The organism is Enterococcus sp. OL5 (assembly GCF_006491895.1).
Taxonomy (GTDB): Bacteria; Bacillota; Bacilli; order Lactobacillales; family Enterococcaceae; genus Enterococcus_D; species Enterococcus_D innesii.
The window spans coordinates 57,672-114,332 of record NZ_VHIL01000012.1; the positions used below are offsets into that span (position 1 = coordinate 57,672).

At 44.7% G+C, this 56,661-nt stretch carries 57 protein-coding genes and 1 riboswitch (2 of these 58 running past the window's edge); of the genes, 45 read left to right on the forward strand and 12 right to left on the reverse strand.

Annotation, left to right across the window (positions count from 1 at the left end; all coding sequences use genetic code 11):
* From FJU10_RS13615 to FJU10_RS13635, 5 genes are all read left to right on the forward strand, one after another.
* A protein-coding gene (locus tag FJU10_RS13615; protein ID WP_086332748.1) for a rhodanese-like domain-containing protein crosses the window boundary here: on the forward strand, window positions 1–130 show its 3' portion. Its footprint begins 170 nt before the window's first position; the window shows 130 of its 300 coding nt (coding positions 171–300); the start codon falls outside the window, past its left edge; its stop codon occupies window positions 128–130.
* Entirely contained in the window at window positions 127–387 is a 261-nt protein-coding gene (locus FJU10_RS13620) for a metal-sensitive transcriptional regulator (protein WP_005230585.1), read from the forward strand. The genes FJU10_RS13615 and FJU10_RS13620 overlap by 4 nt, the downstream gene beginning before the upstream one ends.
* 306 nt (window positions 388–693) lie before the next feature.
* The gene (locus FJU10_RS13625) at window positions 694–1,536 is read left to right on the forward strand and encodes a PRD domain-containing protein (protein ID WP_042890884.1); all 843 of its coding nucleotides are present in this window, start codon (window positions 694–696) and stop codon (window positions 1,534–1,536) included.
* Between the two features lie 5 nt (window positions 1,537–1,541).
* Window positions 1,542–3,410: a beta-glucoside-specific PTS transporter subunit IIABC gene (locus FJU10_RS13630; RefSeq protein ID WP_140966169.1), complete on the forward strand. Its 1,869-nt coding sequence runs from the start codon at window positions 1,542–1,544 to the stop codon at window positions 3,408–3,410.
* An 18-nt stretch (window positions 3,411–3,428) separates the two neighbouring features.
* Window positions 3,429–4,895 carry a glycoside hydrolase family 1 protein gene (locus FJU10_RS13635; RefSeq protein ID WP_140966170.1) on the forward strand — a complete coding sequence of 489 codons (1,467 nt, stop codon included), beginning with the start codon at window positions 3,429–3,431 and terminating at the stop codon, window positions 4,893–4,895.
* A 92-nt stretch (window positions 4,896–4,987) separates the two neighbouring features.
* Here FJU10_RS13635 and FJU10_RS13640 read toward each other — a convergent pair whose 3' ends face one another.
* Together FJU10_RS13640 and FJU10_RS13645 are read right to left on the reverse strand one after the other, a co-directional pair.
* Window positions 4,988–5,194, reverse strand: a complete 207-nt coding sequence (locus FJU10_RS13640; protein ID WP_016620287.1) for a hypothetical protein — start codon at window positions 5,192–5,194, stop codon at window positions 4,988–4,990.
* Window positions 5,195–5,557: 363 nt separating this feature from the next.
* On the reverse strand, window positions 5,558–6,298 hold the full coding sequence (locus FJU10_RS13645) for an SDR family oxidoreductase (RefSeq protein WP_008380252.1): 741 nt from the start codon (window positions 6,296–6,298) through the stop codon (window positions 5,558–5,560).
* A 165-nt stretch (window positions 6,299–6,463) separates the two neighbouring features.
* On the opposite strand from FJU10_RS13645, the gene FJU10_RS13650 reads away from it, so the two are divergent.
* Complete coding sequence (locus FJU10_RS13650; protein WP_140966171.1) at window positions 6,464–6,901, forward strand: MerR family transcriptional regulator; 438 nt, start codon at window positions 6,464–6,466, stop codon at window positions 6,899–6,901.
* A 164-nt stretch (window positions 6,902–7,065) separates the two neighbouring features.
* Here FJU10_RS13650 and FJU10_RS13655 read toward each other — a convergent pair whose 3' ends face one another.
* The 3 genes from FJU10_RS13655 to FJU10_RS13665 all read right to left on the reverse strand — a co-directional run bounded on the left by FJU10_RS13655 (window position 7,066) and on the right by FJU10_RS13665 (window position 10,117).
* Window positions 7,066–7,791, reverse strand: coding sequence for a SagB/ThcOx family dehydrogenase (locus tag FJU10_RS13655; protein WP_223273075.1), 726 nt, complete (start codon window positions 7,789–7,791; stop codon window positions 7,066–7,068).
* Window positions 7,792–8,079: 288 nt separating this feature from the next.
* A complete protein-coding gene (locus tag FJU10_RS13660; RefSeq protein WP_086332745.1) occupies window positions 8,080–9,180 on the reverse strand; it encodes an iron-containing alcohol dehydrogenase family protein in 1,101 nt (366 codons plus the stop codon).
* On the reverse strand, window positions 9,116–10,117 hold the full coding sequence (locus tag FJU10_RS13665; protein ID WP_086332744.1) for a bile acid:sodium symporter family protein: 1,002 nt from the start codon (window positions 10,115–10,117) through the stop codon (window positions 9,116–9,118). The genes FJU10_RS13660 and FJU10_RS13665 overlap by 65 nt, the downstream gene beginning before the upstream one ends.
* Before the next feature lie 597 nt (window positions 10,118–10,714).
* Here FJU10_RS13665 and FJU10_RS13670 point away from each other — a divergent pair.
* The 9 genes from FJU10_RS13670 (at window position 10,715) to FJU10_RS13710 (ending at window position 21,455) form a co-directional block, all read left to right on the forward strand.
* Window positions 10,715–11,350: an NAD(P)H-binding protein gene (locus FJU10_RS13670; RefSeq protein ID WP_008380239.1), complete on the forward strand. Its 636-nt coding sequence runs from the start codon at window positions 10,715–10,717 to the stop codon at window positions 11,348–11,350.
* A gap of 340 nt (window positions 11,351–11,690) precedes the next feature.
* A complete protein-coding gene (locus tag FJU10_RS13675; RefSeq protein WP_086332743.1) occupies window positions 11,691–14,339 on the forward strand; it encodes an HAD-IC family P-type ATPase in 2,649 nt (882 codons plus the stop codon).
* A gap of 194 nt (window positions 14,340–14,533) precedes the next feature.
* Window positions 14,534–14,672: riboswitch (FMN riboswitch) on the forward strand.
* 112 nt (window positions 14,673–14,784) lie between these two features.
* Complete coding sequence (gene ribD / locus FJU10_RS13680; RefSeq protein WP_086332742.1) at window positions 14,785–15,861, forward strand: bifunctional diaminohydroxyphosphoribosylaminopyrimidine deaminase/5-amino-6-(5-phosphoribosylamino)uracil reductase RibD; 1,077 nt, start codon at window positions 14,785–14,787, stop codon at window positions 15,859–15,861.
* The gene (locus FJU10_RS13685; RefSeq protein ID WP_086332741.1) at window positions 15,846–16,433 is read left to right on the forward strand and encodes a riboflavin synthase; all 588 of its coding nucleotides are present in this window, start codon (window positions 15,846–15,848) and stop codon (window positions 16,431–16,433) included. Before ribD ends, FJU10_RS13685 begins: the two co-directional genes overlap by 16 nt.
* A complete protein-coding gene (gene ribB / locus FJU10_RS13690; protein WP_086332740.1) occupies window positions 16,411–17,622 on the forward strand; it encodes a 3,4-dihydroxy-2-butanone-4-phosphate synthase in 1,212 nt (403 codons plus the stop codon). The genes FJU10_RS13685 and ribB overlap by 23 nt, the downstream gene beginning before the upstream one ends.
* 21 nt (window positions 17,623–17,643) lie before the next feature.
* The gene (gene ribE, locus FJU10_RS13695; protein ID WP_086332739.1) at window positions 17,644–18,117 is read left to right on the forward strand and encodes a 6,7-dimethyl-8-ribityllumazine synthase; all 474 of its coding nucleotides are present in this window, start codon (window positions 17,644–17,646) and stop codon (window positions 18,115–18,117) included.
* A gap of 471 nt (window positions 18,118–18,588) precedes the next feature.
* Window positions 18,589–19,662 carry a FecCD family ABC transporter permease gene (locus FJU10_RS13700; RefSeq protein ID WP_005233272.1) on the forward strand — a complete coding sequence of 358 codons (1,074 nt, stop codon included), beginning with the start codon at window positions 18,589–18,591 and terminating at the stop codon, window positions 19,660–19,662.
* A gap of 4 nt (window positions 19,663–19,666) precedes the next feature.
* Window positions 19,667–20,449 carry an ABC transporter ATP-binding protein gene (locus FJU10_RS13705; RefSeq protein ID WP_010748955.1) on the forward strand — a complete coding sequence of 261 codons (783 nt, stop codon included), beginning with the start codon at window positions 19,667–19,669 and terminating at the stop codon, window positions 20,447–20,449.
* Complete coding sequence (locus tag FJU10_RS13710) at window positions 20,442–21,455, forward strand: ABC transporter substrate-binding protein (RefSeq protein ID WP_086332738.1); 1,014 nt, start codon at window positions 20,442–20,444, stop codon at window positions 21,453–21,455. Before FJU10_RS13705 ends, FJU10_RS13710 begins: the two co-directional genes overlap by 8 nt.
* Window positions 21,456–21,605: 150 nt before the next feature.
* On the opposite strand, the gene FJU10_RS13715 is transcribed toward FJU10_RS13710, so the two are convergent.
* Window positions 21,606–21,947 carry a MazG nucleotide pyrophosphohydrolase domain-containing protein gene (locus FJU10_RS13715; protein ID WP_015510530.1) on the reverse strand — a complete coding sequence of 114 codons (342 nt, stop codon included), beginning with the start codon at window positions 21,945–21,947 and terminating at the stop codon, window positions 21,606–21,608.
* Between the two features lie 86 nt (window positions 21,948–22,033).
* On the opposite strand from FJU10_RS13715, the gene FJU10_RS13720 reads away from it, so the two are divergent.
* The 7 genes from FJU10_RS13720 (at window position 22,034) to FJU10_RS13750 (ending at window position 29,903) form a co-directional block, all read left to right on the forward strand.
* The gene (locus FJU10_RS13720; RefSeq protein WP_176257011.1) at window positions 22,034–22,594 is read left to right on the forward strand and encodes a TIGR00730 family Rossman fold protein; all 561 of its coding nucleotides are present in this window, start codon (window positions 22,034–22,036) and stop codon (window positions 22,592–22,594) included.
* 106 nt (window positions 22,595–22,700) lie between these two features.
* On the forward strand, window positions 22,701–23,687 hold the full coding sequence (locus tag FJU10_RS13725; RefSeq protein ID WP_015510528.1) for a tRNA dihydrouridine synthase: 987 nt from the start codon (window positions 22,701–22,703) through the stop codon (window positions 23,685–23,687).
* 150 nt (window positions 23,688–23,837) lie between these two features.
* Complete coding sequence (locus tag FJU10_RS13730) at window positions 23,838–24,278, forward strand: MarR family winged helix-turn-helix transcriptional regulator (RefSeq protein ID WP_005230651.1); 441 nt, start codon at window positions 23,838–23,840, stop codon at window positions 24,276–24,278.
* Window positions 24,275–25,711, forward strand: coding sequence for an MDR family MFS transporter (locus FJU10_RS13735; RefSeq protein WP_005233282.1), 1,437 nt, complete (start codon window positions 24,275–24,277; stop codon window positions 25,709–25,711). Before FJU10_RS13730 ends, FJU10_RS13735 begins: the two co-directional genes overlap by 4 nt.
* A gap of 156 nt (window positions 25,712–25,867) precedes the next feature.
* Complete coding sequence (gene rarD / locus FJU10_RS13740; protein WP_086333096.1) at window positions 25,868–26,773, forward strand: EamA family transporter RarD; 906 nt, start codon at window positions 25,868–25,870, stop codon at window positions 26,771–26,773.
* Between the two features lie 278 nt (window positions 26,774–27,051).
* Window positions 27,052–27,894: a BglG family transcription antiterminator LicT gene (gene licT, locus FJU10_RS13745; protein ID WP_005233287.1), complete on the forward strand. Its 843-nt coding sequence runs from the start codon at window positions 27,052–27,054 to the stop codon at window positions 27,892–27,894.
* Window positions 27,895–28,031: 137 nt separating this feature from the next.
* Window positions 28,032–29,903, forward strand: coding sequence for a beta-glucoside-specific PTS transporter subunit IIABC (locus tag FJU10_RS13750; RefSeq protein WP_086372413.1), 1,872 nt, complete (start codon window positions 28,032–28,034; stop codon window positions 29,901–29,903).
* Between the two features lie 187 nt (window positions 29,904–30,090).
* Here FJU10_RS13750 and FJU10_RS13755 read toward each other — a convergent pair whose 3' ends face one another.
* A complete protein-coding gene (locus FJU10_RS13755; protein WP_005233292.1) occupies window positions 30,091–30,762 on the reverse strand; it encodes a cyclic nucleotide-binding domain-containing protein in 672 nt (223 codons plus the stop codon).
* Window positions 30,763–30,958: 196 nt separating this feature from the next.
* On the opposite strand from FJU10_RS13755, the gene FJU10_RS13760 reads away from it, so the two are divergent.
* From FJU10_RS13760 to FJU10_RS13780, 5 genes are all read left to right on the forward strand, one after another.
* Complete coding sequence (locus FJU10_RS13760) at window positions 30,959–31,891, forward strand: phosphate/phosphite/phosphonate ABC transporter substrate-binding protein (RefSeq protein ID WP_008380209.1); 933 nt, start codon at window positions 30,959–30,961, stop codon at window positions 31,889–31,891.
* Between the two features lie 160 nt (window positions 31,892–32,051).
* Window positions 32,052–32,843: a phosphonate ABC transporter ATP-binding protein gene (gene phnC / locus FJU10_RS13765; protein ID WP_005230661.1), complete on the forward strand. Its 792-nt coding sequence runs from the start codon at window positions 32,052–32,054 to the stop codon at window positions 32,841–32,843.
* Window positions 32,815–33,594, forward strand: a complete 780-nt coding sequence (phnE, locus tag FJU10_RS13770; protein WP_008380208.1) for a phosphonate ABC transporter, permease protein PhnE — start codon at window positions 32,815–32,817, stop codon at window positions 33,592–33,594. Before phnC ends, phnE (FJU10_RS13770) begins: the two co-directional genes overlap by 29 nt.
* On the forward strand, window positions 33,591–34,373 hold the full coding sequence (gene phnE, locus FJU10_RS13775) for a phosphonate ABC transporter, permease protein PhnE (RefSeq protein WP_005230666.1): 783 nt from the start codon (window positions 33,591–33,593) through the stop codon (window positions 34,371–34,373). Before phnE (FJU10_RS13770) ends, phnE (FJU10_RS13775) begins: the two co-directional genes overlap by 4 nt.
* Window positions 34,374–34,377: 4 nt before the next feature.
* The gene (locus FJU10_RS13780) at window positions 34,378–35,190 is read left to right on the forward strand and encodes a metallophosphoesterase family protein (protein WP_005233299.1); all 813 of its coding nucleotides are present in this window, start codon (window positions 34,378–34,380) and stop codon (window positions 35,188–35,190) included.
* Between the two features lie 69 nt (window positions 35,191–35,259).
* On the opposite strand, the gene FJU10_RS13785 is transcribed toward FJU10_RS13780, so the two are convergent.
* On the reverse strand, window positions 35,260–35,736 hold the full coding sequence (locus FJU10_RS13785) for an ImmA/IrrE family metallo-endopeptidase (RefSeq protein ID WP_034858679.1): 477 nt from the start codon (window positions 35,734–35,736) through the stop codon (window positions 35,260–35,262).
* Between the two features lie 5 nt (window positions 35,737–35,741).
* Window positions 35,742–36,074 carry a helix-turn-helix domain-containing protein gene (locus FJU10_RS13790; RefSeq protein WP_005230670.1) on the reverse strand — a complete coding sequence of 111 codons (333 nt, stop codon included), beginning with the start codon at window positions 36,072–36,074 and terminating at the stop codon, window positions 35,742–35,744.
* A gap of 163 nt (window positions 36,075–36,237) precedes the next feature.
* Between FJU10_RS13790 and FJU10_RS13795 the strand changes: the two genes are divergently transcribed.
* Window positions 36,238–36,603, forward strand: a complete 366-nt coding sequence (locus tag FJU10_RS13795) for a hypothetical protein (protein ID WP_008380201.1) — start codon at window positions 36,238–36,240, stop codon at window positions 36,601–36,603.
* Window positions 36,604–36,656: 53 nt separating this feature from the next.
* On the opposite strand, the gene FJU10_RS13800 is transcribed toward FJU10_RS13795, so the two are convergent.
* Both FJU10_RS13800 and FJU10_RS13805 read right to left on the reverse strand, forming a co-directional pair.
* Window positions 36,657–38,408 carry an ABC transporter ATP-binding protein gene (locus FJU10_RS13800; protein WP_008380198.1) on the reverse strand — a complete coding sequence of 584 codons (1,752 nt, stop codon included), beginning with the start codon at window positions 38,406–38,408 and terminating at the stop codon, window positions 36,657–36,659.
* Window positions 38,409–38,467: 59 nt separating this feature from the next.
* Entirely contained in the window at window positions 38,468–39,304 is an 837-nt protein-coding gene (locus FJU10_RS13805; protein ID WP_086332735.1) for a MarR family transcriptional regulator, read from the reverse strand.
* Between the two features lie 201 nt (window positions 39,305–39,505).
* On the opposite strand from FJU10_RS13805, the gene FJU10_RS13810 reads away from it, so the two are divergent.
* From FJU10_RS13810 to FJU10_RS13850, 9 genes are all read left to right on the forward strand, one after another.
* Window positions 39,506–40,111, forward strand: coding sequence for an NADPH-dependent FMN reductase (locus tag FJU10_RS13810; RefSeq protein ID WP_005233311.1), 606 nt, complete (start codon window positions 39,506–39,508; stop codon window positions 40,109–40,111).
* Window positions 40,112–40,146: 35 nt separating this feature from the next.
* On the forward strand, window positions 40,147–40,668 hold the full coding sequence (locus FJU10_RS13815; protein ID WP_005233313.1) for an NADPH-dependent FMN reductase: 522 nt from the start codon (window positions 40,147–40,149) through the stop codon (window positions 40,666–40,668).
* A 222-nt stretch (window positions 40,669–40,890) separates the two neighbouring features.
* Complete coding sequence (locus FJU10_RS13820) at window positions 40,891–41,730, forward strand: glycosyltransferase family 8 protein (protein ID WP_008380189.1); 840 nt, start codon at window positions 40,891–40,893, stop codon at window positions 41,728–41,730.
* Window positions 41,731–42,027: 297 nt separating this feature from the next.
* Complete coding sequence (locus FJU10_RS13825; protein ID WP_008380187.1) at window positions 42,028–42,345, forward strand: PTS cellobiose transporter subunit IIB; 318 nt, start codon at window positions 42,028–42,030, stop codon at window positions 42,343–42,345.
* Between the two features lie 54 nt (window positions 42,346–42,399).
* Window positions 42,400–44,424 carry a BglG family transcription antiterminator gene (locus FJU10_RS13830; RefSeq protein WP_086332734.1) on the forward strand — a complete coding sequence of 675 codons (2,025 nt, stop codon included), beginning with the start codon at window positions 42,400–42,402 and terminating at the stop codon, window positions 44,422–44,424.
* A gap of 22 nt (window positions 44,425–44,446) precedes the next feature.
* Window positions 44,447–44,761 carry a PTS cellobiose transporter subunit IIA gene (locus FJU10_RS13835; RefSeq protein WP_140966172.1) on the forward strand — a complete coding sequence of 105 codons (315 nt, stop codon included), beginning with the start codon at window positions 44,447–44,449 and terminating at the stop codon, window positions 44,759–44,761.
* Window positions 44,762–44,776: 15 nt separating this feature from the next.
* Window positions 44,777–45,280, forward strand: coding sequence for a hypothetical protein (locus FJU10_RS13840; protein ID WP_086332733.1), 504 nt, complete (start codon window positions 44,777–44,779; stop codon window positions 45,278–45,280).
* A 7-nt stretch (window positions 45,281–45,287) separates the two neighbouring features.
* A complete protein-coding gene (celB, locus tag FJU10_RS13845; RefSeq protein ID WP_008380179.1) occupies window positions 45,288–46,643 on the forward strand; it encodes a PTS cellobiose transporter subunit IIC in 1,356 nt (451 codons plus the stop codon).
* 127 nt (window positions 46,644–46,770) lie between these two features.
* Window positions 46,771–47,238, forward strand: coding sequence for a TspO/MBR family protein (locus FJU10_RS13850; protein ID WP_005233316.1), 468 nt, complete (start codon window positions 46,771–46,773; stop codon window positions 47,236–47,238).
* Between the two features lie 47 nt (window positions 47,239–47,285).
* Here FJU10_RS13850 and FJU10_RS13855 read toward each other — a convergent pair whose 3' ends face one another.
* Window positions 47,286–49,091 carry a M3 family oligoendopeptidase gene (locus tag FJU10_RS13855; RefSeq protein WP_034872886.1) on the reverse strand — a complete coding sequence of 602 codons (1,806 nt, stop codon included), beginning with the start codon at window positions 49,089–49,091 and terminating at the stop codon, window positions 47,286–47,288.
* 391 nt (window positions 49,092–49,482) lie between these two features.
* Between FJU10_RS13855 and arcA the strand changes: the two genes are divergently transcribed.
* The 8 genes from arcA to FJU10_RS13895 all read left to right on the forward strand — a co-directional run.
* Entirely contained in the window at window positions 49,483–50,706 is a 1,224-nt protein-coding gene (arcA, locus tag FJU10_RS13860; RefSeq protein WP_008380174.1) for an arginine deiminase, read from the forward strand.
* Window positions 50,707–50,725: 19 nt separating this feature from the next.
* Complete coding sequence (gene argF / locus FJU10_RS13865) at window positions 50,726–51,745, forward strand: ornithine carbamoyltransferase (protein WP_140966173.1); 1,020 nt, start codon at window positions 50,726–50,728, stop codon at window positions 51,743–51,745.
* Between the two features lie 17 nt (window positions 51,746–51,762).
* Window positions 51,763–52,698 (forward strand): carbamate kinase, encoded by a 936-nt coding sequence (gene arcC / locus FJU10_RS13870; protein ID WP_140966174.1) that lies wholly within the window; start codon window positions 51,763–51,765, stop codon window positions 52,696–52,698.
* A 42-nt stretch (window positions 52,699–52,740) separates the two neighbouring features.
* A complete protein-coding gene (locus tag FJU10_RS13875) occupies window positions 52,741–53,430 on the forward strand; it encodes a Crp/Fnr family transcriptional regulator (protein ID WP_005233329.1) in 690 nt (229 codons plus the stop codon).
* 44 nt (window positions 53,431–53,474) lie between these two features.
* Window positions 53,475–54,926, forward strand: a complete 1,452-nt coding sequence (locus FJU10_RS13880; protein WP_008380167.1) for a YfcC family protein — start codon at window positions 53,475–53,477, stop codon at window positions 54,924–54,926.
* A gap of 77 nt (window positions 54,927–55,003) precedes the next feature.
* Complete coding sequence (locus FJU10_RS13885) at window positions 55,004–55,510, forward strand: arginine repressor (RefSeq protein ID WP_005233333.1); 507 nt, start codon at window positions 55,004–55,006, stop codon at window positions 55,508–55,510.
* A 214-nt stretch (window positions 55,511–55,724) separates the two neighbouring features.
* Window positions 55,725–56,240, forward strand: a complete 516-nt coding sequence (locus tag FJU10_RS13890; RefSeq protein ID WP_008380164.1) for a VanZ family protein — start codon at window positions 55,725–55,727, stop codon at window positions 56,238–56,240.
* Window positions 56,241–56,303: 63 nt separating this feature from the next.
* Window positions 56,304–56,661: the 5' portion of a YoaK family protein gene (locus FJU10_RS13895; RefSeq protein ID WP_086332732.1), read on the forward strand. The gene runs 338 nt beyond the window's last position; 358 of the gene's 696 nt are visible here — the first part of the coding sequence; its start codon is at window positions 56,304–56,306; the stop codon falls past the right edge of the window.

A 56,661-nucleotide genomic window follows, 5' to 3' on the forward strand; every position in this document is an offset into this window, starting at 1 on the left:
AAATTACTATGTCATCTGTCATTCAGGGGCTCGTTCGCAAATGGCGTCTGAGTTTTTGAACCAGCAAGGGTTTCAAGTGACCAATGTCCTCGGCGGCATGTCAGCATGGAGAGGAGAAATCAAACGATGACCGCATGCAACAAAGATATTTTGAATCGGTTAAAACGAACCGAAGGCCAGTTGCGGGGGATTCAAAAAATGATCGAAGACGAGAAAGAATGCGTCGATGTCATCACGCAATTGTCCGCCGTCAGTTCCAGCGTCAACCGTATTATGGGGATCATTGTCGCTGAGAATTTGAAAAATTGTTTGGAAAATCCAGACAGCGACACGGAAACCCAAAAGCAGAAAATCGATCAAGCCGTTCAGCTGATCGTGAAGAAATAGCGGGATTTTTGACAGTGTTACGACTTAGTTTTGTTTGAAAGAGTCTGTTTGTCATCTAGATGTAAGATTCGAAGCTGACCGCAAAAGAAGGGAAATACCTATTTTGCGGTTTTTTGTACATAAAAAAATGATTGCGTTTTCTTTTTTTGGATGCTATGATTAATTTAAGAAATAAATAGTGATTTTTTTTATGTGTATGTGACTGTACGGCAGGCAAGGCATAATAAAATCAATTTTGCGAAGGTTCGCAGATTTGATTTTATTATGCCTTTTTTTACGCTCAGAAAGGAGGAAGGAGAAGAATACATGTATTTGATTAAGAAGGTTTTGAATGTAAACGTTATTATTGTTGAGAAAGACAACAAAGATGTTATTGCTTTTGGCAAGGGTATCGGTTATCAGCAAAAGAAAGGTCAATTGATTTCGGAAGAGAAAATCTCTAAATTTTATCTTCCGATTGAAGATAATCGAATGGAGTCCTTGATCACTTTTATGAACAATGTACCTGTAAAGTATATCGAGCTAGCGTATGAAGTCATCCAAGAAGCGGAGAAATATCTAGATACGGAGTTATCTGCTAATACACTCTTTTCACTGACCGATCATATTTATTTTACTGTCGAGAGGATCAGAGACAATGTCATTATGACTTCTTCAATGTATTGGGAGTTCAAACGATTTTATCCTGAAGAATTTCAGGCTGCTCAAAAAGGTGTTGCCATTATTGAAAAAGCACTTGGTGTTTCTTTGAATGAACAAGAAGCAGCGAACATTACTTTCCATATCATTAACGGAAATAGTCGCTCAGCAATTCATGCCAATGCTATCCAAATCACAAAAATCGTGACAAATATTTTAAAGTCTGTACAAATGTTGGTGAAGAAAAAATTGGATAGCCACAGTCTGCACTATGAGCGTCTGGTTACACATGCCAAATTTTTTGCAGAACGCTATTTAACGAACACGATGTTAAACAATGATGCAGTTTTAATAAAGACAGTCTCTACGCTGTATCAAGAACCGATGGCCTATAGTCAGCGAATAAAACGGACTTTAGAAGAAATCTATGAGAAACCAATCACTGAAGAAGAAATTGCATATTTAGCTATTCATATTAATAGACTATTACTATCACAAAATGAGGAGTGAACCAAATGGTTGATAAAAAGAAAGAATCAGTAGACAAAATCATTCAATCGATCGGTGGAGAGAAAAATATTAACGCGGTCTATCATTGTGCAACTCGCCTTCGCTTCCAGTTAAAAGATACCACGCAATTCAATCAAGCACAGGCGAAGGAAATTCCAGGAGTACTAGGGACCAAATTGACTGGAGATGAAGTACAATTTGTGATTGGCGGAGAAGTAGGAAATTACTATTCGACTGTAATCAATCAGTATAAAATCACGGAAAAAAACAGTGATGAAGCTGCAGATACACCTAAAAACGGACTTGTGAAACGAATCGTCGAAAACATTGTTGGTGTAATGGCGCCAATCATTACAGCATTGATCGGATTTGGTTTAATTCGGGCGGTTTTAGCTTTACTGGTCCTTTTGGGATTGAGTAGAGAAAGTTTAAATTATCAAATCATCAATATGATTGGAGACGCCGCCTTTTACTTTTTGCCTTTTTTAATTGCGGCCAGTGCGGCACGGCAATTTAAAACCAATCTTTATTTAGCATTGGGGATCACAGGTGTCTTATTACATCCAACATTTCAGAGTCTGGTTGCCTCGGATGTTTCTATGCAGCTGTTTGGGCTTCCGATACGTGAAGCCGCTTATTCAGGAACGGTTATCCCAATCATCTTGATCGTCTGGGTTATGAGTTATGTTGATCGTTTATCTGAAAAGATCATTCCAAGTGTTTTAAAAACCATGTTGAAGCCGCTTTTTATCGTGATCATCATGGCTCCGCTCGCACTGATGATCTTAGGACCCATCGGCGCGATTTTTGGAGATGGATTGTTCTTTGTTGTGGATTATCTGCGAGTGACTGTTCCATGGCTCGTGCCGACACTGATGGGCATCTTCACGCCTTTATTAGTAATGGTTGGTATGCACACGACTTTGACTCCGATTGCGCAAGTCTCCTTTTCAACCGTAGGCTTTGAAATCGTCCAAGGACCAGGTATGTTAGCAAGCAACATTTCGCAAGCGGGTGCCGCCTTTGGGGTATTTGTTAAAACCAAAGACAAACAGATGAAACAAATTGCTTTTTCCAGCGGCATCACGGCGCTGTCTGGTATCACGGAACCTGCGCTGTACGGGGTTAACTTGAAACTGAAAAAACCACTGATTTATGTGATGATCTCAGGTGGAATTGCTGGTTTTTATGCGGGTATCAGCGGACTAGTCCGCTATTCATTCGGATCGCCAGGGCTTTTGACCTTGCCGGTATTTTTCGGAGAGGATGCCTCTAATATTGTAAAAGCAGCCATAACATTGGCGTTAGCTTTTTCGATATCATTTGTTTTGACAGTCATTTTTGGTTTTGAAGAGAGTATTGAAGAAGATATGAAAAAGTTGGAGAAGCCTTCACCGATTGTTTTAGAAAAACGGACAGCGGCTGAAGAAGCATTGATTCAAGGCTTTGTCCGCGGCAGCGTTTTGCCGTTGAGTGAAGTAGCTGATGAGGTTTTTGCCACCGAACAAATGGGTCCAGGGCTAGCGATCGATCCTGTGTCGGGAGAATTCCATTCACCGATTGAAGGCACGATAACAACTGTCTTTCCAACAAAACATGCCATCGGGTTGCGGCATGATAATGGATTAGAAATGTTACTGCATATTGGATTAGATACAGTGAAACTGGATGGAGAGGGATTTGAACTTTTTATTGAGGAAGGTCAGCGAGTAAAGGCGGGTGATTTGCTAGCCCGTGTTGATATTGATTTTATCAAGTCTAAAGGCTACGATCCAACTTCTGTTTTGATTTTTATGAACAATCAGAATGAACCGGTATTTTTTGAGCACGATGAATTGATTGATTACTCGAATAAATTAGTAACAATTATTTAGAAGAAAGAAGGGGAAAAAATGAAAGCAAAATTTCCAGATGGATTTTATTGGGGTGGGGCGACAGCTGCTAATCAATTAGAAGGAGCGTATCAAGCGAACGGCAAAGGAATGTCAATTAGTGATCTGCTTCTGGGAGGCGATGTGAAAACGCCTCGGCGAATCACCACAGAAATTGAAGAAGGTGCTTTTTATCCAAGTCATGAGGCGATTGATCATTTTCATCGATACAAAGAGGATATTGCTTTATTTGCAGAGATGGGATTTAAGCTGTATCGCTTTTCTATCGCATGGACTCGTATTTTTCCGACCGGTTTAGAGAAAGTACCAAATGAAGAAGGGTTAAAGTTTTACGACGATTTGATCGCAGAATTAAAGAAATACGAGATAGAGCCGATGGTCTCATTGTCTCATTATGAATCACCGATAGAAATGACAAAGCAGTTTAATGGCTGGGAAAGCAGAGAAATGATTGAAGCGTATGAAAGATTCGCCAAGACGGTCATTGATCGCTATCAAGATGATGTGAGATATTGGCTGACGTTCAATGAAATCAATATTTTATCCAGAGATGTAGGGGTGGGTACGTATTTAGGAGGAGGAATGTATCCAAAGGATATTGATGATTTTTTGAATACTAAAAATATCGATAACAGCAAGCAGCGGTTTCAGGCGCTCCACCACCAATTCGTTGCAAGTGCCCGAGTGATCAAGTACGCAAAAAGTCTACACAAAAATTTGCACATGGGCTGTATGATTGCCTATCGAATGATTTATCCGTTGTCTTCTCATCCAGAGGATATTCGTTTCGCACAAGAGATGACTAATATCAGTAATTTTTACTGTGGTGATGTTCAAGTGAAAGGTCGCTATCCATATTTTGCTAAAAAGTTTTGGCAAGATAGAGGGATCGATCTTACTATCGAAGCAGGAGATTTAGAAGTACTGAAAGAGGGCACTGTTGATTTCTATACGTTTTCTTACTACCAATCTTCTACTGTGACTAAAGTAAATGATCAAGCCGAAAAGCAAACGGGGAATTTTTTCAATGGAGTTAAAAATCCGCATCTTACAGCGAGTGAATGGGGCTGGGAAATCGATCCATTAGGATTGCGCATCGCGTTAAATCAAATTTATGAACGCTATGAAATTCCCTTGATGGTGGTCGAAAATGGGTTAGGTGCAATAGATACCCTCATTGAAAAAAATGGTGAATATACAGTCGAGGATGATTATCGTATCGACTATTTACGAAGACATATTAAGGCAATGGCTGATGCTATTGCAGATGGCGTCGATCTTATCGGATATACTTCTTGGGGGCCCATCGACCTTGTTTCAGCAGGAACTGGACAAATGGCAAAACGCTATGGGTTTATTTATGTAGACAAGCACGACAATGGGACTGGCTCGTTGGCTCGCTATAAGAAAAAGTCCTTTTATTGGTACAAAAAAGTGATTCAATCAAATGGTGAAGGAATTAATTAAGATAATCGAAAATTCATTTTTTTACAGAAAAAGCGAAGGCCCAACTGGGCCTTCGCTTTTTGTCACCCGGAATTGGATCGGGGAATGGGGGATTAATTTTGGGTGACTTCTTCGTAAAAGATAGCGTTGCGTTCTGCAATCAGTTGGGTTTCCCTTCGCTCTAATTCAAGAAAGGTTTCGTCTGCCAGCAATTCGGCAGCGGAGTAGCCGGCCGCCAAGAAGTTTTCTGCATAGGTCAATTTCTGATTCGTGATGTTTCTTCGTTGCTCGGCAATGACGAGCAGCTGTTTCACATTCATACACTCACTCCATTCTTATATAAAAAGCAAGTACTAAAAGAGGACAGCTAATAATACTTGCAAGTCAACGGTGAAGGCGGGATATCAATCATGCTCGGCTATTCATAAATAAGAGAAATACGGTAGGTTCGTTTCTGATTGGTCGTTTTATACGGAAGCTTTGTACTAAGTATAAAAAAATTTCCCCCGTAGTAACAGAACCTAGTCGTTTACATAAAGCAACGATTGGTTTACATTACTCGGACAAGTGGGTGTTACAAGAAAAACAAGTAATTTTTCCTAGGGGAACGGCGGGATTTGACGACAAAAAAACCTGCGATCGCCTCAGGCGGATAGCAGGTTTCGCGGGCTAGTAGAAATAGCTTAAACGGTTTGTTTTGCTGGGCGCAGCAAGACTTCGCTGATCGCCACATGTTTGGGCTGTTGAATGGCATAAACCACTGCATTTGCTACATCTTCTGGCGTTAGGCTGTTGCCTTCTACGCGAGAGGTTTCTTTCAAGGCTGCTTCTAGTTGAGCATTACCTACGGTTTCAAACAATTCCGTGGAGACCATTCCCGGAGAGACGATGGTGGAGCGAATGCCATGTTCACGTTCTTCTTGGCGCAAGCCTTCCATGATTGCACGAACCGCAAACTTTGTCCCGTTGTACACAGCAGATCCCGGGTAAATGACATGTCCAGCAACTGAGTCAGTGGCGATGATTAAGCCGTCTTGTTGTTTTTGCATGATGGGCAGCACAGCGCCGATCCCGTTCAATACCCCCATGATATTGATATCCAGCATTTTTTGCCAGCTGTCATAGTTCAACTCTGCCAAGTTTCCTTGAGGCATGATGCCAGCATTATTGAAAAGGACATCAATTCGACCAAAGGAGGTCATGGCTAAATCAATGACTTGTTGGACTTGTTCGCGATTCGTGACATCGGCTGTTTGATACAAAACATTTTCTCCTAGTTTTTCAGCCAGTGCTTTAATGCGCTCTTCGCGGCGGGCGGCGATTACTACTTTTGCCCCTTGTTCGGCTAGCTTAACGGCGGTTGCTTCCCCAATTCCTGAAGAGGCTCCCATAATTACGATAACTTTTTCTTTGATTTCTGTCATTTGTCTTTCCTCCAGTGAATGATTTTTTCATCGAATCCTGCTACTGCCAAACCCAAACCTGCGAGATGACGGGTGATTGACAGTACAGTGCTTGCGGTGTATTTTTATTGTAGAACCTGAAGTTAGGTTTAGGTCAAGCGATAAACAAAATTTTTTTTAGGAGCGATGCAAGTGAGTTACTCGATTGGTGAAGTATCAAAAACGACTAACATCCCTATCTCGACACTACGTTACTACGATCGAGAAGGAATGTTTCCCAATATGGCCCGTAGCAATGGCGGCATTCGGGTGTTTTCAGAAAAAGAAGTGGCGACGATCAGAGTGATCGATTGTTTGAAGAATACCGGCATGCCCATCAAAGACATCAAGATTTTCTTGGATTGGGGCGAAGAAGGCGATGCGTCTTTGCAGAAACGGCAGCAGCTGTTTCATGAACGTTTGGAAGAAGTCACCAAGCAAATGGCAGCCTTGCAAGAAACGATGAATACGATCAAATACAAATGCTGGTACTACGATACAGCGATGGCAGCAGGTACCGAAGCGGTAGTAAAAGAGCTACCGCTAGAAGAAATACCAGAAGAAGTCCGAGCATACAAACTGTAAGTCCATCGAAAAACCACCTGCTGTTTTTGCAGGTGGTTTTTCGATTCTACTGGTTTTGCTGGGAAAATCAACCTTGCCAGTTGCCGTTTTCTAATGAAAGACTGACAATCCTACGAAAATGGGCTCTGTTATTCAGTAGCGCTACTCAATAACCCCCACTGGAATCAAATAGCGGGGTTCATTTTCCGTCGGCAGTTGTAATAATTCTTTGAGTTCATGATCCGTGAAGGCGCGATCGGCACAGCGCCTAAGCCTAACGCTTGGGCTTGTAAAAGGACGTTTTGGGCGGAATGACCGACTTCGATATAGGCATAGCGTTCGATTCCTCGGTCCCCATAGCGCTCAATCAGTCGTTCATAAACCACTGTATAAAGCAATGTGGCAGGTGCCTGTTGGATCGCTTGCTGATCCAACGAACCTTCCGCCAATACGGTCCGAAAATCACCAGCAAGGATTTTTTCTAAGGCATGTTGCTCAGGTTGATACAGATAAAGCCCTGGCTCAAGCCCCGTTACCTGTGTAACCACGACATAGAGGTCTAAGGGATACAAGGCACCAGCCGAAGGCGCTGTCCGGCGACCATCTTCTGTAGTGACACCGGCAGCGGCCCATAAAAGCTGTGCCAGCTGTTCTTGTGTTAGCTCGGTGTCTTGAAAATCCCGTTGCGAGCGCCGATTGAAGAGAGCTTCCGCCACACTGGTTTCCCCATCTAAGATCGGTTGCGGCAATGGAAAAGTTTCATAGGAAACCGCTGGTTCAAAAGGAGTGACCGTGTCAGTAGTCGGTTGTTCTTCAATTGGTGCCGTATCCGCACTGCAGCCAGTGAGGAGTAAGCCCAACACCAAAAAAGAGCCTAAATGAACAAAGCGAAATCGTTTGTAACGGGTCATGAGGATTCCTCCTTTTTACTATGGACTTCGTGTTATTTATAAGTATAACAAGGATTGCTTTTCCATGCGCTTTTATTCACAAGTAGATAATTAGGGAGGTAAGCAGTCTCTCAGTCGTATCATAGGCTGATTGTGCTTTTTAATATTTTCTAAAGACCTAGATAATGAGTAGTATCGTATGAACTTGCTATGAATATTTTTTATGAAATCCAAACCGACTGCAATCAAACGTAAGAGAAAAAAGGCCATACAAAACCCCTCCAGCAACGAATTGCTGGAGGGGTTCATTTAATTCGCAGCTGCCAATGCTGCTTGGTTTTGTTTGGCATGATAGGCTTCCACGTCTAGGATTGCTTGTTTGAACATTTCTCGCGTGATCTCATAAGGCACATGGACGATGTCATTGGTGGTCATTGCTTTGTCTAAGATTGCCTCAAGGTCGCTGGTGTCGTTAAGGCCCATATCAGCTAAGCAAACCGGCAGTTTGTTTTCCTTCATAAAGGCGTAGATGCGCTGGAAGAGGGCTTCTTGCTGATCGAGCTGCAACAAGGCCAAAACGCCGTAACTAACGGATGCGCCGTGTAAATAGTCTTCCATTTTTTCCAAAACGGTCGTTCCGTAGTAAAAGGAATGGGCAAGGGCGGAGTTGTAATCATTGATGACTAAGACGGAAACTAAGCCGGTAGTCACGATGATGTCCAAGACGACTTGCTCAATGGCATAAGATGGCTGATTGGCGGCACTGTCTTTCAAGGCTTGTGTGCCGTATTGCAATAAGCGTTCCGTGCACATTTTGCCGATTTGGATGCCTAACCCATCGGTATAGTCTAACTCATCGCCCCGAGCTGAAAACGTCGATTCGATCTCTTTGGAGAGGGCATCACCGATTCCTGCCCATAAGTACTTATCGGGGGCCTGGGCGATGATCTCACTGTCGATAAAGGCATGGGTCGGTGGTTGCGAAGGGAAAAACAGCCCTTGCATCTCGCCGTTTTCTTTATAGATGACACAGACCGCGGTGACTGGCGAGCAGTTGGAGCCGATCGTCGGGAAGGTGAAGACTGGTTTGCCAGCTTTTTCTCCAACCACTTTGACGGTATCGCAAACGCGGCCGCCACCAACGGCGAATAGAACATCGGCGGCTTGGACACTTGGATTGGCTAACAGCTGATCGACGTTTTCATAGGTCGAGTTGCCGCCGTACCACAAGGTATCCGTCACTTGGACTGCTGACGTTAAACCGGCTTTGATCTTGTCTTCGGCTTTTTCAAGGGCGGTTTTTCCGCCGATGATCACGGCATTGGTGCCGTATGGTTTTACGATGTCATTTACTTTTTCGTAGGCGTCCGCCCCGATTGTGTAGTTTGGCAAAAAGATACTTTGACTCATACTGTTTTCCTTCTTTCTTGGCCACGAGATTGGCTAAAATTGGTCCGGTAATTTGATGGATCACCATGCCGACTGCGGCAGGGGTAACGGCTGCAGCAATGGCGGCAAAGTGGGCATTGGCTAACGAGATCGCTAGGCCGGTATTTTTCATCCCTAATTGAAACATGATGGATTTGGCTTGGGTGGCACTGACGCCCATCACACGGCTCAGACCATAGCCTGCGCCGTAGCCGATCAAGTTATGGAGCAAGACTAAGAAAATCACGATCAAGCCAGATTGGACGATCACGGCACCGTTGCGAGCGACAGTTCCGGCAACGATCAATAAGATACTAACGGAAGAAATCAACACAAATGATTGCAGAAATCGCTCGATGTGCTTGGCAATGAGTTTGTGGACGATCACCCCTAAAATGATCGGCAAAAGCACCATCTGCAAGACAGACAAGAGCATTTCCCAGAAGGAGATCTCAGTATACTGACCAGCCAAGATGTAAACCAAAAAGGGGGTAACGACGGTCGCTAACAAGGTCGATACCGTGGTCATGGAAACGGTGAGGGCGACATCGCCTTTGCCGATAAAGGTCATGACATTGCTGGCGGTTCCACCAGAAACGCAACCTAGTAGGACAAACCCGATGATCAAACCGGAAGAAAGACCAAACAGCTGCGCTAAGCCGTAAGCCACCAAAGGACTGATGGTGAACTGGAAAAGCACTCCTAAGATGAATGCTTTAGGCTGTAAGACGACCATTTTAAACGCAGCAACGTTTAAAGTCATCCCCATACAAAACATGATGATGCTCAAAAGAATCGTTGTACGAGACGGAATCCATAAGAAGGGTTGCGGGAAAAAATAAGAGACGATCATCAATAAAATCATGATATAGATCAAATACTTGTTTACAAAAGCAGCGATCGTGTTGACGGTTTTCATAAGAAAAAATCATCCTTCCTTTTTCTGCATGACCAATCAAGTGTTCAAACAGAAGGGGTCTTTAGAATAAGTGCAGTGCATAACTGTGGGGAATCGACAGCAGTTGTTCAACGAGCGTTTCGGGTCTATCTGACATCAATGTGTCAGTTTGCAAAAGGCCGCTTCCTTGAAAATGGGTATAAAAAAACACTCCATCTCAAGAAGTTGATCTTCTTTTTGGATGCAATGTGAATAGGGACTCTTTGAATGTATAAATCAAACAGTCCCGTCTATAATAATAAAATAATTCGTTTGCTATCATTGGTGCAGGTCATATACGCCACCGCCCTTTTCTTTATTTGGAATTTTCTAAATATTTAAATTATTGCTACCTAGTCTACAAAAGAGTCAAGGCTTTGTCAATCGTTTGAGAAAATTTTTTCATTTTTTTGGGTGTTTTTTTTAAAACATGGGTTTCTATGGGGAAAAATAGCAAGAATTGGTTTGTGCTGTGCCTTTTTCTCCTTCGTTTAGAAACAGAATAGTTGTTGGATCTAGGTTTTTGTCCTACGATGATACTAGAAAGAGTTGGAAAAAGAATCGAGAGGAGTAAAGAAAATGAAAATTTTTGTCGTTGGTGCTACCGGACGGGTGGGCCAAAAATTGATCGCCTTTCTAGAAAAACAAGGACACATCGTTTATGCTGGTGCGCGCAGCAGTGAGAAAATCACAGAAACGGAGAATATCAAGCCCGTGTTCTTTGATTTACACACGGAACCGGAAGAGATGGCGGCCAAATTCGCAGATGCGGAAGCGGTATACTTCGTGGCGGGTTCCCGAGGCAAAGACTTGCTGCAATCTGATCTGTATGGTGCGGTCAAAGTGATGCAAGCCGCTGAATCAAAAGGAATCAAGCGCTACATCCACCTTAGCTCAGCTTATGCCTTAGAACCTGAACAGTGGCAAAGAGAAGGCATGGCGTCATTGATGGATTACACGATCGCCAAATTTTTCTCTGATCGCTGGCTGATCGACAATACCGCACTAGACTATACGATTTTGCAGCCGGGTGCGTTGAAAGAAACTCCAGGATCTAGTTTGATTGAGATCAGTGAAACGACCTCTGGTGCGATCCCGATCGAGGATGTCGCCGTCTTGTTGGGTGAAATGCTGGAGCGTCCAGCAACTTATCAAAAAGTCATCAAAGTCCAAGCAGGAGAAACACCGATCAGCGAGGCACTGGATCAGCTTTAAGGCGTGCCTTTGGGCTTGAAGAGAATGTACTGAAGGAAGCTGCACGGCAATAAATCGTTGTCGTGCGGCTTTTTTTGTGAAGAAGCCAGTCACTTTTCATTTTTGAAAGCGATGACTCTTGACTTTGAAAAAATAGTTTGTTACGCTTATTGCTAACTTTAGAGGGGGTGGTAAACGAATGTCAAGCGACTCGAGTGACGGTGAGCAGAAACACTATTTTGACTTACCTTACTTTTTAATTGAATAGGAGACCAACAACAGCGCGTTATTTAGGAGCAGTTTCTAAATAAGGGGCTTATTTGTGTTATCCATCAATGAAAAAGAAAAGGAAGAAGAATAAATGAATAAAAAAGAGTTTCAATTATCAGTGTCAGAAACAATCGAACAGTATCAGGTGCCCTCTATCGATCAAGGATTGACTGAGGCACAAGTAACCGAGCGGTTAGAAACCTACGGATTGAATCAATTAGCGGTCAAAAAAACCGCCAAGTGGCGGTTGCTGCTGCGGCAATTCCATAACACGATCATCTACATTTTGATTTTCTCCGCCATCTTAACGCTGCTGATGGGGCATTTCTCTGATGCCGTGATCATTGGCATCGTCGTACTGGTCAATGCGTTGATCGGTTATTACCAAGAAGCCAATGCTTCCGATGCGTTAGAACGAATCAAAGAGATGCTATCAGCAGAAGCCACGGTCTATCGGAATGGGATTCGGCAAGATATTCCAGCTGCCGAAGTCGTTCCAGGGGATGTCGTATTCCTAGAAGCTGGTGACAATGTGCCCGCAGATCTGCGGATCATCGAAGCCGACAACTTGCGTATCCAAGAATCCGCCTTGACTGGTGAAGCCGATTCGGTGGAAAAAATAACAGATGCCTTAATGGATGAAGCAACTCCATTAGCGGAACAACGGAATTTGGCGTTTGCTTCGACTTCCGTGACGTCAGGAAGCGGGAAAGGGATCGTGATCGCTACCGGCGCCACGACTGAGATCGGGAAAATCTCCACAGAAGTCAATCAAACGGAAGAACGAAAAACGCCGTTGATGAAAGAAATCGATGGGCTGGGGAAAGGCATCACCTATGTGATCATGGGCGTGGCGGTCTTGTTGTTTATCGTCAGTTTGTTCCAGCAAACCTACGCGATCTCTGTCTTGTCCTTAGCCGTCGTCACCATGATCGTCGGCTCGATCCCAGAAGGATTGCCAGCAACGACATCGGTGGTTTTGGCGATGGGTGTCAGCGACATGGCAAAAAACAAGCACACCATCATCAAAACACTGCCGGCGGTTGAAACGCTAGGCTCAGTGGATGTGATCGCGACGGATAAGACCGGTACCCTGACCAAAAATGAAATGACGGTCAAAGACATCGTATTGGCTGAGCAGGAATATGAAGTGACGGGTGACGGCTATGCGCCGGTGGGCGTGATTCGTCCAAAGCAGGAGGACGTTCGCACGCAAGACATCTTGCAGTTGTTTTTGGAAGCTGGCTACGAAGCCAACGATACGGTACTGGTCCCAGAAGGAAATCACTGGACGATCAATGGGGAACCAACAGACGGCTCCTTTTTGACGCTGTATCATAAGCAATTTGCCTATCCGCAAGCACCCGCTTACCAAGAACTGGATATGCTACCCTTTGATTCGGACAACCGCTACATGGCGAAACTAGTGGCAAACCCTGCGGGGGAACGCTTGTTATTTGTTAAAGGCTCCCCAGATAAATTGTTTGAAATGGTGCAAAAACAAGCGGCACCTTTTGATGAAGCCTATTGGACAGGCCATGTCCGCCGCTTGTCGGCAGAAGGCAAACGAGTGGTAGCGGTGGGCTATCAGAAAGTTTCGATTGATCACATTGATGAAACGATTTTTGAGCAAGGGCTGCAATTACTAGGGATCGCCGGGATCATCGATCCGCCGCGAGAAGAAGTGATTGCCTCCCTGAAGGAAATGAACCAAGCCGGTGTTCAAGTGAAAATGATCACTGGGGATCACCCTCTGACCGCCAAAGCGATTGGGGAAAAACTTGGCTTAGCGGATGAGATTCACGTCGTGACTGGGGCCGAGTTGGATCAGATGAGTGAAGCTGAATTTCAAGATGCTGCCTTGACGAATCAAGTCTTTGCACGAACCACGCCGAAAAATAAATTGGACATTATCAGAGCGCTACAAGCCAAAGGCAAAGTCACGGCGATGACAGGGGACGGGGTCAACGATGCCCCTGCGTTGAAGCGGGCGGATATTGGTGTAGCGATGGGGATCAGCGGCACGGATGTAGCCAAAGACTCTGCTGATATGATCTTGACCGATGACAATTTCGGTACCATGTCCTTAGCGATTCGCGAAGGACGCAGGATCTATGACAACATCAAAAAGAGCATTCTGTTTCTGTTGCCGACATCTTTTGCCGAAGGGCTGATCATTGCCTTTACGATCATGATGCAAAAAGAATTGCCGCTGCAGGCGACACAACTGCTGTGGATCAACATGGTTTCTGCTATTACGATCCAGTTTGCGTTTATCTTTGAACCAGCAGAGTCTGGGATCATGAACCGCAAACCGCGAAAGACAGGCAATAAATTGTTGAATCGCCACGATATTTGGCAGATGGCGTATGTATCGATTTTGATGGCAGTCATCAGTTTGATCGCCCATGACTGGCTCTTGCTGCAAGGCGTCAGCGAAGCCGTTGCCAGTACCATGATGGTCAATATCGTGGTCTTGAGTAAGATTTTCTATTTGTTCAACATCCGTACCAGTGCACCAGCGTTTTCTAAAGCTTCCTTCACCAATCCAAAAGCGTTCTTGATCATTGGTGTGATGCTGGTTCTGCAACTGTTATTGACCTATGTTCCATTTATGCAAAGCGCCTTTCATACGGAGGACATGTCCTTGATCGGCTGGGTCATCTCAGCAGCTTCTGGGATGGTCGTCTTACTCGTGACGGAGTTCGATAAATGGCTTCGTTCGAGAAAAAATATTTAACCTAGGTTTTCTCGTGTTTTTTTACAGGCAAAATCGCCTTGCTGCAGCTTAGGGAAATGGTGGAACGACAAGGGATTTCTGCTGTCGCTGCTTTGGGATTGCCAAAAGAAAAAGCCAAGAGGAATTCCTATTGGCTTGTAATCAGGCCTATTGACAAACAAAAATGGTCGGGCTAAAATGCACATGAATTGAATAGTATTCTTCGGGGCAGGGTGTAATTCCCGACCGACGGTGACAAGTACAATGCTTGAAGTCCGTGACCCGCATAGCTATGCGGTGGAGCCAGTGTGAATCTGGCACCGACAGTGAAAGTCTGGATGGGAGAAGAAAAACCACAAAATTTCAAGGGGCGCAGTGCGTCTAAAATTGATTTTTTGCCGGTCTTGTTTGTCTATGCCTCGTGAGATTCTCACGAGGCATTTTTTTATTGAAAGGAGGAAGGAAGATGCATAACGAATACATGCGTTTGGCGATCGCAGAAGCCAAAAAAGGGCGTTACCAAACCTTTACCAATCCGCTAGTGGGCGCTGTGATCGTCAAAGAGCAACGGGTCATTGCCAAAGGGGCTCACTTAGTCTATGGGCAGCCCCATGCGGAACGAAACGCCATCGAACAATGCCATTCCTCCGAAGACCTAATCAATTCGACTTTATACGTGACGTTAGAACCTTGCAACCATCAAGGAAAACAGCCGCCTTGCACCCAGCTGATCATCGACAGCGGCATCAAAAAAGTAGTCGTCGGCCAGTTAGACCCTAACCCGATCGTGGCTGGACAAGGCATGCGCTTTTTAGAAAATCAGGGCATCGACGTGTTGGTGGGTATCGAAGAAACAGAAGTGCGCCGTTTGAATCCACACTATAATTTTTACCATCAGCATCAGCGACCTTACGTGGCATTGAAGCAAGCGATCACTTTAGATGGTCGGATCGCTCATGATGCGCAGACCCGCAGTGCGATCACTGGTTCAGCGGTTTGGCAAAAGGTCCATCAAGAACGTGGGGACTATCAAGGAATCTTAGTGGGCAGTCAGACGGTGTTGACGGATGATCCCACCTTATTGACCACGATTGAAACCAGCTTTCCGCCGATTCGCATCGTGGTAGACCGTCGGGGACGAACGCTGTCGCAACCCCAATTGGCACTGTTTGCCGACGATTCGGCACCTGTGTGGATTTTTACGCAGCAGGCAGCTGTCAGTGATTTGCCAGCGCATGTCTCAGTGATCCAGCTGGAAGAGTTGACGATCGCTGCATTGTTGAAGGAGCTTGCCACACGACAGGTCCAATCGCTTTACGTGGAGGGAGGCGCTGCGATCCATGATGCCTTTTTAGCCAGCGGACTGTGGCAAGAAAGCATTACCTATGTGGCGCCAAAGTTTCTTGGGGGCAATAGTCTCGCAAGTTTTACCAGTGAACGTACCCCGAAACAGCTGCAGCAGCTAACAGAGGTGACGGTGACAGCAGTTGGGGAAGATGTTTGCATCCGAGGAAGGAGACAAGAGGAATGTTCACAGGATTGATTCAGGAAAAAGGCCGCATCAAAGAGATCCGCAAGCAAAGCCGCACGATCCAGCTAACCTGCAGTGCGTCGGAAGGCTTGCTGGCGGATTACCAGATCGGAGACAGCATGGCGATCAACGGGACGTGTTTGACGGCGATCGCCAAACAAGCGATGACGTTTACGGTGGATATCATGCCGGAAACCTTTCAACGAACGACCTTTAAACAACTCTCGGTGGGTGCCGAAGTCAATTTGGAGCGAGCGATGGCAGCGACGCAGCGTTTTGAAGGCCACTTTGTCGCAGGCCACATTGATGTAACGACCCGTTTGATCCAGAAAAAGCAGTTGGAAAATGCCTTGATCTTGACGTTTGCTTATCCTGTCAGTCTGCAAGGGGAAATCATTCCGCAAGGGTCGATTGCGATCAATGGCGTCAGTTTGACGGTTACCCAGACGACGGCACAGGCATTTTCCGTTAGCTTGATCCCCCATTCCAAAGACCAGACGACGCTGGGGCAGTTGAAACAAGGGGAGTGGGTCAATATCGAGACGGATATGATTGGGAAATATGTCAAATACCAACGAAAATGAAAGAAGGCAGACGATGCATAAAGTAGAACAAGCAGTGGAATGGTTAAAAAAAGGCGGCTTAGTGATTGTCGCCGATGATGAAAATCGGGAATCAGAAGGAGATTTGATTGGGATTGCTGAATACGCAACGCCAGAAGCCGTCAATTTTATGGCGACTTATGGCCGCGGCTTGATCTGTGCACCCATCTCACAAGCGATCGCTGAAAAGCTGGCATTGCCTGAGATGACCGCCAATAATACGGATGCCTTTGGTACCGCGTTTACCATCAGTGTCGATCACGTGATGACGAGTACGGGAATTTCTGCGAAAGACCGGGCAGTGACGATTGAAAAGTTGGCGGATCCTGCGTCACAGGCTGCGGATTTTTATCGCCCTGGACATATCTTCCCATTGACCGCTCAACCTGGCGGCGTGTTGGAACGCAGAGGACATACAGAAGCGGCTGTGGATTTAGCGAAGCTTGCTGGCAGCGTGGAAGCAGCCTACATTTGTGAGATTTTAAATGAAGATGGCACGATGGCTCGGGTCCCAGAATTGAAAAAATTAGCAGAAAAATGGCAGCTGCCGTTTTTGACCATTGATGAGTTGGCGGAATATCTACGAGGAACTGCACCTATCACGGTGGATCTGCCAACGGCTTATGGGGCGTTCCAATTGACCTTATTTGAAGATGAATTCGGCAATGAACACCTTTTACTAGCCAAAGGCGAGATTCAACATACTACCGAGCCGCTGTTACTACGGATCCATTCAGAGTGTTTAACAGGCGATGTCTTCGGCTCTCATCGCTGTGATTGTGGCGAACAGCTGCAAGAAGCGATGCGGCAGATCGAAGCAAAAGGCCGTGGTGCGATTTTGTATCTACGCCAAGAAGGCCGCGGTATTGGCTTGCGGAACAAGCTCCGTGCCTACCAGTTGCAGGAACAAGGATTGGATACGTATGAAGCAAATATTGCATTGGGTTTTGCAGCAGATGCTCGTCATTACACGTTTGCTGCCGATGTTTTACGTTCCTTAGAAGTGCAGGAGATTCAACTGATGACCAATAACCCTGACAAAGTGAAGGAATTAGAAAGCTTAGGGATCAAGGTAGCAGAACGAGTACCGCTGGAGATGCCTGCGCATAAAGAAAACAGCAGCTATTTGAAAACGAAGAAAGAAAAGTTTCACCATTACCTATCTATTTAATCAACCAAAGGAGAATGAGCGATGACAGTATTTGAAGGAACGTTTCAGGGAGAGGCAGTCAAAGTAGGGATCGTGGTCTCACGATTCAACGAGTTTATCACTTCCAAGTTAGTGGAAGGCGCCAAAGACAATTTGGTGCGTCATGGAGTCAAAGCAGAAAACATCGATGTATATTGGGTTCCAGGTGCTTATGAGATTCCGTATATTACCAAAAAAATCGTTGACCACAAACAATACGATGGGATCGTGACATTAGGTGCCTTGATTCGCGGAGCAACGACCCACTATGAATTGATCTCAAATGAAGTGGCGAAAGGCGTAGCCCAAATTGGTCTGAATGCCGACATTCCAATCATGTTTGGTGTGTTGACGACTGAAACGACCGAACAAGCCATTGAACGGGCGGGAACCAAAGCTGGCAACAAAGGCAGCGAAGCCGCTCAAGGTCTTTTGGAGATGATTTCGTTGAATCAGCAAATCCTTGGCAACGCATAGGTTTCACGTTCGAACAAAGGGAAGTTAGCAAGAAAAAGCCTGCCTAAGCATAGGCATTAGACTGGAGACAGACTTCGTACAAAATGAAGTCTGTCTTTTTTTCATCATTAAAAAAACACTGGATTATTATGCCCAAGGATTCGCTTCTTCACGGGTACCGTGTTTTCGATAGGTCAATGGAGAGGAAAACGCCCATCAATCACGAACATTAGAATAACTCTTATTTAAGGAAATTTTCAGAAAATTATTTACATTTCACAAAAGGTTCCTTATAATGACTCTATTCATTGAGAGTGATTCTCATTTGCAAATAGATGTCAAAGTAGCACATGGCTTTGGCGCTTTTCATGAGAAGCACTTTTATAAGCGAAAAAACGCACAGATGCTTCTTTTATGATAGCGGCGAGGCAACAGTCAGGTTGTTTTTGCTGTGAAATCAGGAGAGGATCGTGCTGAATAAAGGAGAATCACATGTCGGTAGGGTTGATTAAATCAAATCGTTGGATGGTTTCGACAATCATTTGCTGTGTTTTAGTTGTCGCCATTCTCTTATCTGCAGGAGTTGCTTTGGCAAACGGACAAGCCAATATCACCCTTGGCGAAGTTTATCAAATTCTTTTCTATAAAATCAGCCATGGATTGGTTGGTGATCTTTCAGGCATTTCAGACGCAAACATCAATATCGTCTGGTTTGTTCGGGCACCGCGGGTCTTGCTCTCTATTTTTGTGGGCATGGGGTTAGCGATCAGCGGGGCAGTGATGCAGGCGGTGGTCCAAAATCCGCTGGCAGATCCCTATATCTTAGGGATCTCTTCAGGCGCATCCCTAGGGGCGACCTTCGCCATCTTAGTCGGGTTTGGCGGCTCGGCGCTAGTCTTGCAGCTGGGCTTATCGTTTGGTGCCTTTGCAGGAGCGGGGATTGCCACCATTTTGGTGCTGCTGCTTGCCAGTATCGGTGGGAAAATGACTTCCACAAAACTTGTGCTGTCGGGGACGATCGTCAGTGCCTTATGTAGCTCTGTTTCAAACTTGATCATCTATCTGGCTAGCAATGCAGAAGGGATGAAGACCGTAGCGTTTTGGTCGATGGGCAGCCTAGCCTCGGCTTCTTGGAACAAATTAGGCTTTATCGTAGTTCTGGTTTCTTTGATCACGCTCTTCTTCCTGACGCAATACCGTGTTTTGAATACGCTTTTGCTGGGGGATGAAGTTGCTTCCACCTTAGGGGTCAAGCTGACCTTCTATCGGCGTTTTTACATGCTGCTAGCAGCGCTATTAACCAGTATCATCGTTGCGAATTCTGGGATGATCGGCTTTGTCGGCTTGATCATTCCTCATATCGTACGTGGAGTCAGCGGCTCGGATCATCGCCTGTTGATGCCTTTGACCGCTTTGACAGGCGCGTTGTTTTTGATTTGGGCGGATGTGATCGCCCGTTCGACACTGCAAGGAGTCGAACTGCCAATCGGGATCATTACAGCGCTGATCGGTGCACCAATCTTTATCTATATCATTGTCAAACGGCAATACAACTTTGGGGGGTGACGGAATGAAATTAGCAGTTGAAAAGCTCAATCTGACGATCGGGGATCAGCAGATACTAAAAGACATCTCCGTCCAAACCGCACAAGGGCAATTTGTCGGCTTGATTGGGTCCAACGGCAGCGGCAAATCTACATTGTTAAAAGCTATTTACAAAACATTGAAACCTGACAGCGGCGACATTTATTTGGGTGAGATGAATATTTTGAAAAGTTCCGAAAAAAAAGTCGCCCAGCAAGTCAGCGTCGTCAGTCAATTCAATGAGTTGAGCTTTGATTTAACAGTAGAACAGATGGTGCTTTTAGGCCGCACGCCCCACAAGGGGTTGTTGGAACAAGACACCAAAGCCGATCATGAGCTGGTCACCGAAGCCTTAGCCAAAACAGGGTTAAGTGCCTACAGAAAACGCAGCTACCTCTCATTATCAGGAGGGGAAAAACAGCGGGTCGTCCTTGCTCGTGCCATCACCCAAGAACCGAAATTTATGATTCTCGATGAGCCGACCAATCATTTGGATATCCGATATCAACTGGAAATCTTAGAGACCGTCAAGCATCTGAAGATTGGCTTGTTGGCGGCGCTGCACAATTTGGAACAAGCAGCCAATTATTGCGACATTATCTATGCCTTAAAAGATGGTCGGGTCGTAGGGTATGGCGAACCAGAAACGTTGCTGACAGAAGAACTGATCGAAGAGATCTATGGCGTTAAATGCAGTATTTACCATCATCCGATCACAGGCGGATTAGGGTTTCATTATTATTTTGAAAAGGAGCAAACAGATGAATAAATGGGGAAAAATGATTGGGGTAGGATTGGCAGTCTTTACATTAAGCGCTTGCGGCAATGCGAAGGATGAAGGAACTTCGGCTTCTTCCTCACAGGCAGAAAGTACGTATCCTTTAACCATCAGCAACTACACCAAAGCAGAGGGCGGCACGCAGTGGACTGCCAAGGACCAAACCTTTAATGAGGCACCGAAAAAAGTCGTAGCCAACACACGACCAGCAGCGGAATTGCTGCTGCATCTCGGCCTCAAGGATCAGATTGCGGGTGTCGGTGCAACCTTTGGTGCCGCTGATGAGGAAGTTGCTGCCGATTATGCAGAACTCAACGACCTGGGCAGCGACTATATCAGTAAAGAAACAGCCTTAAGTGTGGATCCAGATTTGATTTTTGGCCGTGGAGGACTTTTTGATAACCAAGATTGGGGCGTCGGCACCGTTGATTCCTTGAACGAGATGGGCATTCCGACTTACGTCCAAGAAACCTCTGTCACTGGGGCGACGTTTGATTCCGTTTATCAAGACATTGAAAACCTTGGTAAGCTCTTCAATGTCCCTGAGGCAGCCGCTGCTTTTGAAAAAGAATTAAAGGATCGCCAGAGTGCCTTGGAAGAAAAAGTAGCAGACAAAGAAGAGCAAACCTTTGCCCATCTCTTTATGTCCGATCCAAGTGTGGTCAGTGTCTATGCCGCTCAAGACGAGTCTTTTTTCAATAGCAACTTTGATATGATCAAACTGAACAATGTGTTTCAAGACTATTCAGGGGAAGTCAGTGTCGAAACCTTGATCGAAACGGATCCCGATGTCTTGATCGTCGGCGACTGGTCAACAATCGAAGGCAGTGTTTCTGGTCAAGAAATCATTGAAGGCTTGTACAAAAATGACAAACTCTCCAGCATGAAAGCCATCAAAAACAAACAAGTCTACAGCATGGACTACAATTATCTCTTTGGCTACGGCTACCAAGCCTTGACTGGATTGGAAGAACTGGTAGAGCAAATGGCACAATAAACACCTCCTATTCCCATAAAAAGGAGAACCAACTTTTTATATAATAGAAGAAAACCAACGTTTCACTGGCCAATCGACCACAGAAACGTTGGTTTTTTGTATTTGGGAAAAGCAACCTATGCCGCTGCCCGTTCCGCAACAAGTAGCCCGTTAGCTGTTTTTTTCTGTCACGTGGTCCATTTGATAGCGAGACAATAGCTTCTCTTTGTGTTTTTGCATGATCGTCTCTAGAGAAATATCGTATTTATCGGCGAGAATAAATAAGTTATCCAGTACATCGCCCAATTCTTCCGTCAGGTTTGCCAGTTTTTCTTCTGGCAAGCCTTCTTGTTCATCGGGACGGTCACGACCGATCTCCAATGTCCGAATGGCACGGCTCACTTCCCCGACTTCCTCTGCTAAAAAATTCGCCCGAATAAACGGATCGTACTGATACCAGTTGCGGGCTTTGTAGAAGTCACTGATAAATCGTTGATACTCCTCAATGTTCATAAATTTTTTCTCATCCTTTCCCAGAACCTTTATCAGAATCATGATATACTATTTCAAAATGATTGAGAAGGATGATGGAGAGTTTTATGAAAATTGCAGTCTATTGTGGTGCCAGTGTCGGTAATGAACCTAGTTTTGCAACAGCCGCCCAAGAATTGGGGCAGTGGATCGCTTCAAGAAAAAATACGCTAGTTTATGGCGGCGGAAAAGCCGGCTTGATGGGCGTGCTGGCAGATGCTGTCTTAGAAAATGGCGGTCAGGTGATCGGGGTGATCCCAACCTTTTTAAAGGATCGGGAACTAGCACATCCTGGATTGACCGAACTCCATGTCGTCGAGACGATGTCAGAAAGAAAACGAAAAATGTTCGAATTGTCGCAGGCGTTTGTCGCACTGCCAGGTGGTCCGGGGACGCTGGAAGAAATCACGGAGATGATCTCCTGGTCAAGAATCGGTCAAAACCCGAATCCTTGTGCTTTTTATGATGTGAACAACTTTTACCACGCAACGAGAGCCTTGTATGACAACATGGTGGAAAATGAGTTCTTGACGCAAGCCGATCGCGAAAAAATCGGCTTTGCACAAACAACTCAGGAGCTTGAAGCCTTTATTCAAGCCTACGAACCGCCAGTTATTCGGCAGTATTAAGCGTCTTGCTCTTTTGCTTCTTTGACGCATTCTTAGTATAATGGGGTTTGTTTTGCAAGTGGGGTCATAAAATAAGATCCTTGGACAAAGAAATGGAGCGTAAATCATGACAACAAATTTTTGGGCTGAATTGCCGAAGCCTTTTTTTATTCTAGCACCAATGGAAGATGTCACCGATGTCGTTTTTCGGCATGTCGTTCAAGCTGCCGGCGCACCAGATGTTTTCTTTACGGAATTTACCAACTCCGATAGTTACTGTCATCCAGAAGGACGCGACAGTGTGCGGGGACGTTTAGTCTTCACCGAAGATGAGCAACCGATGGTAGCCCACATTTGGGGAGACAAGCCAGAGTATTTCCGTGAAATGAGTATCGGATTAGCCGAGATGGGCTTTAAAGGGATTGACTTAAATATGGGCTGTCCAGTGCCAAACGTTGCCGGACGAGGCAAAGGCAGCGGCTTGATCTTGCGACCGGACGTTGCGGCTGAGCTGATCCAAGCAGCCAAAGCTGGCGGTCTGCCGGTCAGTGTCAAGACGCGTTTGGGCTATACCGAACTAGGGGAAATGGAAGCCTGGCTGACCCATGTCCTGCAACAAGATATCGCCAACCTTTCGATCCATTTGCGAACCCGCAAAGAAATGAGCAAGGTCGATGCCCATTGGGAATTGATTCCTGAAGTGGTGGCCTTGCGGGACCGAATCGCCCCACAAACGAAGCTGACGATCAACGGCGATATCCCTGATCGTACCAAAGGTTTAGAGTTAGCAGAAAAATATGGCGTAGACGGAATCATGATCGGTCGGGGCATTTTCAAGAATCCCTATGCCTTTGAAAAAGAACCAAAAGAGCATACCTCAGAAGAGCTATTAGGCTTGCTACAGCTGCAATTAGACTTGCAGGATCATTACGCCAAAATGGTGCCACGCTCGATCGCAGGATTGCATCGTTTCTTTAAAATCTATGTCAAAGGCTTCCCAGGAGCCAGTGATTTGCGAGCAAAATTGATGAATACCAAATCAACCGATGAAGTTCGGCAACTGCTGGCAGAGTTTGCGGAGAAAAAGAACCACGAGGAAAGTATTGAAGCGTAAGTTTCAATGCTTTTTTCGTTTTTGGTTGCTGCATCCGCTCTCAATGTCAATCCTTTCTTGACAATAGATAGGTACCTATGTAAAATGGAGAACGGACTTTTAACTAGGTACCTATCTAAATAGTGAAGAGGCGAAAGGAGCTGAAGATCGATGGTTTCCGAACAAGAAATCGTGGAACGATTGTTTGAAGTGTATAAATTAAATCGGCGGTATGCGGAACAAAAGTATGGACGCTTTATGCCGGGACGGGGGCAGTTCAATTGTTTACTGGTATTGGACGAAAAAGGCACGTTGACCCAAAAAGATCTCGCCGCGTATTTAGCGATTCGTTCGACATCCACTGGCGAACTACTAAAGAAACTGGCTGAAAAAGGGCTGATCCAAAAAGAAGTCGATCCGAAAGATAAACGCAGTCATTTGATTTCGCTGACAGAAGCAGGCAAGGAAGAGGCACAGCGAATGAAAGAAAAACGCAGCAAGGCGCACCAAGAAATGTTGACCTATTTGACGGCAGAAGAAAAACAAGCCTTTGGTCAAGCCTTAGCAAAAATCGAACAGTTTTATCTTGAGAAGGAGGCGGACGTTGATTGAGTGAAACAGTCCAACGAACGGAACGTCAGCGGACGCTGATTTTTATTAATTTAATGATTACATGTATTGCCGTATCCATGTTGGCGACCGCATTGACGACGGCTTTACCCGCCATCGTCAATGACTTGCAGATTTCCGTCACTACGGGCCAATGGCTGACTAGCGGGTATTCTTTGGCAATGGCGATCGTTATGCCCTTGACGGCATATCTTATGAATCGTGTGCCAACCAAAAAGCTCTATCTCGCTGCATTAGGAATCGCTCTGGTGGGTTTGCTGCTTTGTGCCACAGCGCCCAATTTTCTAGTCATGATGCTTGCTCGTATTTTGCAGGCCGTAGGCAATGGAATCTTGACCGCGATGGCACAAGTGATCCTCTTATCGATCTATCCGATCAATCGCATCGGTGTCGTGATGGGCTGGTATGGACTCTCAATCACCGCGGCACCCGTGATCGCACCGACGATCGCTGGGCTGATCGTGGACCGGTTGAACTGGCATGCAATTTTTTATATCGTTGCCGTGATTGTTTTGATCTCATTGATTTGGGCCATAAAGGTTTTTGATGATGTGTTGCCAGTAAGCAACAGCAAATTTGATCAGACCTCTTTTGTTTTGAGTGCCTTTGCTTTTGGTGGGATCACTTTAGGCTTTGGAAACATCGGCAGCTATGGCTTTTTCAGCTTGCCGGTTTTAGGAACCTTAGCGATCGGTTTGGTAGCAGGTATCTTCTTTGTCTTCCGTCAGTTAAGAGCAGAAACCCCATTTTTGGATCTGCGGGTCTTAAAAACAAAAGAGTATGCCATCAGTGTCTTTGGCAGTATCATGCTTTACTTGGTTTTGATGGGTTCGGCGATGCTGATGCCACTTTACGTGCAGTCGATTTTAGGCAAATCAGCGACGATCTCAGGGTTAGTCGTTTTGCCAGGTTCCTTGGTCTCGGCTTTTTTAAGTCCGGTGGCTGGACGAATCTATGACAAAGTCGGCATCCGTCTGTTGACGATTTTCGGCGGCGGCTCACTGGTCTTGAGCAACATCGGCATGTATTTCATCCATATGCACACGGGTATTTGGGTAGCAGTGGTTTTGAACATGCTGCGCTGTGCCGCCACAGGCTGTTTGTTGATGCCCTTCGTGACGTGGGGAAATAAAAATATTCCGCCGCAGTTGACGGCGCATGGAACAGCATTATTGACTTCTTTGCGAACGGTGGCAGGCGCTATCGGTACAGCATTATTTGTCGGGATCATGAATAGTGTGGCGCAAAACAGCACGACCTTAACGGGGACGAGTGCACTGCTTCATGGGATGAATGTTTCTTTCTTATTGATGACGATCGCTTCTGGTCTGCTGTTTGCAACGGGGCTATTTTTGATTCGTGATCAGAAACCAGAAGCCGTGTGGCTGGAAGGTGCGGAAGAACCGCTGGAATAAAGAGGGGCACCTTTCTTTGAAGGGTGCTTTTCTTGATTTATTTCATGAAACTCTATGAAAAACCAAAAAATTCGATATAATAAGATAACTTATGGTTTAGGAGGAGTATTTTTTTTCAGGAAAGACTTGCTTTCATGGAAAAAAATCAGGGAGAAAATGAAGAATAAAGGCGTTTATTTTGGGTTGTCTGCCTATGTATTATGGGGCTTGGTCACACTATATTGGAAAATAATCGTTGGGGTTTCCCCGTTAGCCACGATGTGCTACCGAATCGTGTGGTCCTTTGTTTTTATGGTGTTGTTTATCGTGCTTTCCGGGAAGAAAACGCAATTTTTACAAGAAGCGCGTCTGCTGTGGAAGAACAAAGCATTTGCTGGACTGATCGTTTTAGCGTCTGTGCTGATTTCCATCAACTGGTTCACTTTTATCTTCGCGGTGAGTGCGGGCCACGTGATGCAAGCCAGCTTAGGCTATTACATCAATCCGCTAGTCAATGTCTTGTTAGCAACCGTTTTTTTGAAGGAACGACTTAGTCGTACTGGCATGCTGGCGTGTCTGCTGGCAAGTATCGGGGTAATCTTATTGTCGATTCAAACAGGAACGATTCCTTATGCCTCACTGATCATGGCCTTTTCCTTTAGTACGTATGGCTTGATCAAAAAAAGAATCCCTATTAGTTCCGTCACTGGGTTAACGATCGAGACGATGGTGATTTTTCCCTTTGCGCTCGTGTATATTTTAGGGTTTTCAACCGTAGGTTTTATGAATTATCCCTTGCAAACCAATCTCTTATTGATGGGTGCCGGGATCGTGACGGCTATTCCGTTGTTGCTGTTTGCGGAAGCCGCGAAAAATGTTTCTTACATTACGCTTGGGTTTATTCAATACATCAACCCGACGATCATGCTTTTGTTGGCCATCTTTTTGTTTCACGAAACCTATTCACTGGCCCAATTTTCCGCCTTTGCGTTTATTTGGCTAGGGATCGCGGTCTTCACCTATGGTACGTTAGGCACGGCTATGAAAGAGCGGCGCATGGGACAGCAAAGAAAGCAACTCTGATACATTAGGAATGGCTGCAGCTGAGCCATTCCTTTTTTTATTAAAAAACAACTCAATTTAGATAGTGAAGGATGTTGCAAGGAGAATTGTTCAATGGTATAACAAAGGAAAAGCACGTTGCAGAAATTCTGATTGAAAAGGGTTGCATCTGCCACAGGGGTGTGTTATTATTCTTTCAGTTACAAGGATTGTTACTGTTCGGCAGGCAAAACCAGAATTGACCGTAGCGCGCTAATGGGGAGATTCTAGGTTTTTTTATTTTGGAGTGAGGGAAAACGATGGTTATTGGGAAAATATTAAATAATAATGTCGTCATCTCGACCAATGATGCCGGTCAGGAAGTGATCTATATGGGTCGTGGCATTGCGTTTAAGAAAAAGGTCGGCGATCCAGTGGATGAAGCCTTTGTCGAAAAAGAATTTGTGTTAAAGGATACGTTTACCGCAAATCAGTTTCAGCAATTGTTTTCAGACATTCCTGTGGAAGAAGTCGAAGCCGTCAAGCAAGTGGTGGATGATGCAGAAGCATCCTTGGGGATCGAGCTGTCGCCAAATATTTATTTGACACTGACCGATCATATCCATTATGCGCTAGTTCGGGCACGTGAAGGCATTGAGCTGCCGAATCCATTGTTGTTTGAGACCCGCAAATTTTATCCGAAAGAGTATGCGGTTGCAGCAGATGCCGTTGCTTATTTTGAAAAAGTCTTCGGGATTTCATTGCCGGAATCGGAAATTGGCTTTATCGCCTTTCATATCGTCAATAGCGAACAAGCAAATGGTACGATGGAAACCACGATGCAAGCGGTAGAGATCGTTCGTGACGTACTGGCGATCATCAGTCGTTTTTATGGACGAGTCTTTAACCCAGATTCCTTGAACTATCAACGGATCACCACGCATTTACAGTATTTTGCGCAGCGCTATTTAAGCGATGAACTTTCGGGGGAAAAAGATGAATTTTTATTTGCCCTTGTGCAATCGAAGTACCCTAAAGCGTTTCAAACGGTCCAACGGATCAACGAATATTTGATCAAAACCTACGACAAATCGATCGGTGAATCAGAAATGATCTACTTAACGATCCATATCGAACGTGTCGTCAATGATCAAACCAATTAACATTCAATCATTAACGGATTGTTACTGTCAGGCAGGCAATACCCAGATTGAAAAGACAACAGTCAGCGAGGAAAAGACTCGTTGGACGGTCGTTTTTTCAATCTGGGTTTTTTTATTAAAAAAGGAGTGTTGAAAAAATGAGTTCAAATAAAGAAATTGCAGTTCGCGTCCTCGATGCGGTGGGCGGCAAAGAAAATGTCAATAGCGTGGTGCATTGTGCGACCCGCTTGCGTTTCAAATTAAAAGATGAGAACAAAGCGGATACGGCACGCTTGAATCAAGACGACGACGTGATCCAAGTCGTTCAAAGCGGCGGACAATACCAAGTGGTGATCGGCAGTCATGTCAGCGACGTTTACCGTGAATTGAATGGAGTAGCGAACTTCGATGGTGAAGCAGATAGCAAAGGCGACAAAGGCAACCTGTTGAATCAACTGGTGGATATTATTTCGTCGATCTTCACGCCGTTTTTAGGCGCAATGGCAGGTGCCGGGGTCTTAAAAGGCTTCTTGACGCTGGCAGTCACCTTGAATTGGTTAGCAGCTGATTCTGGGGTCTACACCGTATTGTATGCGATTGCCGATGGGTTGTTTACCTATTTACCAGTGATGTTGGCTTTTACTGCAGCGAAAAAGTTTCGCACCAATGAATTTCTAGCGGTTTCCTTAGCGATGGCGTTGGTTCATCCAGACATTACCGCTTTGGCTGGACAAACCTTGAGTTTCTTAGGCCTACCGGTCATTATTGGTGCGAGTGCTTATACGTCTTCCGTCATTCCGATTATTTTAGCGGTCTTTTTACAAAGCTATGTGGAGCGTTTCTTTAAAAAAGTCATTCCTAGCTTCTTACAGATCATCTGTGTACCTTTAGCGGTCTTCTTGATCATGGCGCCATTGACCTTTATTGTCGTCGGTCCACTAGGAACGATTTTAGGAAACTTGTTAGGTAGTGCTTACGACAGCATTTACCACTTCAGCCCACTGATCGCTGGTGCTGTTATGGGTGGTTTATGGCAAGTCTTTGTGATGTTTGGCATGCACTGGGGCTTTGTGCCGATCATCATGTTGAATCTCAGTCAAACCGGTGTCGATACCATGGTACCAATGCTGTTGCCAGCTGTCCTTTCTCAAGGTGGTGCAGCGCTAGCAGTGTTCTTTATGACAAAAAATGTGAAATTGAAAGGCTTGGCCCTTTCTTCAACGATCACCTCAATTTTTGGGATCACAGAACCGACGGTGTATGGGGTAACCTTGCCATTGAAAAAACCATTTATCGCCGCGTGTATCAGTGGTGCCATCGGGGGAGCCTTCATCGGCTTCAGCCAAGTCGAAAACTATACCTTTGGGTTAGTCAGCTTACTAAGTCTTCCTTCCTTTATCCCACAAGATACGAAAGATCTAAGTGGTCTGATCGCAGCTTCAATCGGAACGGCTATCGCTTTTGGCGCCGCGTTTGTCTTGACCTTCTTCTTACGTTTTGAAGATCAGCCAGCAACCGAAGCCAGTGCAGCACCAGCAAAAGAGCCAGCAGCACCCACAGATAGTTCGTCTAAAGAACGAGTGATCCTCAGTAGTCCGTTAGAAGGCAAAGTGGTTCCCTTAGCAGAAGTCAAAGACCAAGTCTTTTCTTCTGGTGCATTAGGAAAAGGCATCGCCATCGAACCGACCGTCGGGGCTTTGTATGCGCCGGCAGATGGCACCATCACGACGCTCTTTCCTACCGGCCATGCTGTTGGTTTGACCACTACGGATGGAGCAGAAGTCTTGATGCATATTGGTATGGATACCGTGGAACTAGATGGCAAAGGCTTTGAGGTCTTTGTTAAACAAGACGATCAAGTCAAACGCGGTGATTTGTTGGTGAAGTTTGATCTAGATACGATCAAAGCTGCCGGCTTATCCACGATTACACCAATCGTTGTGACGAATACGCCGCAATATTTAGATGTGATGGATATGAATCAAACCGATGTCTTGCAAGGAGAAGACTTCTTAGCCATCGTAAAATAAGCAAAAGAAACCCGATCCTCGACTGAATATCAGCAAGGATCGGGTTTTTTGTAAGAAAATAAGGCGCAGTTGCCGGTCTCGCTTGCCTTCTTCGGTGGAGAATGCTTGTCACAGCGCTAGTTAAGGGCAAGACCAACAGCAGGAACGCGTACTCAGGGAAAATCCGAACATTCTTATGGGCTGCTCCTTATACATGGCTTAAATTTTCGGCAAGCGACTCTAAAGCGGGGAAATCGAGAATTGCATAGCCCTGTTTTTGTTTTTCGATCAGCTTGTCTTCACGAAAGCTGGTAAAGGTTCGCAGCAGGTGGCGATAGCTGACATTCAAGATTGCGGCACAGGTGGTTAACTGAAAGGAAAAGTGTTGGTTTTCTTGATGCGCAAGAATAAATTTGGCCAACCGTGTCTCTACAGGTTCCGTCAATGAATTCGCTAAGTTGATCCCCGAATTCAAGCGGGAACTGAGCAACTGACAGATGGTTTGCAAAAAGCGGACGTCTTGTTGCAAGGTGCTGCGGTAGCGATTCAAAGGGATGCAGACGCAGACGCAAGCAGAAGCGGCTTTAACACTGCTTTTCGGCAAGAGTTCCCATAAAGAGGAAGCTTCCCCTAAAGGTGCAGCCGGCTTGGCGTAATCAATACAAATCGTTTGGGTATCCGAAGAGAAGGAATAGACCATCACGGTTCCTTCCACGAGAAAATACAAGTATTCAGAAGGCGTGCCCGTTCGAATCAGGTGCTCTTCTTTTTCAAAGGAATGCAAAGTGGCCATCGCTAACAAATCATTGTCCATATAAGATTGCAGATCGTATGTGTCAATGTAATTACTGAGGCGTGCGGTATCATCGATTTTTTTCATGGGAATCAGCCACTCCTGAATGGTTTTCTTTAAGTATAGCTTAGTTCCCCTTTTGACTCAACACGAACGATAAATAAAAACTAATGTAAATTGTATGTAAAAATAAGGTAAAATAGGACATGTGTCACTTCATTTTGAAGGGATACTTGGTATGATTTGAATGTAAGAAAGCTTCAAACCATTAGGAGGAGAAAAAATGCCATTGAAACGAATTGTTAAAGGAATGTTAGGAATTGCGTTAGTTGCAGCATTGACCGGCTGTGGGAATGGGAGCAGCAGCAGCGACAGCAGTGCCGCAGCCGAAAAAGAAAAGCTGGTGGTACAATTCGTACCGACCAATAATGACGGCTCGATGCAAGCCAAAGCAAAACCGTTTGCTGAGTATTTATCAAAAAAATTAGACCGTGAAGTAGAAGTAACGTTAGCAACGGATTATTCGACGATCGTAGAAGCGATGGCTTCTGGACAAGTTGATTTAGGGATCATGCCGCCAGCCGCTTATGTTCAAGCCAAAGATATGGATGCAGCAGAAGCGATTTTGACTTCTCAATTAGGTGCCTATGATCCAGAGACCGGCTTGCCATTAGAAGGGGAAAAAACCAATACCTTCAAAGGGGAGATCTTGGTACGTGCGGATAGCGATATGACAGAATTGACGGACTTAAAAGGGAAAAAAATCGCTACATTGAGTCCGAACTCTGCCAGCGGCTATATTTACCCAGTTGCCGAGTTGAAAGATGCAGGAGTTGATCCAACGACGGATGCTACATTAACGACGGTGAACGATATTCCAAGTGAGATCACTGCAGTCTTGAATGGTCAGATGGATGCCGCCTTTGTGTTTCAAGGGGCACGGAATGTCTTTGCTTCAAGCTTCCCAGATAACGATTTATTCGAAGATCTAAAAGTTCTTTACTTAACCGAAGGGGACATCCCGAATGACGCCATTGCCGTTCAACCGACGATGGATGCTGAACTAAAAGAGCAGATCAAAGAAGTGTTCTTGAATATGGCAGACGATGAAGAAGGCGCCGAAGCAATGAGCTTGTGGGGACACCAAGGGTATGAAGAAGCAGCTGATTCTGCTTACGATACCATTCGCGACTATACTAAACGAGCAGCAGAGTAAAAAATCAGGGATTGCGGTAGAAGGATAACGGGACACGGAGATGTGCAGCGATTTACTAGGGGAATAGGTGGAATACGCAGTATCAGTGCATTTTTTAGTGAGATAGACCGTGACCGATTGGGGAAACTTTGCCGCGGTCCCTACATAATGGAGAAGACAGATGATAACTTTTGAGAATGTATCCAAAGTCTACCCGAATGGGGTCAAAGGATTACAGAACATAGATGTAACGATTGAACAAGGAGAATTTGTGGCAATCATTGGTTTGAGCGGTGCTGGTAAGAGTACCTTTTTGCGCTCGATCAATCGCTTAGTGCCAATCACTGAAGGAGATATCCGGGTAGATGGCAAATCAGTCACGAAAGCCAATAAAAAAGAATTGCGCTTGATTCGCCGACAAATCGGATTGATCTCCCAAAGCTTCAATTTGGTCAAACGTAGTACTGTCCAAAAGAATGTGCTATCTGGTCGTTTGGGGTATTACGGGACATGGAAAAGTATTTTAGGGTTGTTTACGAAAGAAGACTACGAAAGAACGAAAGAAGCACTAGCGACTGTCGGCTTGTCAGACAAACTGCAAACGAGAAGCGACCAGTTGAGTGGTGGGCAACAGCAGCGGGTATCCATCGCCCGTGCCTTGGTCCAACAAGCACCAGTGATTTTAGCAGATGAACCCGTGGCATCGCTAGATCCCATCACCACAGAGAAAGTGATGGAGGATTTGAAGAAGATCAATCAAGAAATGGGCAAAACGATTGTCATCAATCTGCATTCGATTCCCTTGGCTCGTCAGTATGCAACAAGGATCATTGCCTTAAAAGCAGGTGCAATCGTTTTTGACGGCAACGCAGCCGCTTTGACGGATCAGCGTTTAGAACAAATCTATGGGAAAGCAATTTTTGAAGAAAAGGCAGGAGAAATCGATGAAACTGAAAGAAACAGTTCATTTTAATTGGTACAAACACCTGCTGCTGATTCTTTTATTGCTGCTCTTTTTTCAAAGCAGTGCCTGGATCACGGGGGCTGATTTTGCACAAGTGTGGTCGAATCGAAGCCAGATGACGGCTTTCATGGCTCGATTTTTGCATCCGGATTTTAGTTATTTACCGCAACTGATGATGCCCTTGATCAAGACATTGCAAATGTCCTTTTTAGGCACTGTTTTAGGAGTAGTCGCAGCGATACCGGTGAGTCTGTTGGCGACGACAGTCGTGACAGAAAGCCGGTGGGTCTCTGTGCCGATGCGTTTTCTCTTAGGTCTGGTGCGGACGATCCCCAATTTATTGTTGGCGGCATTGTTCGTAGCGATTTTTGGGATCGGTGAAGCCACTGGTGTTTTGACCATCGCGGTCTTTACCTTTGGGATGGTTTCACAGCTGATGTTCCAAGCGATCGAAACCATTGATTTTGCGCCAATCGAAGCAGCGGCGGCGGTAGGGGCAAATAAATTTCAAGTGACTGTTTGGGCGATCATACCTCAAGTCATCAGCCAGTTTGCCAGCTATACTTTTTATGCCTTTGAAGTCAATGTTCGAGCTTCGACGGTGTTAGGATATGTTGGTGCCGGCGGGATCGGGGTCATCTTGAACGCCTCATTGGCATTGTTGAATTATGAACGGGTCTCGATCATTATCTTGACGATTTTGCTAACGGTAGCGATCGTTGATTTTCTAAGTGAGCGGGTAAGGAGGTCATTCCTATGATGATCAGAGAAGTGAAGAAAACGACTTGGCTGTTATGGGGACTCTTTGCTATCTTACTGGCATTATCTGCAGCGACGCTGGATTATTCCGGATTGAGTACTTTTTCCTTAGCGATGGGAAGAGATGTCCTGCAAGGGTTGAGTCAGCCAGACTGGTCTTTCTTTTACGACGGTAGCGGGGAGGATCTGTGGAGCTTATTGTTACTGACGATCGGGATCGCCTGTCTAGGAACGATGATCGCAACAGTCTGCGCGATACCGGTGACCTTGCTGAGTGCCGCCAACCTATGGTCTTCTGCGCCGTGGGTCGCGAAGATCGGCAAAATGATCTGCAATATCTTGCGGGCATTTCCAGAGCTAGTTTATGCGATTATTTTTGTCCGTGTGGTAGGTCCGGGACCTTTCGCTGGGGTTATGGCGATCGGTGTCCACCAGATCGGTATGCTGGGCAAGCTGTTCACGGAAGAAATGGAAGCCATGGATGAGCGCTTGACGGAAGAGATGCAAGCAGTTGGTGCCAACTTTTGGCAGACGATGTTTTTCGTGCGGGTCCCTTACTTAGCACCCATCTATAGTTCCTTTGCATTGAATCATTTTGAAATTGCGGTCCGCAGTGCGGCAACGTTAGGGTTAGTCGGTGCTGGCGGGATCGGTGCACCATTGATTTTTGCTATTCAAACCAGAACCTGGAGCAAGGTAAGTATTATTTTGTTGGGCGTCGTTGTGACCGTCTTCTTATTAGACCAGTTGACTGGAATCATCAGAAAGAAATTGAGATAAACCTATGAATATATTGCATATATCAGATATCCATTTTCGAGAAAGTTACCTGCCTTGTGAGGAAGGGTATCAAGGAATGCTGGCAGCCATGCAAAATCCCTTGATTCCTCTTGAAGAGTGTATCCAAGATGCCAAGGCGCGAGGGGCGATCGATTTGGTGGTGATCAGTGGCGATTTGACCGAAGATGGCGCGCCTGCCGATTATGCCTCTTTGAAGCAATATTTAGAAAAAGCCTTTGGCTCAGTGCCGATCGTGGTAACGCTAGGTAATCACGATATCAAACGGCATTTTCGCCAAGGCTGGCAAGGTAAGTCAGTTGAAACGGCCAGTGATACGCCTTTTAATCAAGTCTATGAAACGGAGACATTGGCGATCGTGACTTTCGATAATTCCTGCTATGGCTATGCCGACGGTATCGTAGATGAACGACAGTTTGAATGGCTGCAAGCCACGCTGGCGCAGCTCAAAGAGAAAAAGATCGTTTTTGTGACGCACCATCATTTGTTGCCTTATCAAGCAAGCACGCCGGCATGGGCCGGTGCCAATCGTTTGGTGGCATTATTGCAGCAGTATCAGATCTCTTGTATTCTCAGTGGACATACCCATCATGCATTTACGGGAACGATCGCAGGGATTCCTTACTATACTGTGGCAAGTATGTCGTTTGTCGGGGAAGATGAAGGCGAGGGGATGGTCCGTTTTGAAGAACGCTATGGATACAATTTGTATCGTTTTGAGGAAGGCGCGCTGGTTCATCAATCCTCAGAAAACTATCGACCGAACCGCGTATTGATGCGGGTCAACATGCAAGGATAAAAAACAGACGTTCCGTAAACGCTGAATTTAGCAGCAGGAAAGGAACGTCTGTTTTTGTGCAAAAAAGGCTTAACCTTGATTGCCAAAGGTTTTGACAACTTCAATCGTGCCGTCGATATGGAAAAACAAGGTATAGTTTTCTTCGGTTTTGATACCGTCAAAGCGGCGAGCATAATAGGTGACTGCGTCTTTGAAGGTTTGTGGGGGGACACCTAAAAAATCAGCGCATGCCGCCAACGTTTTGCAGCCTTCTTCAAAACAAGCGATGATATCATAGGGCGTGACCACGATCGCAGAACCAATGTCACGGGCTTTGCGTTCTTGTTTGCGTTTTTCGTTGGTGTCTTGGGCGGTAATGTCGCCAGCACTGGTCAAATAATGACCGATTTCTTCACCGATGGTGCTCAAGAGGTCTTCTTGTGATTGGTCAGGGTTCAAGTAAATATGGTGATCGATGTACAATCCTTGCTGACCATCAGGCATATTTTTATCGAAAATAAAGTGCAAGTCTGGGTAGGCGGCCATCAGTTCTTCTACTTTATCCATTTCCATCATTCCTTTTGGGCGTGCCGCTGTTTTATAAATTCAATGTAGCTGAGGATATCTTCCATCTGCTCATCGGTGACGTCATCATCAATATGGGCCGCAACGGTTTGAACTTTTGCAGAGGGCGGCGTAAAGCCTGCCGGGACTTGTCTGCCTAATAAAAAATCGGTGGATACTTGAAAAATCTCCGCGAGTTTGACGATGGTCTCGCCATCGGGTTCGTTACGATCATTTTCGAAATGCGAATACGCTGCGCGGGTGATCCCTAGCTGATCTGCGATCTGCTGTTGGGTTTGGTTGGTTCGTAGTCTGAGTGTTCTTAGCCGTTCGCCAAGCATGAGTGATCGCCTCCTTTTTTGTAGTATAGCACGTTGGATATAATTTGTATCTATTTTTGTATTATTTGATATAAAAAATATCACATCAGTTGACGATACGAATCGTATCTTTTATACTGGAAACAGATGATATGAATCGTATCAAAAAGAATGGGGGAGGATCATGGATACATCGATCGTAACAGTTGTCTTGCCGTCACTCATTACTGGTGTACTTACTTATTTGGCTACCCGAGTATCCAGCAAAGCGAATTTGGAACAAACGAATATCGAAAATGCCCAAAAGCTTTACCTAAAATATGAACAGATCAATCAAGAATTGACCCATAAAATCGATCAGTTAGAAGAAGAAGTCCAAAAGACCGCCAAAACCTACCAAGAAGAAGTCTTGGTCTATCAAGGAAAGCTTGCTACTGCCCAAAGCGAACGGGATTTTTTGCGGGCAGAAAACCAGGTGCTGAAAGAATTACAGCGAGGGAATCAAGTGCCTGTGGCGCGTGAAGAGAAGCAACATTCAGCCGTTGGCTAATAGAAAAAACTGCTTATCCATCAATAAGCAGTTTTTTTTCTAGTTTTTATTCTTTAATTGATCATTTGTTCATTCACGTAGGCAGCATAAAGCGGGTGATTGTTGATCAATTCTGCATGGGTACCTTGACCGGTAATGGTACCTTTTTCTATAAAGTAGATTTGATCGGCATCCACGATGGTCGACAAGCGATGGGCGATCACTAATGTCGTGCGCCCTTCCATTAGATGATCCAACGCCCGCTGGACCTTTTCTTCCGACTGAGAATCTAGGCTGGCGGTCGCTTCATCGAGCATCAGCAGCTTGGGGTCTCGCAAGAATGCTCGTGCGATGGCGATCCGTTGTTTTTGCCCGCCAGATAGTTTGACGCCGCGTTCGCCGATTTGTGTTTCTAGTTTTTCGGGGAACTCTTGGACGAACTGATCGGCATAAGCCAATGCCAGTCCTTGCCACAATTCCTCCTCTGACAGTGTTCGGCTTAATCCGTATTGCAAGTTTTCCCGAATCGTACCGGCAAAGACCGCACTGTCTTGGGAAACATAGCCGATCTGTGCCCGCCAGTCCTGCAGATCAATGTCAGCTATCGGCTGTTCACCAATCAGCAAGCGCCCGCTGGTGGGTTCATAAAAGCGTTCCAGTAAAGCGAAGATCGTGGATTTTCCGCCGCCGCTTGGTCCCGCAAAAGCAATCACGGTGTTGGGTTTGGCTTCAAAAGAAATGTTTTGCAAAATCGGCCGTTTGGGATCGTAACTGAAATCGATCTGTTCTGCCCGTAGGACTGCGCCGTCGATAGCGGCTTTGGGTGCTGCCTGGATCGGCTCCAGCGGCGTATCCAAAATTTCTTGGATCCGTTCCGTAGCACCCATCGCTTTTTGGACTTGTGAAAAGAACATCGCAAACGTCGTCACAGGCGCAATAATATTAAAGAGATACAGTAGAAAAGCAATCAATGCGCCACTCGTCAAGGTGCCGGCTTGGACACGGATCGCGCCATAACCGAGGATTCCTACGAGTAATCCCAGCATTGCCGTCGTCATGATTGGCTGCAAAATCGCACTAACTTTCGCATCCTTGACCCCGAGGGTAAAGATTGCCCCAATGTTGCGCCGACCGTTTTCTTGTTCACTAGCTTCTCCGTTGCTGGCTTTGATCAAACGGATCTCTGAGAGTTTTTCGCTGGCATCCGCATTGAAATCGGCAGTCGCTGCTTGTAGTTGGCGTCCTAGTTTCGACATGATCTTGCCGATCGGCCACATGATCAAGGTGATCAAAGGCACCGCACTGAACATGATCGCCGCCATCTTCCAATCCATCAAAAACAAGATGATCATCGAACCAACCAATTGGATCAAGCCAGTGACAAAGCTGGGAAATTGCGAGGTGACTAGTTCTTTGATCACGGAAGTATCATTAACGAGTCGCGAACTGCTTTCCCCCGACTTATGGTCATCAAAATAGCTGACTGGCAAATGCAGCAGATGTTTCCAAAGACGTTCTCGTAATGTTTTCACGGCACTTTCTCCCACATAGCGCAAGAGAAAGCCGCCTAAAGTGCCTACGCCTAATTGCAGCACAAAGGCTAGGATCAAAACGACCAGCATGGAGGTGCTGAACGTGGGGGTGCCGCTGGCATCGACTAGCGTTTTCGTCAGCTGCGGCACGACCAAACTGGCGGCACTCGTGATCAGGCTAAAGAGCATCCCTAAAAGAAACAAGCCTTTCTTGGGATTGACACTGACGATCAGGTGGATAAAGTCTTTCATTTTAAATTTGTTTTTGTTCACTGTTGGTGTCGTTGTTTCCATTCGTTTTCCTCCGCTACAAGCAAGATGTCCTGCAGCTTTTTCTTTTTCATTAGGTGCTATTAGAAATCCTGCCAATCATCTTCGGCTGCTTCGTCTTTAGAAGCGGAATCAGGTCTTGCTTTGCGGTCTTGTCCAAACCCGTAGGCATCAAAAAAGTTGCCTTTTCCCCATGTGTCCCGTGGATCATTCGCCTCGCTACTATCAAATGGCCCAAATGACCGATTGCCAAACATGCCGCGGTGTCCAGGAAATGGCATTTGCCGCATGGCTTCTTTGATCTGCTTTTTCATTTGACGCCGCTCGTCAGCGCCCATATCTTGCCAAGTATCTTTCATTTGTTGCTTCATTTTTCGGCGATCGTCATTCGTCATTTCCTGCCAATTTCCACCCCATTGCTTCATCATCTGTTCCCGGATCTCCTGCATAGCTTGTAGACGATCCATCGGGTCAATAAAGCGTTGCGTCTGTTGCTGAAAGTCAGCTTCCCACCCAGCGGCGATGTTTTCAAGCAGACGAGCAAATTCGGTTTGTTCTTCCTCTGTTAACCCAGCAAAAAACGTTTGACTGCTGGCGGCTTCTTTTTGTGCCAGTAATTTTTCTGCTTTTTTTCGTCCAGTCTCTGTCAGAAAGATTCGTTTGATCCTTTTGTCGGCTGCATCTTCTTTGCGTTGGATATCCCCACTGCTTTCCATTTTCTTCAATAGTTCTGCCAAGGAACTTGGCCGTAAATCTAAAACTTCTGCGAGGTAATTTTGCACCAAGCCATCTTCTAAATTTAAAACGGCTAGGACGCGTTGCTGTCCAGAAAGGCGTTGGTTATTTTGACTCATAAAAGCATTGCTGGCTTCGCTGATAAAACGAAGCTGTTTCATTAAGTGATCGGTCATTGTACTCATTGAGAACACTCCTTTTGAATTATTGTTCGGTACCTAATGATATCGATGAGTTGATTATAGTTCGGTGCCGAACGAATGTCAAGAGGAAGTAGCTGGGATTTTTTTCTAACAAAAAGTAAGCAAAATGATTGACTTACTAAAAGTAAGTTTGATATGCTGAGTCCATCGTTAAAGAAAACACAATAAAAGGAGTACAAAAGAATGGTCTTTGGATTTGGGAAAAAAGAACAAATAATTGAAAAAGAAGTAATTAAAGAGGTGTATCGCACTCCGGAAAAGAAAAAAGCGCAAAAAATCGGAATCATCGTTGGCAGCACGAGAGAAGGCCGCGTGAGTCCGCAAGTAGCCAATTACGTTTTACAAACAGCACGAGCACATAGCGACCGCTCATTTGAAATCATTGATATCAAAGACTACGACTTGCCCTTTATGGGTACAGGCGAAGCGAACCAAGCGTGGAATGAAAAAATCGCTGAATTAGACGGTTATATCTTCATCGTACAAGAATACAATCATGGGCTATCGGCTTCCTTGAAAAATGCGTTAGACAGCGCCCGCGAGGAATGGTTCAACAAAGCAGCAGCAATCGTCAGCTATGGTTCAGCAGGGGGTATTCGGGCCGCTGAGCAAGTTCGCTTGATTTTGGCGGAACAAAAAGTAGCCACGGTGCGCACTAATCCAGCCTTCAACTTATTTACTGATTTTGAAAATTTTGCCACCTTTACTCCTGGCGAACATATGACGGCAGGAATGAACGATATGTTGACGGAATTACTGGACTGGGCAGACACATTTGCCAATCGTTAAAAAACAAACGAAAACAATCTTAGGAGGAACCTATCATGAAATTTGGTATTATTTTAGGCAGTACAAGAGAAGGACGCGTAAGTCCGCAAGTCGGAGCATATATTCAAGAAATTGCTACTCAACGGTCAGAGCATCAGTTTGAGATCGTTGATGTAAAGGCATTTGATTTACCGTTTATGGGAACGGCTGAGCCAAACATGGCGTGGAACAAAAAAATCGCTGAATTAGATGGCTATATCTTCATCGTACAAGAATACAACCACGGTTTTGCGGCTTCCTTGAAAAATGCCGTAGACTCTGCACGGGAAGAATGGTTTGATAAAGCAGCTGGGATCGTCAGTTATGGTTCTGGCGGTGGGATTCGTGCCGCTGAACAATTGCGTAACGTTTTAGCTGAACAAAAAGTTGCCACCGTGCGGACTAACCCAGCCTTCAATCTCTTCACAGATTTTGAAAATTTCAGTACCTTCAAACCCGGTGCGCACATGGCTGCAGGTGTCAATGACATGCTGGATGAATTGTTGTTGTGGTCAAAAGCTTTTGCCACGATTCGCTGATCTGTTTTAGGAGGTCACCATTTATCATCGATCATTTGCTGTTTCATTCATTGAATGGAGCAGCATTTTTTTGCGTTTCCAAGGAATGGTTTTCACTGGAAAGGCTATTTCACTGAAAGAATGACTAAAAATCGGGTATACTAGAAGAACAGAAGATGCGGGCAACTGCGTTCGATTTTTTGCCCAACGAGTGCATCCAGTAACAGAGGAGTGAACAAGAGCATGAATCTACTTTTTGCGATTGATGATCGATTCAGTGAACAATTAAAAACAACGTTATATTCAATCAAACGCCATACGACAGCAGCATCTTTCGATGTCTATGTCTTACAAGAAAAAGAATTGAGGCAAGGTGCAGAGCTAGAGGTCTTTTGTCAAAAATTGGCGATGACCTATCATCCCGTCATCATCGGTTCTGGTTCGATCTTTAAAACGGCACCAGTTAGTGACCGCTACCCAGAATCAATCTACTATCGATTGTTGGCACAAAATTACTTGCCGCAGCAGGTGGAAAAAATCCTGTATCTGGATGCGGATATTTTGTGCATCAATGATTTGCGCCCCTTGTATGAGCTGACGTTAGGGGATTTTCTGTATGCCGCTGCCAGTCATTCCAAGCTGACAGAAGTGACGACGGTCATCAATAAAGTCCGTTTGCGCAATTATGAGTCAGAAGGCTACTATAATTCAGGTGTCTTGCTGATGAATGTGCACCAGCTACGGCAAGAGGTCAAAGAAACAGAAATCGCAGCCTTCATTGAGAAAAATCATTTGAACCTCTTTTTGCCGGATCAAGATATTTTAAATGGGTTATATGGTGATCGGGTGCTGGCGATTCCTGATCAGCTCTATAACTATGATGTACGGAAAAACCGTACGTATGAGACGATCAGCCTAGGGGAATGGAGTTTGGATTGGGTCATCGAACATACCGTTTTGCTGCATTTTTGCGGCAAAGAGAAACCATGGAAGAAAGGCTATCGCAGCCGCTACGGTTCGTTATACAAATATGTAGAAAATGAACGGCGGAAGTTTGAAGAGGAACAATCAAAGAGCGTATGATTAAAAAAGCTTTACTTGGACAAAAGACAGGTAAAGCTTTTTTTTCGATCATTTTTTGAAGGGAATTCTTGTAAAATCAAGTAGACGCATCTAATTTGCTTCCGCATCGATAAGGAAACACCTTGTGTTCAAAAAGAAAGCGCTATCTATTATGATGACATTATCAACCCATTGCCATGCTAAATCAGGTGAGCAACTGATTTATTCAACGTAAGGAAAATCAGTACTACACCACTATTTAGCAGCTACTGAACATAGATAGTGAAAATGAGTGTATTCGTTAAGGAGGAAAACTATATGAAAAAAGCATTAATCATCTGTGCAGGCGGTATGTCTTCATCGGTCATTGCCAAAAAAACGACGGAATATTTTAAAGAGCGAGGAAAAGAAATTGAACTAGATGCAACGTCTGCCTCTCAAGGAGCAGCCACGATCGCCAAAGATGAATACGACCTATACTTAGTCAGCCCTCAAACTAAGATGTACTTTGCGAATCTTGAAAAAGCTGCCATCAAGTACCAACGACCCATCGTAAATATTCCGCCCCAAGCCTATGTTCCGATACCGATGGGTATTGAAAAATTAGCTGCTGTGGTAGAACAAAATATCAAATAGCAGTTCAAACAAGTAGCTAGATGAAAATAGGTTGATGAAAAAGGTTGATGAATAATGTTGAGTAAAAAAGAAATCATCATGCTAAAGATGCTCTACCAAAACCGCAACACATACACTAGCAGCAAACAGATCGCAAATCAACTGGGGGTCTCGGATCGGACTGCTCGCAAGTACCTTCAAGGTCTGGGTCTTATCCTGAAGAACCATAAGCTTGGTCAAATTTGTGCCAAGCAAGGACAGGGGTATCGCTTGAACATCACGGACCAGCGTTCCTTTGATCTGTTTTATTCAGAGAAGACCAATCTCAGGCCAACAGCTGACGATCTAACCACGATCAATGAAGCCAATGACCGGCAATATTTTTTGCTAAATCAATTGTTATTTGGGCATAAGCCCGTTTTTGTTGATGATTTAGCAGCGGATCTATGTGTTTCGCGCTCGACGATTTCAAATGATATCGTTGAAATCAAGCAATTATTAAAGCCTTATACGATCGAGTTGAAACATCGAACCAGCCAAGGCATTTATGTTGAAGGATCTGAAAACAGTCTGCGGCATTTCATCATGAATTACTTTTTCATGAATCGCCTGCAAGACAATCTTTATGCATTCTCAATGTACAAACATCTGTTAGAGGGGATAGCGATCGAGGAGATCGTGATCATCGTCTTGGACACCTGCCGTAAATACTTTTTGAAACTCTCTGATTTTATGATCTACACGATCGTCCTGCATATAGGCTTAGCGATAAAACGGCTGCAGTCGGGCTTTGAGATCCAGCTGCATCCGCAGGATCCTGAATTGGAACAAGAAGCAGAATACCAGTCGGCTATAGAGATCGTTGAGAAGATTCGCCAACAGATGGGCATTGCTTTGCCGCCAGAAGAGGCTTTTTATATCGCCATTCACTTAAAAAACAAACTAGTTTCCGAAACTATCCGTGAACAGATCGATTTAGATGATAACGAGGTCAAACAACAGCTGTTAGCTGTTTTGCATAAAATCGATCAAGAAACCGGCTTTTGCTTAGTCGAAGATCCACTGTTGATAGAAGGGCTGATGATGCATATCACCCCCTTATTGCAACGATTGAACAACGGCACGAGCATGGAGAATCCTTTGCTAGAGACCATCAAAAAAGATTACAGTGACTTTTTTCAGTTAACGATTCGGCATTTTTCTGATGTTCCCTTCTTTGCCCCCTATAGAGTGACCGAAGGAGAGCTTGCCTATTTGACGATCCATTTAACTGCTGCGATGGAACGCTTAGCGAATCAACAAAAAGCCAAGGTCATAGTGATCTGTGCAACAGGAATTGGTAGTTCGCAAATGTTAAAAAATCGTTTGGAACACGAACTTGGTTCAAAAATCGTGATTGAAGATATGATCAGCTATTACGAAATCAGTGAACAAAAACTAGCAGGGATCGATTTGATCATTTCATCCATCAAAGTACCAGATGTGGTTCTAAATATCCCCATCGTCACCGTCAGTGTTTTTTTAGATAAAAAAGATATCCAAAAAATCAATCGCCAGTTGAAGCAGTATAAAATCAAAAAACAGTATGGTAGCATACTGAAACAACAGCCGAAATCTTTATCTGACAAGGAGCGGGAATTGATTGAGACCAGCTTTCGCTCAGAACTTTTTCTGCTGATAGAGGAAGAGACTGACAAAGCAACTGTTATGGATCAGTTGCTGACGAAAATTGAAGGCTTGGAAAAACGTTCAGTGAAAGAAGCGCTAGGCAAGCAGCTTGCTTTACGAGAAGCCTATAGCTCAGTAGCCTTTTCGGATCATTTGGCGGTGGCGCACCCCATTGAACCGATCACCAATGATGCTTATGCGGCCGTTGCTATACTAAAACAAGGCATAAAATGGGATGACAAGCATGACCAGATCCAGCTGATTTTCTTACTTTCCCCTGACCGATTGGGGCAAGTAGAATTGAACAAAATCAGCCAACTGTTAGTACCGATCATTGAAGATGAATCATTTAAAGATGCACTCATAGCAAGTGGTGATTTTGAACATTTTATGAAATGTTTTATTGGGTATCACCTAGAAGCACATATATAGCACATGTAAGGGAGAAAGAACAATGGAATCAGAAAAATTACAAGAGACCGCTTTTCAAATCATTCTTAGCAGCGGGGATGCTCGGACAATCGTTCATGAAGCATTCCAAGAGATGCGCCAAGGAACTTTTGAAGCAGCACAAGCAAAACTGGATCAAGCAAATGAAGCACTAGTAGAGGCCCATAAAGCACAGACGGGCTTATTACAAGAATACGCCAGCGGCGAAAAAATCGACATGGAGATTATCATGGTCCATGCACAAGATCATATAATGACAACGATGACTTTGCGAGAAGTGGCGATTGAAATGCTGGCGTTATACCAGCGAGAGCGGTAGAAAGGAAGGGAACAAATGACCAATCAAGAACAACAGAAAAAAATGGCAGAAAAAAATTTTCGGTTTAATCGCTTTTTATTTCTAAGGTATGTATTAGCAGTGTTTTTCTTTGCAAATCTTTATTGGTTATTGGCTGCGATGGCCAGCAATGCCCTACTCCTGATTCTTCCGCTGGCGCTGTTGGTTTTGGCTATTTCGGCAATTGGAGAATACGTGCGCCTTTATGGCAGCCACTCAGAGCAAATAGCAGAAAAACTGCGGTGGACGCGCTTGTTTTATCTTTGTCAACTGACGATGAACCTCCTTTTATGCGCCGTTTGTTTCTTCTCTCCTCTGTTTTCATTCGTTTTTCCTTTTCTTGATAATACACTGCACAATCGAGGCATTCTTACACTCTGGCTTAGTGTGGGGCTAACGTTAGCTGCGCTATGTTTGCAGCGTGTGAATAAGATCCGCCACAAAAAAGATACGTATTATGGATATATTAAAGAATACCAAAAACTCATTGAAGGGAAGTAGTTACATTATGGAACAATCAAATAGCAAGTTGTTCAGTCTCTTAGAAACGGCCGTCATGGGACCGTTAGGAAAAGTGGCACAGTTCAAAATCGTACGTGCCATCATGGCTGCTGGGATGGCTTCGATTCCTTTTACCATCGTTGGCTCGATGTTTTTAGTTATCAATGTATTGCCGCAGACCTTTACCTTTTTAGAAGATTTCTTCAATAATACTTTTTTCAGAGTCAGTGAATTGTATATGCTGGCAAACAGCACGACAATGGGACTTTTGGCATTATATTTTTGTATCGTTCTCGGCTATGAATACACCAAGATCTATGCGGAAGAAGAAGAGTTGGATCTTGCGCCTATGAGTGGGGCGTTACTATCGATGTTTGCCTTTTTCATGTCGATCCCACAATTGATGATTGTGGATGGCAACATGTCACGGATCACCGATCAAGAAAATGCCATCATCAATGGCTGGGCGATCGGTGGCGACGGGGTGGAGCGTTTAGGAACGACCGGGATATTTACCGGTATTATTATGGCGGTGTTGGCCGTTCAGTTGTACCGTTTATGTGTGACGAAAAAATGGGTCATCAAAATGCCTGAAGAAGTCCCATTAGGGGTTGCCCGTGCCTTTACAGCATTGATTCCCGCCTTTGTTGTGGCCTTCACGGTTCTTATCATCAATGGCGCATTAGTTGCAGCAGGAACGGATATTTTCCAAATCATTGCGGTACCTTTTGGGTTTGTTACCAATTTGACCAACAGTTGGTTAGGTTTGATGGTGATTTACTTTTTAGTCAGTGCATTATGGTTAGTAGGGATTCATGGCGCAAATATCATTTTCTCTGTATTGACGCCAATCACCTTAGGCAATTTGACAGCCAATGCTGAGGGCGCCAATTTTGCATTAGCTGGTGAGTTTAACAATGCGTATGTGACCGTCGGTGGTTCAGGGGCAACGCTAGGTCTCGCTTTATTCTTGGTTTATCTGGCGAAATCAAAACAATTAAGAGTGTTAGGAAAAGCTTCGATCATTCCAGCATTATTCAATATTAACGAGCCGTTGATTTTCGGGATTCCTTTGATTTATAATCCTTTCTTAGCGATTCCCTTTTTCTTAGCACCGATGGCATCCGCATCGATTGCCTATTTTGCGATCGAATTGGAAATCATTCGACCGATGATCGCCCAAATGCCATGGCCTTCTCCAATCGGCATCGGCGCATTTATTGGAAGTGGAGGCGATTGGAAAGCCGCAGTTTGTGCTTTCTTATGTGCAGGCGTTGCCTTTTTGATCTACTTCCCATTCGCTCGTTCTTATGACGCAGGCCTAGTCAAGCAAGAAGCCCAAGAAGGGGAACAAGCAGCATAAATCGAAAGGAATAAGAAAGAAACGTCCACACGGCCGTTTCTTTTTTTTAAGCGTTCTATTCTGCTTTTTTTCGATTCGATGGTACGATGAAACTAGTGAGTTATGAAAAAAAGAAGGAGTGGAGAACATGAAATTTTTAATTTGGCTGGTCTGTGTGATCGGCATTGAAGCAACAGGAATCATCTCGAGTTTGTTTGCAGGGGACATTGCCGGAACGTATGCGCAAATGGAAAAACCCTTTTTAGCCCCTCCTGGCGGGATCATTGGGATCGTTTGGACGATTTTGTATGCCTTTATGGGAACGGCGTTGTATCTGTTGATCGTCGCCAAAGTCAATCCAGCGCTTAAAAAGAATGCCTACATCTTCTTTGCGATCCAGCAAGTATTAAACTTCTTTTGGAGTATCGTTTTCTTTGGCTGGAATGCTTACTGGGCAGGAACGGTCATTATTGTCTTGTTAGTGTTATCAGTGATTATTTGTATGATCCTCTTTGCTCGCATCGACAAAAAAGCGATGTACTTGTTTATTCCTTATTTGATTTGGTGTTTATACGCCGGCTACTTAACGATTGGCTTAACTTTATTGAATGCCTGATAGAAAAACCCTCTTCCAAGCGTCTTGTTGGAAGAGGGTTTTTTCTTTTAGATATAGTCTTCAGTCAATTCCATAAAGCTGGCAACATCTTTTAGGACCATGTCGATCCCTGCTTGCCAGAAGTCTGGTTTCGTTAAATCGACACCAAGGTGTTTTTGCGCCAGTTCTTCCGTCGTCATTGAAGCAGTATCTTGCAATAAAGCAATGTATTCTTCTTCAAAGCTAGACCCTTTTTCATTGGCATACGCGTAGATCCCCATACTAAAGAGGTAACCAAAGGTATAAGGGAAGTTGTAGAACGGCACATCGTCAATAAAGAAGTGCAATTTGGCTGCCCAGAAATGTGGGTGATAAGTCGCTAACCCATCCGCATAGCTTTCTTTTTGCGCCGCAGTCATCATTTCCGTGATTTGTTCCGCTGAAACCAAGCCCTTTTGACGAGCTTGATAGAAGCTGTTCTCAAAAATAAAACGTGCGTGGATGTTCATGAACATCGCGATCGCATTTTGCATTTTAGCATCCAATAGATTGATTTTTTCTTCTTTTGTCGTTGCTTCTTTGAGGGTTGCATCAGCAACGATCAATTCAGCAAAGGTACTTGCTGTTTCGGCAACGTTCATGGCATAGTTGCGGTTTAATTCTGGCAGCTCCCAAAGAACGCTGCTGTGAAACGCGTGACCTAGCTCATGGGCAAGCGTCGCTACTTCGTTGACTGAATTGCTGTAGGTCATGAAAATACGTGACTCTTTGGTTTCTGGCAAGCTGGTGCAATAGCCGCCAGGACGTTTGCCGGGACGATCTTCTGCTTCGATCCAGCTTTTTTCAAAAGCAACTTGGGCAAAGTCAGCCATTTTCGGACTGAACTTACGGAAGTTGGTCAAAATAAAGTCAGCTGCTTCATCAAAGGTGTAGGTTCTTTCTTCCATGTCCCCAAGGATGATTGGCGCATCTTGGTCTTGCCATTCCATTTTTTCTTTGCCGAAAAGCTGGGCTTTGCGAGTCAAGAAATCAACGATTGGCTGTTTGTTCTTTTGGATTGTGCCCCACATAGCATCCAATGTCGCTTTTTGCAGACGATTGTATTCTAATGGTTCCTTCAAGTAATCAGTGACACCGTGAAGTTTGAAGGTAGAAAGGCGGAAACCGTCTAAGTGGTTCAAGGTATCCGCAAAGAGGTCTTCTTTTTCTGCCCACGTCTTTTCCCAAGTGTCGAATAAACGCGCACGAACTTCCGGATCAGGATCACCCATCATTTTATTGAAGGCTTGACCAGCTGAAAACTTGATCGTCGTGCCGTCTTCTTGAAGGAAAGGAATTTCGATCGAGGCAACGATCGTATCGTAATGTTGGCTCCAAGCATTCAAGCCATCTAAATTTAAAGTGTTGATGATGGTCTCTTCTGCTTCGGATAACAATTCTTTGCCGTCGCGGCGAATCTCGCTTAAACGAAAAGCGACAGGTGCTAAGTTTTCCGCTTTAACTAGTGCTGTCCAATCATCCTCAGAAATTTCTGTCAATTTTTTCGAGAAAACGGTTTGTGCTGCTTGCAGTGCTGGCAATTTTGCGTAGAGGTCACCCGTCAGGATTTTGGCTTTGCTGTCATTGACATTCGCTGAAAGCAAGGCATTGATAAAGCTGCCGCATTGTGAAAATCCTTGACTAATAGTTGCGGATAAATCAAGTAACTCTTCTAATTTTGCTGCATCGTCTTCGCTGTTGGGCGACCATGCATCGACTGTTGTTCGGTAATTTGCAATTTGTTCTTCCAGTTGGCTCATGCGTTCTTTTAATTGAACAGAATCGCTGCCTCCCGGAAAGATTGTTTCCAGATTCCAATTGATTGAATAGGTCATTCCTATCAAACCCCTTTCTTTTCCTTCGATCTTATTAAGTATAGCATAACGAAATTTGGTCGCAACCATCAGAATCCTTATGAAATAAGGGTTCTTGATGAAACTGTACCAAAAACAAAAAATGGAATGTATAACTCCTTGATCTATTGATAGGGCGGAAAAACGTCAAAAATAAAAAAACTATCACATCCTCATCAAATTCTTAGAAAAAAATCGATGGATAAATATTACATATGAAAAAAAACAGCGAGTAAAAAAACGCCTGATGAGCGATATTCGCTTTTTCATGCATAATGCCAAATCCTTTGCGAAAAGAACACGAAATATACCACTGCGAAAGCGTATACAATTAGGTAGCATAGAGGTGTAAACAGAAGAAGGAGGAAGAAAAATGCCAAATGCTATTCATGTTTTTTCAGAGATTGGACGATTGAAGCAAGTCATGCTTCACCGCCCTGGTCGGGAATTGGAGAACCTTGTTCCTGATCATTTGAACCGCCTGCTATTTGATGATATTCCTTTTTTGGAACAAGCCAGAGCAGAACATGATCGGTTTGCGGAAGTCCTACGTCAAAATGATGTGGAGGTGTTGTATCTAGAAGATTTAGCTGCTGAATCGCTCACGTCACCAGAAATCAAACAGCAATTTCTCAAGGATTATTTAGCGGAAACTACAATCCAAAGTTCTGAGATCATCAAAGAAGTCACGGATTATTTTATGTCTTGTGACAATGATCGGGAACTGATCGACAAAACTATGGCTGGTTTAGCCAAAAATGAACTGGAGCTGCCAAATACCCAGAGCCTCGCTGGGACCGTGGATGATCAATACCCATTTCTGATCGATCCAATGCCAAATTTGTATTTTACACGAGATCCCTTTGCGACGATTGGTAACGGAGTATCCTTGAATCGCATGTATTCAGAAACAAGACGGCGCGAAACGTTATACGGCAAATATATTTTTGCTCATCATCCAATGTTCCAGCAAAATCCGCCTCATATGCTTTATGATCGCGCTCAACCAACCCGCATCGAAGGTGGCGACGAATTAGTTCTGTCAAAACATGTGTTGGCGATTGGTATCTCGCAACGAACGGATGCCGCTTCGATTGAGCAGCTGGCCCGCAAAGTGTTCGAAAATGAGCCAAGCTTTGAGTATGTTCTAGCGTTTGACATTGGTCAAGAGCGCAAATTCATGCATTTAGATACGGTATTTACAATGGTCGATCATGACAAGTTTACGATCCATCCAGAAATCGAAGGAGAGCTGACGGTTTATTCAATCTCACGAGCAGGTGATGGGGTGACGATCAAAGAAGAAAAGGACACGTTGGAAAATATTTTATGTCGCTATCTAGAACTAAATACGGTTGAATTGATTCGTTGCGGCGGCAGTGATTTGATTGCAGCAGCTCGGGAACAATGGAATGACGGTTCCAATACCTTGACGATCGCACCTGGCGAAGTCGTCGTATATGACCGCAATACCATCACCAATCAGAAGTTGGCAGAAGCCGGTATCAAATTGCACAAAATCTCCGGCAGTGAATTGGTTCGTGGTCGTGGCGGTCCTCGTTGCATGAGCATGCCATTTGTTAGAGAAGATATTTAAATCAGAGGAGGAATCATCGATGGAACAAGTATTTAAAGGAAGAAGTTTTTTAGCAGAAAAAGATTTTACGAAAGCCGAGTTAGAATACCTCATTGATTTTTCAATCTATTTAAAACAATTGAAAAAACAAAATATTTCTCATCGTTATTTAGAAGGCAAGAACATTGCCCTTTTGTTTGAAAAAACATCGACTCGGACACGGGCGGCCTTTACGACAGCTGCCATCGATCTTGGTGCCCATCCAGAATTTTTAGGCGCGAATGATATTCAGCTAGGCAAAAAAGAATCTGTCGAAGATACAGCAAAAGTTTTAGGCAGCATGTTTGACGGTATTGAGTTTCGTGGATTCAGTCAACAAGTCGTTGAAGATTTAGCCAAATTCTCCGGTGTTCCTGTTTGGAATGGCTTAACCGATGAATGGCACCCAACCCAAATGATCGCTGACTTTATGACCATCAAAGAAAACTTCGGCACCTTGGAAAACATTACGCTAGTTTATGTGGGCGACGGCCGGAACAATATGGCGAATAGTTTGTTAGTGACGGGGGCAATTTTAGGGGTCAACGTTCGTATCTGTGCACCAAAAGAACTTTTCCCAGCGCAAGAAGTGACAGACTATGCCAACAAATTTGCTAAAGAATCTGGCAGTCAGTTGATGGTAACAGATGATATCCAAAAAGGCGTCAAAGATGCAGACGTCTTGTATACCGATGTTTGGGTGTCAATGGGGGAAGAAGACCAGTTCGAAGAGCGGGTGAAGCTGTTGAAAGATTACCAGATCAACCGCGAAATGGTGATGGCCACCGGAAAACAAGACGATGGCTTGATCGTGCTGCACTGCTTGCCAGCGTTCCATGATACGAATACGACGTATGGAAAAATGATCGAAGAAAAATTTGGCATTTTTGAAATGGAGATCACAGACGATATTTTCCGTAGTCACTGGGGTCGTCAATTTGAAGAGGCTGAAAACCGGATGCACTCGATCAAAGCGATCATGGCAGTAACATTAGGCGATCTATTTATTCCTAGAGTGTGAGAAGGAGCAGTGAGCAGATGAGTGAAAAGAAACCAACGATCGTTGTCGCCCTTGGCGGCAACGCCATCTTAGCAGAAGATGCCAGTGCCAAAGGGCAAAAAGAGCGACTCAAACAGACCGTGGACTATCTGATTCCCTTGATCCGAAAAGACGTCAATTTGATCATTACTCATGGGAATGGTCCCCAAGTGGGAAACCTGGTTTTGCAGCAGCAAGCGAGCGATTCTAGCAAAAACCCAGCAATGCCTTTAGATACCTGTGTCGCCATGACCCAAGGCAGTATTGGCTATTGGTTGCAAAATGAGCTGAGAATCCAGTTGAAAGCAGCACAAATAGCGAAGCCGGTGGTGACTGTGGTCACGGAAATTACAGTCGATGCCCAAGATCCAGCATTTGCCCATCCGACAAAACCAATCGGGCCTTTCTTAACGGAAACGGCTGCCAAAGAAGCCATGGCGGCTTCAGATGCCATCTACCGGGAAGATGCTGGTCGTGGCTGGCGGAAAGTCGTGGCTAGTCCTGCACCACAAGCGATCCAAGAAGTTGCCAGCATCAAAGCGCTGATTGAACAAAACACGATCGTCATTTGTGCAGGAGGCGGCGGCATTCCCGTGCTAGACAATGGCCTGGGTGTTGAAGCCGTGATCGATAAAGATTTTGTTTCTGAAAAATTGGCTCGATTAGTCGATGCGGATCAGCTGATCATTTTAACGGGCGTAGAAAAAATCGCTTTGAACTTTGGCAAGGAAAGTGAGCAGTGGTTGGATCATGTGACCGCCGCGGAATTGGAAACCTATGTCGATGAAGGCCATTTTTCACCAGGTAGTATGTTGCCGAAAGTACAAGCCGCTTTGAACTTTGTCAAAATGGGGGCGGAAAAACGGGCAGTGATTACTTCTTTAGACAAGCTGGCAGCTATCGATGATGCTGGCACGCAGATCACCTGGAAGTAAGCGAAGCAGCAAAGCAAGACCCAAAACATTGGAGTGAGAAAAATGATCGACCACCAAATAAAAGATCCATCAACAAGAGCGAACAGCTTTCAATGGCTGGAAGAAGAAAATCAGCAGCGTTTGAAAGAGCATATTTACTGCCGTACGTACAAAAAAGGTCAAGTGCTTTTTTATGAAGGCGACGTAAGAGATCGGATATTCCTTGTGATAGAAGGACTTGTACGGATCGAAAAGACCGACGGAACTGATTCCTATTGTTATGTAGATTTTGTTGGGCCAGATCAGTTATTTCCTTTGATTGGCTTGTTTGAAAGAGACAACTATGATGTATCGGCATTCGCTGCAACAGACATTGTCGTGCAGTTTGCAGCGATGTCACTGTTTGAACCGCTAGTCGTTTCGTCTACAAGTCAGTTGCTGTGGCTCAATCAGCAAATGAGCCGGCAGTTGGAAAAGCAAAGACGCCGTGTCGAGTATTGTGTCACCTCCAGCGCGCAAACAAGAGTCGTCAATACGATTGGTCTTTTGATGATCGAGCATGGGCAGACACAAGGTGAGCAGATTCGCATCCCTTTTCCAGTTTTTATCAATGATATAGCCAAGTACAGTGGAACGACGCGAGAGACAGTCAGTCAAACGCTCAAGGCGCTCGTGCATAAAAGAAAGATTTATTATCGCTACAAAGAACTCATTATTTATGACCAAGATTATTTTTCTCATGTTGCCAAGTAATGGCTGGCAGCAAATAGGATCGATTCAAAAAAGGGGGAACACAGATGAAAAAAAAGCAAAAAGAAAAAAAGTCGCTGACATCATTCAGTATCTTATTTCTGATCATTATCGCCTTGACGGTCGCTTCCTGGCTCTTAGCAGGGCAGCCTTTTGCGCCTTCTTTACCAGCAGGCCAAGAAGAGATGGTCAGCCAAGTGGTGGGTGCCAAGTTTTCTGATTTCTTTATGGCGCCTTTTAACGGATTTCGTGATGCGATCGAGATCTGCGTGTTTATTCTCTGTTTGGGTGGTTTTTTGAATATCGTCACGCGAACAGGCGCTTTGGAAGCCGGGATTCAGCATTTGGTCAAAAAACTCAAAGGCAATGAGTTGATTTTGATTCCGATTTTAATGATCTTGTTTTCGATCGGCGGCTCCACTTATGGAATGGCAGAAGAAACGATTCCTTTTTATTCCTTATTAGCAATAACGATGGTGGCATCAGGTTTTGATACGATCGTCGCAGCAGGAACCGTTATGCTGGGTGCTGGTGCCGGCGTGATTGGCTCCACCGTCAATCCCTTTGCGACCGGCGTTGCGATGGATGCCTTGCGAAGCATCGATATTGCCCCAAACAATGGCACGATCTTAGTAGTCGGGGCATTGCTTTGGTTAGTCACGACCGCATACTGTATCTTTGTGGTGATGTCTTATGCCAAAAAAGTCAAAGCCGACAAAGGCTCCACGATCTTATCGCTGCAAGAGCAAAAAGAAATGGAAGAACATTTTGTCAAAGACACGAACGAAGCCTTGGTGTTTACGCAAAAACATCGCCTGATTTTGACGATTTTTGGCTTATCCTTTGTGATCATGGTGGTTTCCTTGATTCCTTGGGGCGACTTTGATATCCATGTGTTTGACGGTTGGACCGCCTTTTTGACCGGCAATAGCTTCGGTGAATGGTATTTTGGTGATTTGGCCATGTGGTTCTTCTACATCAGTATCATCATTGCGTTGATTCAAGGATTCTCAGAAAAAGAAATCGTGACCAACTTTATCGATGGGGTCAAAGACATTTTATCCGTTGTCTTGATCATCGTTGTGGCACGGGGTGCTTCCTACATTATGCAAACGACGTACTTGGATCTGTTTATTTTGGATCGGGCTTCCCATCTTTTAGAAGGTCTATCACCTGTCCTGTTTGTGATTGGCGCCTACATTTTGTATCTGCTCTTATCGTTCTTGATTCCATCGACTTCCGGACTAGCGTATGTATCGATCCCGATCATGGGGGCCTTGGCGCAAAGCATCGGACTCAATCCGAACGTCATGGTGATGATCTTTACTGCTGGTTGCGGATTAGTGAATTTGATCACACCAACTTCTGGCGTCGTGATGGGGGGATTGGAGCTGGCTCGGGTCAACTATTCCACTTGGACCCGCTTTATGCGCAAACCGTTACTGGTTATTGGAATTTCCAATCTTGCCATTTTAATCTTCTCAATGTTGTTCTTGTAAGCTACGTTTCAAGATGTGAACGAGACGGATCAACTATTTCAGTAAGCGAGGCGACTTGAGAGGAGCGGATCAAGTAAATGAAAAAAAAAGAGCGGCAAGCAATTATCAAAAAACTCTTTGTCCTACATCGGATTGAGTCTCAAGAAGAATTGATGAATTTATTAAAAAAAGAAAATGTTTCAGCTACCCAAGCCACGATTTCTAGAGACATGCGGGAAATGAACATCGCTAAAACGTATGCTAAAAACGGTCGGCCGTATTATTCGATCTTTGAATCCAAAGAGCAGGATCTAGAAGACAGAATTGCGTTTTCGATGTATGAGTACCTAAAAAAGATTACGCAGATTGACTTTTTAGTTGTCGTTCATACGGCTGAAAACGGCGCCGATGTGATCGCCAATTATCTTGATGAAATGGAGCTACCAGAAATTGTCGGCACGATTGCAGGGTTTGATATTTTATTGATCATCACGCCGTCACAAGAAGCGGCAGCAGAGGTCGTCGATCGGTTGAACCATTATGTAGAAGGCTACGAGATGGGTTCGTCATTGTTTACTGGAGAAAAAAACGCAAAACAGCCCTGAGAATCGTTGAAGGAGCTGAACGTCACAAGCCCCAAAATCTCACAACCAAACGGGTGACGGCTTTTCATACCGATGGCTATTTTTAAAAAGAAAGAGTGCTTCTAATCTTCACGGAAGCACTCTTTTTGTGTGTGCAATGTCACCACGGTTTGCTGGAAAAACAGTTGCATCACCAAATGAAAATGGTAAGATAGGAAAATGAGGAGTGAAAACTATGAAAAAATTACTGAAAGAACCGAATTTTTACTTTTGTATCGCACTTGCGGTTATGGTCATCCTCTTTATCAGTTCTTCACAAACCTATGAGCAGCAATCACAAATCGGGTTGCTTTCACGAATCTTAAAAAATGAACCATTGAAAGAGTGGCTAGAGAAGATTTCTTTTTCCTATGCTGGTTCGGAGATCAGTATTGCGGAAAAAGGCTATTTCTCATTTGTGGAATTTTTCATTCGTAAAGGCGCACATTTCTTTACCTATTTTGTCTTAGGGGGCAGTCTGTTCTTCGTTCTCGTATATCGCCGTACGCCGTATTGGCTAGCCGCTTTTTTTGCTTGGTTAGCAGCTACCGGCTATGCTGGGATCGATGAATACCATCAAATGCTGACGGGAGGACGGACGCCGCTTTTTCAAGATGTCATGCTGGATTCAGCTGGAGCACTGACCGCCGTTCTTTTGGGGTGGTTGATTTGTCAGTTATCGAAAAAGTCACCTAAACGCCGCAAAACATAACGAGTTGTCGGCGTTTTTAAGCGTTAAGCTGTTAGAAAGTATAAAAAACAAGAGGCGAAACCAATGGAAAAAAGTTTGAGTAGTGTCAAAGGCAAAACCGAGTTTGTCGTGCATGAAAGTTTGCCGGTGGGGGTTCTTCTCGCGATGGCTGGCGGCTTTTTAGATGCCTATACCTATCTCTTTCACGGTGAAGTGTTTGCGAGCATGCAGTCGGGGAATGTTATTTTATTAGGGATCAATCTTTCAACGGGGCAGTTTGAACAAGCCTTTCGGTATCTGCCACCAATCTGTATGTTTTTAGTGGGGATCGTGGTGACGAATTATCTGCAGCATCATTTTCCGACTGGTGGTTGGATCGTTTGGCAAAATGCTGCATTGATCTTTGAAGCGGTCGGTATTTTGGTTCTGGGCTTTTTTGCGC

Excerpts from the sequence above, each read along its gene's own strand:
- FJU10_RS13835 (WP_140966172.1), top strand. The coding sequence starts at position 44,447 with ATGGAATCAGAAAAATTACAAGAGACCGCTTTTCAAATCATTCTTAGC.
- FJU10_RS13780 (WP_005233299.1), top strand. The coding sequence starts at position 34,378 with ATGAATATATTGCATATATCAGATATCCATTTTCGAGAAAGTTACCTG.
- FJU10_RS13840 (WP_086332733.1), top strand. The coding sequence starts at position 44,777 with ATGACCAATCAAGAACAACAGAAAAAAATGGCAGAAAAAAATTTTCGG.
- FJU10_RS13820 (WP_008380189.1), top strand. The coding sequence starts at position 40,891 with ATGAATCTACTTTTTGCGATTGATGATCGATTCAGTGAACAATTAAAA.
- FJU10_RS13805 (WP_086332735.1), bottom strand. The coding sequence starts at position 39,304 with ATGAGTACAATGACCGATCACTTAATGAAACAGCTTCGTTTTATCAGC.
- FJU10_RS13730 (WP_005230651.1), top strand. The coding sequence starts at position 23,838 with ATGGTTTCCGAACAAGAAATCGTGGAACGATTGTTTGAAGTGTATAAA.
- FJU10_RS13785 (WP_034858679.1), bottom strand. The coding sequence starts at position 35,736 with ATGGATAAAGTAGAAGAACTGATGGCCGCCTACCCAGACTTGCACTTT.
- celB (WP_008380179.1), top strand. The coding sequence starts at position 45,288 with ATGGAACAATCAAATAGCAAGTTGTTCAGTCTCTTAGAAACGGCCGTC.
- FJU10_RS13630 (WP_140966169.1), top strand. The coding sequence starts at position 1,542 with ATGGTTGATAAAAAGAAAGAATCAGTAGACAAAATCATTCAATCGATC.
- FJU10_RS13790 (WP_005230670.1), bottom strand. The coding sequence starts at position 36,074 with ATGCTTGGCGAACGGCTAAGAACACTCAGACTACGAACCAACCAAACC.
- phnE (WP_008380208.1), top strand. The coding sequence starts at position 32,815 with ATGAAACTGAAAGAAACAGTTCATTTTAATTGGTACAAACACCTGCTG.
- FJU10_RS13795 (WP_008380201.1), top strand. The coding sequence starts at position 36,238 with ATGGATACATCGATCGTAACAGTTGTCTTGCCGTCACTCATTACTGGT.
- FJU10_RS13855 (WP_034872886.1), bottom strand. The coding sequence starts at position 49,091 with ATGACCTATTCAATCAATTGGAATCTGGAAACAATCTTTCCGGGAGGC.
- ribD (WP_086332742.1), top strand. The coding sequence starts at position 14,785 with ATGCATAACGAATACATGCGTTTGGCGATCGCAGAAGCCAAAAAAGGG.
- FJU10_RS13625 (WP_042890884.1), top strand. The coding sequence starts at position 694 with ATGTATTTGATTAAGAAGGTTTTGAATGTAAACGTTATTATTGTTGAG.
- FJU10_RS13700 (WP_005233272.1), top strand. The coding sequence starts at position 18,589 with ATGTCGGTAGGGTTGATTAAATCAAATCGTTGGATGGTTTCGACAATC.
- ribE (WP_086332739.1), top strand. The coding sequence starts at position 17,644 with ATGACAGTATTTGAAGGAACGTTTCAGGGAGAGGCAGTCAAAGTAGGG.
- FJU10_RS13810 (WP_005233311.1), top strand. The coding sequence starts at position 39,506 with ATGGTCTTTGGATTTGGGAAAAAAGAACAAATAATTGAAAAAGAAGTA.
- phnE (WP_005230666.1), top strand. The coding sequence starts at position 33,591 with ATGATGATCAGAGAAGTGAAGAAAACGACTTGGCTGTTATGGGGACTC.
- FJU10_RS13885 (WP_005233333.1), top strand. The coding sequence starts at position 55,004 with ATGAAAAAAAAAGAGCGGCAAGCAATTATCAAAAAACTCTTTGTCCTA.
- FJU10_RS13665 (WP_086332744.1), bottom strand. The coding sequence starts at position 10,117 with ATGAAAACCGTCAACACGATCGCTGCTTTTGTAAACAAGTATTTGATC.
- FJU10_RS13720 (WP_176257011.1), top strand. The coding sequence starts at position 22,034 with ATGAAAATTGCAGTCTATTGTGGTGCCAGTGTCGGTAATGAACCTAGT.
- argF (WP_140966173.1), top strand. The coding sequence starts at position 50,726 with ATGGAACAAGTATTTAAAGGAAGAAGTTTTTTAGCAGAAAAAGATTTT.
- FJU10_RS13725 (WP_015510528.1), top strand. The coding sequence starts at position 22,701 with ATGACAACAAATTTTTGGGCTGAATTGCCGAAGCCTTTTTTTATTCTA.
- FJU10_RS13670 (WP_008380239.1), top strand. The coding sequence starts at position 10,715 with ATGAAAATTTTTGTCGTTGGTGCTACCGGACGGGTGGGCCAAAAATTG.
- FJU10_RS13660 (WP_086332745.1), bottom strand. The coding sequence starts at position 9,180 with ATGAGTCAAAGTATCTTTTTGCCAAACTACACAATCGGGGCGGACGCC.
- FJU10_RS13640 (WP_016620287.1), bottom strand. The coding sequence starts at position 5,194 with ATGAATGTGAAACAGCTGCTCGTCATTGCCGAGCAACGAAGAAACATC.
- licT (WP_005233287.1), top strand. The coding sequence starts at position 27,052 with ATGGTTATTGGGAAAATATTAAATAATAATGTCGTCATCTCGACCAAT.
- FJU10_RS13760 (WP_008380209.1), top strand. The coding sequence starts at position 30,959 with ATGCCATTGAAACGAATTGTTAAAGGAATGTTAGGAATTGCGTTAGTT.
- arcC (WP_140966174.1), top strand. The coding sequence starts at position 51,763 with ATGAGTGAAAAGAAACCAACGATCGTTGTCGCCCTTGGCGGCAACGCC.
- FJU10_RS13705 (WP_010748955.1), top strand. The coding sequence starts at position 19,667 with ATGAAATTAGCAGTTGAAAAGCTCAATCTGACGATCGGGGATCAGCAG.
- FJU10_RS13815 (WP_005233313.1), top strand. The coding sequence starts at position 40,147 with ATGAAATTTGGTATTATTTTAGGCAGTACAAGAGAAGGACGCGTAAGT.
- FJU10_RS13620 (WP_005230585.1), top strand. The coding sequence starts at position 127 with ATGACCGCATGCAACAAAGATATTTTGAATCGGTTAAAACGAACCGAA.
- rarD (WP_086333096.1), top strand. The coding sequence starts at position 25,868 with ATGAAGAATAAAGGCGTTTATTTTGGGTTGTCTGCCTATGTATTATGG.
- FJU10_RS13875 (WP_005233329.1), top strand. The coding sequence starts at position 52,741 with ATGATCGACCACCAAATAAAAGATCCATCAACAAGAGCGAACAGCTTT.
- FJU10_RS13825 (WP_008380187.1), top strand. The coding sequence starts at position 42,028 with ATGAAAAAAGCATTAATCATCTGTGCAGGCGGTATGTCTTCATCGGTC.
- FJU10_RS13850 (WP_005233316.1), top strand. The coding sequence starts at position 46,771 with ATGAAATTTTTAATTTGGCTGGTCTGTGTGATCGGCATTGAAGCAACA.
- FJU10_RS13890 (WP_008380164.1), top strand. The coding sequence starts at position 55,725 with ATGAAAAAATTACTGAAAGAACCGAATTTTTACTTTTGTATCGCACTT.
- FJU10_RS13755 (WP_005233292.1), bottom strand. The coding sequence starts at position 30,762 with ATGAAAAAAATCGATGATACCGCACGCCTCAGTAATTACATTGACACA.
- arcA (WP_008380174.1), top strand. The coding sequence starts at position 49,483 with ATGCCAAATGCTATTCATGTTTTTTCAGAGATTGGACGATTGAAGCAA.
- FJU10_RS13655 (WP_223273075.1), bottom strand. The coding sequence starts at position 7,791 with ATGACCCGTTACAAACGATTTCGCTTTGTTCATTTAGGCTCTTTTTTG.
- FJU10_RS13800 (WP_008380198.1), bottom strand. The coding sequence starts at position 38,408 with ATGGAAACAACGACACCAACAGTGAACAAAAACAAATTTAAAATGAAA.
- FJU10_RS13645 (WP_008380252.1), bottom strand. The coding sequence starts at position 6,298 with ATGACAGAAATCAAAGAAAAAGTTATCGTAATTATGGGAGCCTCTTCA.
- FJU10_RS13675 (WP_086332743.1), top strand. The coding sequence starts at position 11,691 with ATGAATAAAAAAGAGTTTCAATTATCAGTGTCAGAAACAATCGAACAG.
- FJU10_RS13750 (WP_086372413.1), top strand. The coding sequence starts at position 28,032 with ATGAGTTCAAATAAAGAAATTGCAGTTCGCGTCCTCGATGCGGTGGGC.
- FJU10_RS13650 (WP_140966171.1), top strand. The coding sequence starts at position 6,464 with ATGCAAGTGAGTTACTCGATTGGTGAAGTATCAAAAACGACTAACATC.
- FJU10_RS13685 (WP_086332741.1), top strand. The coding sequence starts at position 15,846 with ATGTTCACAGGATTGATTCAGGAAAAAGGCCGCATCAAAGAGATCCGC.
- FJU10_RS13880 (WP_008380167.1), top strand. The coding sequence starts at position 53,475 with ATGAAAAAAAAGCAAAAAGAAAAAAAGTCGCTGACATCATTCAGTATC.
- FJU10_RS13710 (WP_086332738.1), top strand. The coding sequence starts at position 20,442 with ATGAATAAATGGGGAAAAATGATTGGGGTAGGATTGGCAGTCTTTACA.
- FJU10_RS13830 (WP_086332734.1), top strand. The coding sequence starts at position 42,400 with ATGTTGAGTAAAAAAGAAATCATCATGCTAAAGATGCTCTACCAAAAC.
- FJU10_RS13635 (WP_140966170.1), top strand. The coding sequence starts at position 3,429 with ATGAAAGCAAAATTTCCAGATGGATTTTATTGGGGTGGGGCGACAGCT.
- FJU10_RS13715 (WP_015510530.1), bottom strand. The coding sequence starts at position 21,947 with ATGAACATTGAGGAGTATCAACGATTTATCAGTGACTTCTACAAAGCC.
- ribB (WP_086332740.1), top strand. The coding sequence starts at position 16,411 with ATGTCAAATACCAACGAAAATGAAAGAAGGCAGACGATGCATAAAGTA.
- phnC (WP_005230661.1), top strand. The coding sequence starts at position 32,052 with ATGATAACTTTTGAGAATGTATCCAAAGTCTACCCGAATGGGGTCAAA.